This is a genomic window from Streptomyces aureus (assembly GCF_000725495.1).
Lineage (GTDB): Bacteria > Actinomycetota > Actinomycetes > Streptomycetales > Streptomycetaceae > Streptomyces > Streptomyces aureus_B.
Window position 1 is genome coordinate 112,837 of record NZ_JNZD01000008.1, and the last position, 57,671, is coordinate 170,507.

Below are 57,671 nucleotides of genomic sequence, written 5' to 3' on the forward strand. Positions count from 1 at the left end.
GGCCGACGCCCAGGCCATCGCCGCCGACGCGAGCGCCAAGAAGGACGCCGAGGAAGCCGCCCGCAAGCAGGCTGCCGACGACGCCGTCGCGAAGCAGAAGGCTGCCGCGAAGGCCGAGCAGGAAGCCAAGGAGCGCAAGGAGGCCGAGAAGGCCGCCAGCCGTTCCGCCACGCGCGACGCCTCCAGCTTCACGGTCCAGGCCTCCTACACCGTCGCCCAGATCCAGGCGATGGCGGCGCAGATGGTGCCGAGCGGTCAGTTCCAGTGCTTCAGCAACATCGTGAACCACGAGTCCAGCTGGAACTACCGGGCCGTCAACGCCTCCTCAGGTGCCTACGGTCTCTTCCAGGCCCTGCCCGGTTCCAAGATGTCGTCCGTCGGCTCCGACTGGCAGACGAACCCGGCCACACAGATCAAGTGGGGCCTCAACTACATGAACAGCCGGTACGGCAGCCCCTGTGACGCCTGGTCCTTCTGGCAGGCCAACAGCTGGTACTGAGTTCCACGCCCCACCCGGCGGCTCAACCTTGCGAAGCCCCTCCCCGTCCTAGGGGGAGGGGCTTCGGCCATGTACGGTCGGACCCGACGACTCCAGGGGGGAGTGGTGGGGAGCAGCGGGGGAAAAGGACGCATCATGTCGCGTGTACCAGGATGGATCGGCCGTATCGGCGCCGGACTCACCGAACTCGGCGAGAAGCTGGACGAACGCCGGGCCGAGGTCGAGCTGGAGTCCCAGGGCCCCCTCGACGGCGGGGACGGCCCCGACCGGCCGGCCCCCCATGACGCCCCCGGCGGCCGGACCGAGGCGCCGCCCTCCGCGTCCGCCGCGTCCTCCCCGGACGCGGCGGCGGACGCCGAGCCGTCGGCGCTCCCGGTCCAGCGGCCGCCCGAGGAACAGACGGCCGGGTACGTCCCGGCCCACCACCGTCCCGACCCCGCCCTCGCCGTGCCGTGGGGCGTACGGGTCGCCGCCGAGGCCGGCTGGCGGCTGCTCATCCTCGCGGGCACCGTCTGGGTGCTGATGCGGGTCATCAGCGCCGTCCAGCTCGTCGTCCTGGCCTTCGTGACCGCGCTGCTCATCACCGCGCTCCTCCAGCCCACGGTGGCCCGGCTGACCCGGCACCGGGTGCCGCGCGGGCTGGCCACCGCGCTCACCGCGATCCTCGGCTTCGTCATCATGGGCCTGGTCGGCTGGTTCGTGGTCTGGCAGGTCCAGGAGAACATCGACAACCTCTCCAACCAGATCCAGGACGGCATCGACGAGCTGCGCAAGTGGCTCCTCAAGGGGCCGTTCCACGTGACCGACAAGCAGATCAACAAGATCGCGAAGAATCTCCGCGAGGCGATCGGCGCGAACACGGACCAGATCACGTCGGCGGGCCTGCAGGGCGTGACGGTGGTCGTCGAGGCGCTCACCGGCATCCTGCTCACGATGTTCTCGACCCTCTTCCTGCTCTACGACGGCAAGCGGATCTGGGAGTGGTCGCTCAAGCTGGTCCCTGCCGCCGCCCGGCCCGGGGTCGCCGGCGCGGGCCCGCGGGCGTGGCGCACGCTCACCGCGTACGTCCGGGGCACGGTGATCGTCGCCCTGATCGACGCGATCTTCATCGGCCTCGGCATCTACTTCCTCAAGGTCCCGATGGCCGTCCCGCTCGCCGTCTTCATCTTCCTCGGCGCGTTCATCCCGCTCGTGGGCGCGGTGATCTCCGGGGCGCTGGCGGTGGTGGTCGCGCTGGTGACCCAGGGCGTCTTCGTCGCCGTCATGACCCTCCTCGTGGTCCTCGCGGTCCAGCAGATCGAGGGCCACATCCTGCAGCCGTTCATCCTGGGCCGCGCGGTCCGCGTCCATCCCCTCGCGGTGGTGCTGTCGGTGGCCGCGGGCGGCATGGTGGCCGGCATCGGCGGGGCGGTCGTCGCGGTGCCGCTGGTCGCGGTGACCAACACGGTGGTGGTGTACCTGCGTTCGTACGCGGCCGAGCCGGACCTGCGCCACGCCCCGGAACCCCGGGGAGCCACCGCCGTGGACGCGTCACCGGTCCACCGGGGCTGACACGGCGCGGCACCGCCGCGCCCCGGACGACGCACAGGGCCCCGCCCACCGTGAGGTGGGCGGGGCCCTTGCAGTGCGCGCGGCGCGGGGGCCGCAGGGGGAGCGAGGACTACTCGGCGAGGACCGCCTCGGCGTCCAGCGTGGCGCCGACGGCCTGGAGCACGGCGGCGATCTTGACCGCCTCCTGGATCGTCTCCCGGTCGACGCCCGCCTTGCGGAGCACCTGCTCGTGCGAGTCGAGGCACTGGCCGCAGCCGTTGATCGCGGAGACGGCGAGCGACCACAGCTCGAAGTCGACCTTCTCCACACCCGGGTTGCCGATGACGTTCATCCGCAGACCGGCGCGCATCGTCGCGTACTCCGGGTCCGACAGCAGGTGCCGGGTCCGGTAGAAGACGTTGTTCATCGCCATGATCGCGGCGGCCGACTTGGCGGCCGTGTACGCCTCGGGCGACAGCTGCTCCTTCGCCGCCGGCTCCAGCTCGCGCAGGACGCGCGGGGAGCGGGAGGCGATGGCGCAGGCCAGCACGGTGCCCCACAGCTGCTGCTGCGGCAGGTCACTGTTGCCGATCACCGAACCGAGGTTCAGGCGCAGGTCCTTGGCGTAGTCCGGTATCGCGGACTTCAGTTCGTCGAGGGCCATGGAAGGTCACTCACCGGCCAGCAGGGCGACCGGGTCGAGGGTGTTCTCGCCCTTGGTCCAGTTGCACGGGCAGAGCTCGTCCGTCTGGAGGGCGTCCAGGACCCGCAGGACCTCCTTGGGGTTACGGCCGACGGAGCCGGCGGTCACCATGGAGAACTGGATCTCGTTGTTCTGGTCGACGATGAAGACGGCGCGCTTGGCGAAGCCGTCCTCGCCCTCGATGCCGAGGTCGCGCATGAGCTCGTGCTTCGAGTCGGCCATCATCGGGAAGGGCAGGTCACGCAGGTCGTCGTGGTCCTTGCGCCAGGCGTGGTGCACGAACTCGGAGTCGCCGGAGAAGCCCAGCACCTGAGCGTCACGGTCGGCGAACTCGTCGTTCAGCTTGCCGAAGGCCGCGATCTCGGTCGGGCACACGAAGGTGAAGTCCTTGGGCCACGCGAAGACGATCTTCCACTTGCCCTCGTAGGTCTTGTGGTCGATCTGCTGGAACTCCTGACCCTTCTCCAGCGAGACGCAGGCGGTCAGGTCGAACGTGGGGAACTTGTCACCGACAGTGAGCACAAACTCTCCTAGCAGATAGGGTCAGCCCTTTTTGGGGGCGTTTTCCCTGGGGGGTGGACGACGACGATGGTGGCACAGGCAGCATTGATTCGGGAAATAGCTACACTTGGTCGTGTTGATCGGGTGCGGCTATCAGTGACGGCCGGTGAACCGGTCCGGAGCGAAAGGTACGGCCATGGCGAGCCCCACCGGCAGGGCGGGCGGCAAGGGAGCCGGGCGCCGCAGCCCCAGCCTCGCGCAGCTGCGCGCCTTCACCGCGGTGGCCGAGCATCTGCACTTCCGCGACGCGGCCGCCGCGATCGGCATGAGCCAGCCCGCGCTGTCCGGAGCCGTCTCCGCCCTGGAGGAGACCCTCGGCGTGACCCTCCTGGAGCGTACGACCCGCAAAGTGCTCCTGTCGCCCGCCGGTGAGCGTCTCGCCGTCCGCGCCCGGGCCGTGCTCGACGAGGTCGGCGCGCTGATGGAGGAGGCGGAGGCCGTGCGGGCGCCGTTCACCGGGGTGCTGCGCCTCGGCGTCATCCCCACCGTCGCCCCCTACGTCCTGCCGACCGTCCTGCGGCTCGTCCACGACCGCTATCCCGACCTCGACCTCCAGGTGCACGAGGAGCAGACGGCCAGCCTGCTGGAGGGACTCCAGGTCGGCCGGCTCGACCTGCTGCTGCTCGCGGTCCCCCTCGGAGTGCCGGGCGTCGTCGAACTCCCGCTGTTCGACGAGGACTTCGTCCTGGTGACCCCGCTCGACCACCGGCTCGGCGGCCGGGAGGGCATTCCGCGCGAGGCGCTGCGGGAACTGCGGCTGCTGCTGCTCGACGAGGGCCACTGCCTGCGCGACCAGGCCCTGGACATCTGCCGCGAGGCCGGGCGCGCGGACGCCCCCGTGACCACCACCGCCGCGGGCCTGTCGACGCTCGTCCAGCTGGTCGCCGGCGGGCTCGGGGTGACCCTGCTGCCGCGCACCGCCGTCAAGGTCGAGACGACCCGCAGCAACCAGCTCCTGACCGGGTACTTCGCCGATCCGGCGCCCACCCGGCGGATCGCGCTCGCGATGCGGTCCGGCGCCGCCCGGAGCACGGAGTACCGGGAACTGGCGAACGCCCTGCGCGAGGCGCTGCGGCCGCTGCCCGTCAGGGTGCTGGGCGCGGAAGCCTGAAACCGCCGAGCAGAGTCGGTCATCCGGTCGACCGATGAAGTCCCTTGTCCGAAGGGATATTTCAACTTCCGTCAGGTAACGCGACTCCCCCGGGGGATATCCACCCCGGCTGGTACACATGCCTCCTCAGGGTGACTCGTCAGGCGTCTGTGCGAAGTGCCGGAATTTCCAAGGGGAGTGATGTCGGGCGTGCGGGATTCCCTTGGCAGGGTCGGATACGACCTGCTGTCGCGCGCGCTCGGTGAATGCCAGAGCAGCCGGGCGACGGGAAGACTGCGGGTGTCCGGGCGGCCCGGAGGAGTTTTCCATCTCCGCGACGGCGGTGTCGTCGCCGTCGAGACCCCCGGCGCCCCGGGAGCGGAGGCACGGCTGCTGCGCTCCGGCCGGGTCAGCGGCGAGCAGTGGGCCGAACTGCTCCGGGAGGCCGGCGGCACCCGGTGGCCCGAGGCCGGGCTGATCGCCCACGGTTACGCGGGGGCCGCACAGCTCCGGGTCGTCTGCATGATGGCGATGCAGGACGCGGCCTTCGCCGTCGTGGCCGGCGAGGTGGAGGCGTGCGACCCGCTCGACGCCGCCTTCGAGCCGTACGCCCCGGTCGTCCTCGGGGAGTCTCCCGGGAGGCTGCTGGCGGACGCGGCGAGGAAGCTCGCGGCGGTCGCCGCCCTGCCGCGGCCCGTACGGCCGGACCGCGAACGCCCGGTGGCAGCCGCGGTGCCGGACGAGATACGCGAGCAGCTCCCGCCGCCGCAGAAGGAGTTGCTGGCCCACGCCGACGGCCGTCGGACCGCCCGTGACATCGCCTTCGCGACCGGCCTCGGCGCCTACACCGTCACGGTGGGGATGGCCCGCATGCTCGGCGAGGGGCTGCTCGAACTGCCGGCGGACTCCGGTTCCGCCACCCGCGTCACCGTACGGGACCTGCCGACCGGAGCACTCCGGCAGCGCCCCGCCGGCGCCCCGCCCGCACTGGACCCGGAGGTCTTCTCCGCCCTGTCCTCCGCGGTGGCCGCCACGGAAACCCCGGCGCCCCGGCCGGAGTCCGAACCGGAGCCGGGCCCGGGGTCGGGCCGGGACTCCGACACGGAATCCGGCCGGGAGTCCGACTCGGAGCACGACCCGCAGTCGGGCCCGGACGCCGATCCACAGCACCACCCGGACTCCGACCCGCAGTCGGGCCCGGACGTCGACCCGCAGCACGACCCGACCTCCGACCCGCAGCCGGGTCGGGAGTCCGGTCCGGGGCTCGGCCGGGAGCCGGAGTCCGGTCGGGAGCCCGATCCGGAGTCCGGGCCGTGGCCCGAGGCCGCCGCTCCCGCGCCGCCCCGCGGGGAGCCGGGGGTGAACGCCCCCTCGCTGCCGCGCCGCGAACCGGGAGCGAGCGGAATCACGGAAACCCTCGCCCCGGAAAGGGCCGGGGTGAGCTGGAAAGGATTCTTCCGGCTGAAGCACCGGATCTGGACCCCCGATTCCGGCACCTGAATCCGGTACCCGATTCCGGGGACCCGCCATCGATCACATGCGCACCATGACCAGGGAGTTCGACATATGAATCACGAGGCACTGGCTAGGGAAATGAGGGAACTCCGGGAAAGGGTGCCCGGAATCACCGACACGGCGGTGGCGGCCGCCGACGGAATGCTCATCGCGGCCGACACCGCCGACACCATCGACCCCGAGAGCCTCGCCGCGATCGCCGCCGCGGGCCTCGGCATCGCGCGCCGCGCGACCGCGGTGACGGCCAGGGGAGCGTTCCGCCAGACCGTCACCTACGGCAGCCAGGGTCTCGCGGCCTTCTACGCGGTCGGCGACACCGCCCTGATGATCGTCCTCGGCGACGAGGGCATCGACCTCGAACGGCTCCACGAGCTGACCCGGCCGGCCCTCGGCCGGATCGGCGCGATCCTCACCGGGACCGGCCCCGATCCGCTCGCCGAGGTCCCGGCCAAAGCCGCCGGAGCTCCGGCACCCGCACCCGACGCACTCGTCGGAGCCCTGAACGACACCGCGACCGAAGGGGTATGACGACATGGCCACCAAGCGAATGACGCCGGGGTTCTCCGACCAGATCATGGGTCTGGTCAAATCGCTGCGGACCGACGCCCCCGACTGCCTCGCCTCCGGAGCCGTCGACATGTCGACCGGCATGCTGCTGAGCTACGAGACGGTCGACAACCATCCGCCGGAGGTCCTCGACCTCCTCGCGGGCGCCACGCTCGACCTGTTCCAGGGGCGCACGGTCCAGATGATCGAGGACGTCTTCAAGGAGCGGCGCGGCATCGAGTCCGACTCGCACTTCTTCCAGGAGATCCTCGTCAACAGCGACAACCTCACCCATCTGTTCATCCGCATGAGCGACCAGCAGGACGTGGTCGCCGTGGTCGTCTGCCGCAAGTCGGTCAACGTGGGCATGCTCTTCGCCCAGGTCCGCCGCGTGGTCAAGGAGTACAGCGTCTGAACGCGGGCCGGTGGCCCTCCCCGGACGGGAGGGCCACCGGCCACGGGCCACGGAGGGGCGCACCGGCCGCGGAAGGCGTCCCGCTGCGCGCGCCCGCCCGCCCCGCCTCCTACTCCGTGCGCAGTCCCTCCGGCCGCATCAGCCGGATCAGCGGCGGCAGGCTGAGCAGGGTCACCAGCAGCACGACCCCCGCGCCGATCCCGGTCATCGACAGCACGCTCGCCCAGTCCACGTGCACCGAGGTCCCCGTCATCTTGAGCAGGACCGTGCCGAGGGTGAGCCCCACGATCGCGGCGAGGGCGAGCCCGAGCGCGATCGGGACCGCGGTCTGCCACAGCACCGACAGGCTCAGCGTGCGACGGCGGGTGCCGAAGGCGACCAGCGCCGACAGCAGCTTCCTGCGCTCGCGCAGCTGCTCCAGCTGGGAGACCAGCAGGCTCGCGCCGATCAGCACGAGGACACAGGTCGCACCGACGGACAGACCCGTGCGGATCGAGGTGAACTTCCGGGACTGGCTCGTCGCCGTCCAGGTGTTGACCGTGGTCAGCGGGTCGATCGTCGCGGCGGTGTTGCGGACCAGCTCGCGGACGTCCGGCACCGACTCGTCGAGCCCGAGGTACACCGTCTGGCGCATCACGGACGCGGCCCGCTCCGGCAGCGCGCCGGGCGTGAACAGGAAGCCGCCGTACTCGCTGCCCGACGGGTCCGTGCGCGACCCGGCCCGCTTGATGTCCCCGGGCACCTTCCAGGCGATCTCCCGGCCCTTGCTGGAACCGTAGGACGGGTTCAGATAGAGACCGGTGCCGGGCTTGTCGAGCTTGGCGGTGCCGGTGTCCCAGTCGGCGTTCTCCACCGCGAAGACGTCACCGTCCTTGCAGGAGGGCAGTACGGCCGTCTCCCGCAAGGCCGCGCAGTCGCCGACCGTGACGGACGACGAGGTCGAGGGCTCGTTGCGCCCGTCGCCCGCGTCGGTGCGTCCCAGGGCGGCCGTGTGCGTGACGCCCTTCGTCCCGGACAGCCGCCGGACCGCCCCGTCCAGCTGAACGCCGGCGGGCACGTCGACGGACATCTGGGCCCGGGTGAGGTCGTTCTTGTTGACCCGGGTGTAGTCGTCGTCGACCCCGGCGAACAGCATCTGCAGGGCTATCGCGCCGGCCACCGCCACCGCGATCCCGTTGACCAGCCTGGCGGCCGAACCACTGCTCAACTGCAGCCTGCGGATGGCCAGTTGCCAGGCCACCCCGCCGGAGTTCAGCCGGGCCACGACCGCCTCGACCACCCAGGGCAGCAGCGCGGTGATGCCGACCAGCAGCAGCAGGACACCGCCGATGACGAGGTACTGGTTGAAGTCCCCGTTGGACCGCCCCTGCCCGATCATCGGGTACAGCATCGCCAGGCCGCCCAGCGGCAGCAGCAGCCGCCACCACAGCCGGCGCCGCGAGGGCCGCGCGGTGCGCACCACGCCGAGCGGTTCGATGACGACACCGCGCAGGGCGAAGAGCGTCACCGCGACGGCGGCGGCCGGGACCGCGAGGGCCACCAGCGCCACCAGCGCGGGCGACGGATCGAGGTCGCCGGGGAAGACGCTGATCCTGAAGACCATCACCAGGCCCGCCAGCTGACGTCCGGCCAGGAAGAATCCCGCGCCGAGGACCAGTCCGACCAGCGCCCCGGCCAGTGCCTCGCCGGCCGCGATCCGCCGGGTCATGCGCCCGTCCGCGCCGACCAGCCGCAGCGCCGCGAGCCGCCGGTCGCGCCGCTCGCCGCCGAACCGTACGGCGGCGGCGATGAACACGCCGACCGGCATCAGCAGGACGACGAAGACGATGAGGACGAGCAGCACCAGGACCGGGTCCATCGCCTCGGACCGCACGGCCGTGCCGAACGTGCCGATGCGCTCGATCCGGCCGGTGCTCGTGCCGGTGGGGTCCAGACCGGCGGCGCCCGCGTAGAAGGCGAGTTCGTGCGGGTCGACGAGCCCGCTGTCGGCGATCGTGCCGGTGACCCGGCGGTCGAGCCGCTCGCGCAGGAGCCTGCCGTCGGCCGACTTCAGCAGCCGGCCGAGCGCGGGCGAGACGACCATCTCGCCGGGCGCGGGGAACGCGGACACACCCGGGGGCAGCGGCGCCCGGGGGCCGTCGGGCGCCAGCAGCCGGCCGCGTACGTCCGTGTCGCGGAAGGTGGTGTCCGCGTCCGCGACGACGAGCGTGCGGTCCGACTTCTTCGCGACCACCGAGCCGTACGTCATGTCGTTGCGGGCGCTCTCCCGGTCGTGCCGGGAGGCCAGCGCGCTCGGCAGCGCGGTGGTGAGCAGCAGCAGCGCCACCCCGAGCCCGACGCCGACGGCCGTGAGCAGGACGCGCACCCAGGCCTCGCGGCCCCCGGTCACCGCGAACCGGGCACCCATGGCGAGGTCGCGGGACCACTGGCGGGCACTCATACGATCCGCTCCATGTCCCGGGACCTGCCGTCCCGCACGACGACCTCGCGGTCCGAGTACGCGGCCACCCGCGCCTCGTGCGTGACGAGCACGACCGCGGCGTTCGTCGAGCGGGCCGCGTCGGTCAGCAGCTCCATCACGCGCTCGCCGTTGAGCGAGTCGAGCGCGCCGGTCGGCTCGTCGGCGAACAGCACCCGGGGGCTGGTGACCAGGGAACGGGCGACGGCCACCCGCTGGCCCTGACCGCCGGAGACCTCACCGGGCCGCTTGCCCTTGAGGTCGTCGACCTCGAGGCGCTCCATCCAGGACAGCGCGGTGCGCTCGGCCTCCTTGCGGCCGGTGCCGTTCAGCCGCAGCGGCAGCGCGACGTTCTCGACACAGCTCAGCTCCGGGACGAGCTGGCCGAACTGGAAGACGAACCCGAACTCCGAGCGGCGCAGCGCGCTGCGCTGGGCGTCGTTCATCGTCGCCATCTCGCGGCCGTCGTACGTGATCGAGCCGGAGTCGGGGGTGACGATGCCGGCGAGGCAGTGCAGCAGGGTGGACTTGCCGGAGCCGGAGGGGCCCATCACCGCGACGACCTCGCCGGGGTGGATGGAGAACGCGGCACCGTCCAGCGCGGTGGTCGGGCCGTACGTCTTGCGCAGATCGGCGGCGGTCAGCAGGGAGCCCGGGGGAGGGGTGGGAGCGGTCATCGGGCCGTCACCGCCTCGGCGAGCTTGTCGAGGCGCGCGGCCGTCAGCTCCAGCCAGCGCAGGTCCGCCTCCAGGTGGAACAGGGCGTGGTCGCAGATCAGCTGGTCGGCGAGGTCGCCCTTGCGCTTGCGTTCGGTGAGCATGCGCATCATCCGCAGATGCTCCGAACGCTGGGTGTCGAGGAGCTCGCTCGCGTCCCGGCGGGTCAGCAGGGCGAGGACGACCTTGGTGTAGAGGGTCGACTGGAGGTAGGGCTCGGGCTTCTCCGGCGTCGCGAGCCAGCGCTGCACGTCCGTGACCCCGGCCTCGGTGATCGCGTACCGCTTGCGTTCGGGCCCGTCGCCCGCCTCGATCCCGTCGATCTCGACGAGCCCGTTCTTCAGCAGTCGCGACATCGTCGAGTAGACCTGGCCGTAGTGCAGCGGCCGGTCGTGACCGAATTTCTCGTCGAAGGTCCGCTTCAGGTCGTAACCGTGACGCGGCCCGGACTCCAGGAGCCCCAGAAGGGTGTGACCGATGGACATGCCCCGCACTCTACACACGGCGTATACACGGCGTGTATACACGCCGTGCAGAGGTCGGCGAAAGGGTGGTCCCGGCGGGGTGAACCGGCTGGTCGCGGCCGATTGTCACGGTTCTGGAACCGTCCCGCCCGACGGCGCCGGACCGGCCCCCGCGCCTGCTTCTCAGGGCCCTCCGGGGGTGATTCGGGCCGAGGAGGGACCGTGGCGGACGGCGCGCGGGGCGGCGCCGGGGAGCAGCCCGGGAGGGCCGGGCGGCGGCGGAAGCCCCCGGCCGATGCCGTGCGCGGCGCGTTCCCGCGCACGGGGCCGCGGGCGGGCCGGGCACCCCGCCCGCGGCCCCGGCGCCGGACGCGCCCGGTACGGGAGAGGGGCCGTGGGGCGCGCGGTGAGGGAGTGGCGGCGGGACGGGTCCCCGCCGTGCGGGAACCGCCCCTGTCCTGTCCGAGTGCTCACACTTCATTCCTCGCGGCAACCTTCTGCCCCTCCTGCTCGTCGCATTCAGTGGGGGTGCACTGGGGGCGTGCTGATTGTCACGTCCGGAAAAGACCGGATCGACGCCCCTTTGTCATAGGGCGCGGTGTTAGCTTTCTGAGCTGACCTGACCGGCGAACTTGTGTGCCACACGAGAGAGAAGCGGAGCGGATCGACCCATGGGACGAGCTGACGAGAGACGAGCGCGGCAGGCGCAGGGCCGCCGCGTGGCGCCCCAGAGCTCGTCTGGGCATGAAGCGGCGGCCCCCGGGCCCGGCGCGAAGGCGGCCGGCAAGCCCCGCCGCACCGGCATACGCCGGTTCGTGAACTGGAAGACGATCCTCGGGACGTTCCTCGGCCTGTGCCTGCTCGGCATGGGCGGCTTCATCGTGCTGTACATGATCGTGCCGGTGCCCGAGGGCAACGAGGCCGCGCGCCGCCAGAGCAACATCTACGAATACCGCGACGGCGGCATGCTGGCCCGCACCGGCAAGGTCAACCGCGAGATAGTCGACCTCTCCAAGGTGCCCAAGGGCGTCCAGAAGACGTTCGTCGCCGCGGAGAACAAGACGTTCTACAACGACTCCGGCATCGACCTGAAGGGCACCGCCCGAGGTCTGATCAACACCCTCTCCGGCAAGGGCAAGCAGGGTGGTTCGACGATCACCCAGCAGTACGTGAAGAACTACTACCTCAGCCAGGACCAGACCGTCACGCGCAAGCTGAAGGAAATGGTCATCTCGCTGAAGGTGGACCGCAAGAAGTCCAAGGACGACATCCTCGCGGGCTACATCAACACCAGCTACTACGGCCGCAACGCGTACGGCATCCAGGCCGCGGCGCAGGCCTACTACCAGGTCGACGCCCAGGACCTGAACGTCGCGCAGGGCGCCTACCTCGCCTCGCTGCTCCAGGCCCCGAGCCAGTACGACTGGGCGGTCGCCTCGAAGACCGGCAAGAAGCTCGTCCAGGCCCGCTGGAACTACACCCTCGACAACATGGTCGAGATGCACTGGATCGACGCCGGCAAGCGCGCGGGCCTGAAGTTCCCGGTCCCCAAGGAGCCCAAGGGCGCCCCCGGCATGGAGGGCCAGCTCGGTTATCTGGTGGAGACGGCCAACAACGAGGTGGCCAGGCAGCTCGTCGCCCAGGGCGCCGCGGCCGACCTGGACGATGCCAAGGCACTGATCGACCGCGGTGGCTGGACCATCAAGCTGAACATCGACAAGAAGAAGCAGGCCCTGCTCGAGAAGACGGTCAAGCAGCAGCTCACCGGCAAGCTGGACGCGAAGAAGCGCAAGGTCGACGCCGACATCCAGGCCGGTGCTGTCTCGGTCGATCCCAAGACCGGCAAGGTCCTCGCCATGTACGGCGGCATCGACTACTTCAAGCACTTCTACAACAACGCCACGCGCGACGACTACCAGGCCGCGTCGACGTTCAAGCCGATGATCCTGGCGGCCGCGCTGGCGGAGAACGCCAAGACGCAGTCCGGCAGGCCGATCACCGCGAACACGGTCTACGACGGCACGAACCGCCGTCCCGTGGTGGGCAGCGACATCGGCTTCGCGCCGCCGAACGAGGACGAGGCCAGCTACGGCCCCGTCACCGTGCAGACCGCGATGAACAAGTCCATCAACTCCGTCTTCGCGCAGATGGGCGTCGACGTCGGCATGGACGAGGTGCTGAAGGTCGCGGGCAAGCTCGGCATGCACACCAAGGGCCTCCAGGCGGTCCCCGCCCAGACCCTCGGCTCCATGGGCGCCAGCCCGCTGGAGATGGCCGGCGCCTACGCCACGCTCGACAACCACGGCAAGCAGGTCACCCCGACGATCGTCGCCTCGGTCGAGCACAAGGACCGCACGGTCAAGATGCCCGACCCGATCGGCGAGCAGGTCATTCCCGAGGAGGCCGCCGACACGGTCACCTCGGTGCTGACCGGAGTGGTCGACGACGGTACGGCCAGGGAGTCCGTGGCGAACAACCCGGCCCGCGACGGCCAGCAGGTCGCCGGCAAGACGGGTACGTCGGACAAGAACAGGTCCGCCTGGTTCACCGGCTACACGCCGAAGCTGGTCACCTCGGTACTGCTGTTCGGCGAGGACCCGAAGACCCACGCCCATGTCCCGATGTACGGGGCGGGTGGCGTGGCGCGCGTCAACGGCGGTGGCTTCCCGGCGAAGATCTGGGCGGCCTACACCTTCGCGGCGATGGGCGAGGTCACCAAGTTCGACCTGAACACCACGTCGGGCGCGGCGGTCGCGCCGACCGACCTGCCGACCGTCTCCCAGACGCCGTCCAGCACGCCGTCCTCGACGCCGACGACCGAGGAGCCGACGACGCAGCCGCCCACCACGAGCAGCCCGCCGAGTCCGTCGAACGAGCCGACGACGACCGCTCCGACGACGACGGCCCCGTCCACCCCGACGACCTCGCCCACCGGCGACGTCCTGGACAACCCGTTCGGCCAGGCGAACCAGTAGCGCCGCAGGGCCGACGCGAGGAGGAGGGCACCCGGAACCCGGGTGCCCTCCTCCTTTTCGTGACCGCGTCCGCCGTGTCCACCGCGTTCGCCGAGCCCTGCCCGTCCGGACGGGTGCCCGGTCAGTTCCGGTTCAGCTCGAACCAGACGACCTTTCCCGTGCTCAGGCGGGTCGCCCCCCACCGCCGGGCCATCCGGTTCACCAGGAACAGTCCGCGGCCGCCCTCGTCCGTGGCGCGCGCCTGCCGCAGCCGTGGCAGCTGCGGCACGTCGTCGCCGACCTCGCAGCGCAGCACGTCCGTCCGCAGCAGCCGCAGGGTCACCGGCCGCGAGGCATAGCGCACCGCGTTCGTGACGACCTCGCTGACCAGCAGCTCCACCGAGTCGGTCAGATCCTCCATGCCCCAGCGGGCGAGGGCCCGCCGGGCCAGACGCCGGGCCCGCCCGGGCGCCGCGTCCTCCGGCTCCAGGAACCAGTACGCGACATCGCTCGGAGCGATCCCGTCGAACCGGGCGGCGAGCAGCGCGATGTCGTCGTCCCGGTCGCCCGGGCCGAGCATGTCGAGCACCTCGTCGCACAGGGCTTCCAGCGGCGGCGGATGATCCGGCCCGGTCAGCGCCGCGACGGCCGCGAGCTTCTCCCGCAGCTGTTCTATCCCGGTCCAGACGTCACGCAGCCGCGACTCCACCAGACCGTCCGTGTACAGCAGCAGCGTCGCCCCGGCCGGCGCGTCCAGCTCCACCGCCTCGAAATCGACCCCGCCGACACCGATGGGGGCGCCCGGAGGAACCCGCAGCACCTCGGCCCGCCCGCCCAGGTGCAGCAGCACCGGCGGCGGATGGCCCGCGTTGGCGATCGTGATCCGGTGCGACACCGGGTCGTAGACGGCGTACAGGCAGGTCGCCATGCGGTCGGTGCCGAGCCGCTGCGCCTGTTCGTCCAGGTGGTGCAGCACCTCCTGCGGCGGCAGGTCGAGCCCCGCGAGGGTCTGCGCCGTCGTCCGCAGCTGGCCCATGATCGCCGCCGACGTCATGGAGTGGCCCATCACGTCACCGACGACCAGCGCGACCCGGCTGCCCGGCAGCGGGATCGCGTCGTACCAGTCGCCGCCCACCCGGGCCGTCTCCGCGGCCGGCAGATAGCGGGACGCCAGCCGGACCCCGGTGGGCCGCGGCAGCGTCTCGGGCAGCATCGTGCGCTGGAGCTCGTCGGCGATGTACGCCTCACGGCCGTACAGCACCGCCTTGTCGATGCCGAGCGCGCTGTGCGTGGCGAGCTGCGCCGCGACCAGCAGGTCGTCCGCCTCGAAGGCGAGCCGCTCGGGCCGGCGCAGGAACAGCGCCGCGCCGATCACCCGGCGCCGGCCGCGCAGCGGCGCGAGGATCGCGCGCTGCCCGCTCGGCACGGGCAGATCGTCGCCCAGCAGCTCGGGCAGCGCGGCCCGCGCGGCGGGCGCGTCCGCGAACACCGGCCGCACCCCGCGCAGCACCTCGGCCAGCGCACCGCCCGGGCGCACCTCGCACAGCTCCGCAGACAGCGCCGACAGCTCGCTGGGCTCGGGCCGCAGCGCCGGCAGGAAGCCGCTCTCGGTGTCCCGCTCCTCGGGAATCCGGTCCGTGCGCCGCAGCCGCAGCACCAGCGGACCCGTCGGCCGTTCGTCACCGACCGGCAGCGGGTCCCGCAGATAGACGAGGATCGCGTCCGAGAACGTCGGCACGGTCGCCCGGCACAGCCCCATCACGATCTCGTCGAGGTCGATGCCCCGGGCGATCCGCCGGGTCGCGGCGCCCACGAACCGCAGCCGGTCCCCGTCCCGCCGCATCGGCATCGGACCGCCCTGCGGCACGCCCTGACCGCTGCGCCGCTCCTTGCCGCCGGGCCGCGGGGCCCGGCCCTGCTCGGCGTCCGGCTGGATCGGGATGCCCTCGGGAGCCGGCCGCGGCCGGTGCGTGTCGGGCTCGGCCGCCGACGGCTGCGAGTGCTCGGGCCCGGGACCCGAGGAGGCCGGCGAGGACGCGGACATGTCCGTGCCCGAGGACGCGGACACGCCGGCGTCGGCGGACACCTGTCCGCCCGACTTCCCGCGCTTGCCGCGTGGCTTGGACGCGCCCGAAGCGCGCGGCGCGTCGCCCGTGCGGGCCTGTACCGGTAACGCGCCGGGACCAGGGAGCTGGGACGGCGGTTCCGAGGTACGCAGGAGCGCCCCGCGAGGGTCCGCGGGGGCGGGCGGCCGGCCGGCGCCACTCTGCCGGCGCTCGTGCGAGGTGGGGTGCTCGGTCACGCGTGTCGAGTCCATCCGTCCGGGGCTGCGCGCCGTGCGCACAGTTCTTCCCGCAGCCCCGATACCCGGAATGTGTGCCCCAGGAACGGATTCTGCGTGTCGTCAGGTCCGGAACCGAGGGCGCGAACCTCCGCCGCCCGGTTCGGCAGGCCCTCCAGGCGGCCGAAAACGGCCCGTGCGGGCACCGGGGCGACGGCCGGAGCCCCGGGGCATGTCCGCGAAGTCCCGCCCGCCGGGCGACACCCGGCCCGTCCGGCCGTGGTGGCGAGCCCGCGCGATGCGACCGGTCCCTGGCCGGCCACGCCGCCGTACGCCTCGTACCCCTCGCTCACGTCCTGCCGCCCCTCGGTGACATATGGTCAAGCCCGGCTCATCCTGCGGGAGTTGTTGCTGCGGTGTGCCCTTGCGGAAGACGATCCTACGGTTGTACCACGGGGGCGCATCAAGGGTCTCATGAGGACACGTGCGCGGGCGTACGGTCCCAGTCATCCGGCAGAACGGGAACCGGCCAGCCCGGTTCCGGCCTCCAGTGCTGCCATCCGTCCGAGAACGGCGCGCCCCAGGAACGGATCACGTCCACCGCAGACCACCCAGCCTCCCGTACCCGAGCCGCCAGTCGAGCATCCATCAGACCGGCCCGCTGCGCCATGGCGAATTCGTCCTCGTCCAGCCAGCGCCAACTGCGGTCCGGGTGCACCGAGATGTCGAGGAAGTGGTCCTCGGAGTCCACCCCGCCCGCCCAACGGGTCAGCGGAGCCTCCAGGTTCACGTACCAGTTCTTGAAACGCCAGCCCTGTTCCCAGAACAGCCACACCGACCAGGGCTCGCCCGGCCGTGCCAGCTTCAGCACGCCCGTCCCGAACCAGCGGTCGCGCCGCACCGCTCGAGGCTTCGTGTAGCGGGACTCCAGCGGCTCTCCGTGCACCGGCGAGCCGTCCGCCAGCACCGGCTTCACGCATTCCGTGCCCGGCGCCATCCACGCGGCCAGCAGCTCGGAGTCGTCCCGTACGACCGTCACGGGGCGGCAGATGTGGACCTGGTCGCCGGCGTTCTCCCGGTACCGCCACAGGATCTGGCTCCCGGGCTCCCAGTACGCCGGCCCGCCCGTCTCCGCCCGTCTCATCGCTCCACCCTCTGCCATGACCAGATATTAGGTGTCCCCGGCATACGACGCTGCGGTTCGCGTCACGGTTCACGCCTTCGGGAACCCGCTGTTACGGGGGCGTCATCAGGCGTTTCTCGGCGGACACGGGCCGTTACGGGTGCGTCATCCGCAGGACATCCAGCGCCTCGTCGAGCTGCTCGACGGTCAGGTCACCGCGCTCCACGTACCCCGAGTCCAGCACCACCTCGCGGATCGTCCGGCGCTCCGCGAGCGCCGTCTTCGCGACCCGGGCGGCCTCCTCGTACCCGATGTACCTGTTCAGCGGCGTCACCACCGACGGCGAGGACTCCGCGTACTCACGGGCCCGCTCCCGGTGTGCGACGATCCCGTCGACCGTCCGGTCGGCCAGCAGCCGCGAGACGTTCGCGAGCAGCCGCACCGACTCCAGGACGTTCCTGGCGATCACCGGCAGCATCACGTTCAGCTCGAAGTTCCCGGCCGCGCCCGCGACGGCGACCGTCGCGTCGTTGCCCGTCACCTGCGCGGCGACCATCAGCACCGCCTCGGGAATCACCGGGTTCACCTTGCCCGGCATGATCGAGGAGCCGGGCTGGAGGTCCGGGAGGGCGATCTCGGCCAGTCCGGTGCGCGGCCCCGAAGCCATCCACCGCAGATCGTTCGCGATCTTCGTCAGCCCGACGGCGACGGTCCGCAGCTGCCCGCTCGTCTCCACGATCCCGTCGCGCGCCCCCTGCGCCTCGAAGTGGTCGCGGGCCTCGGTCAGCGGCAGCCCGGTCGACCGGGCCACCTCCGCGATCACCGCGGCGGAGAACCCGGGCGGCGTGTTGATCCCGGTCCCCACGGCGGTGCCGCCGAGCGGCAGTTCGGCCAGCCGCGGCAGCGAGGCCTCCAGCCGCTCGACCCCGTACCGCACCTGGGCCGCGTACCCCCCGAACTCCTGGCCCAGCGTCACCGGCGTCGCGTCCATGAGGTGGGTGCGCCCCGCCTTCACCACGTCCGCGAACTCCCGCGCCTTGCGCTCCAGCGCCGCGGCCAGATGCTCCAGCGCGGGCACGAGATCGCGGGTCACGGCGGCGGTCGCGGCGATGTGGATGGAGGACGGGAACACGTCGTTGCTCGACTGCGACGCGTTCACCTGGTCGTTGGGGTGCACGTCCCGGCCGAGACGCTCGCCGGCGAGCGTCGCGATCACTTCGTTCGCGTTCATGTTGGAGGAGGTGCCCGAGCCCGTCTGGAAGACGTCGACCGGGAAGTGCGCGTCCCAGCGCCCCTCCGCGACCTCCGCGGCGGCCTCCTGGATCGCGGCGGCCACATCCTCGTCGATGACGCCCAGCTCGGCGTTCACCTTCGCGGCGGCCCCCTTGATCCGGGCCAGGGCCTCGATGTGCGCGCGCTCCAGGCGCTGCCCCGAGACGGGGAAGTTCTCCACGGCGCGCTGGGTCTGCGCCCGCCACTTCGCGTCCGCGGGCACCCTCACCTCGCCCATGGAGTCGTGCTCGATCCGGTACGCGCCCTCGCCCAGGCCATCCGTCATGGGTGACACCTCCATGGGGGACAGCATCGCGGAGCCCGCCGGTGTTCCCGCCCGGCACGCGCGGGACCGTTCACCCGGACGGACCGGCGCGCGGAAACGACGAACGGCCGCCGGTCCGGCGGCCGTTCACCCCTGCTGCGTGCCCTCGCGCCGGGCACCCCGTCGGGGCACCCGCGCGATCGCCCGTACGGCCGCCCTCAGGACGCCGTACGAGCCGTACCGTCAGGCCAGACCCGGGCCCCGCACCGGGATCGTGGTGAAGGTCGGGGCGGGCGCCGGGTCCTGGAAGAAGTCGTTGCCCTTGTCGTCGACGACGACGAACGCCGGGAAGTCCTCGACCTCGATCTTCCAGACGGCCTCCATGCCGAGCTCCTCGTACTCGACGACCTCGACCTTCTTGATGCAGTCCTGGGCGAGCCGGGCCGCCGGTCCGCCGATGGAGCCGAGGTAGAAGCCTCCGTGGCTGCCGCAGGCGTCCGTGACCTGCTTGCTGCGGTTGCCCTTGGCGAGCATCACCTTGGAGCCGCCCGCCGCCTGGAACTGCTCGACGTAGGAGTCCATGCGGCCGGCCGTCGTCGGGCCGAAGGAGCCGGAGGCGTAGCCCTCGGGGGTCTTGGCCGGACCGGCGTAGTACACCGGGTGGTCCTTCAGGTACTGCGGCATGTCCTCGCCCGCGTCCAGCCGCTCCTTGATCTTGGCGTGCGCGATGTCGCGCGCCACGACGAGCGGGCCGGAGAGCGAGAGGCGGGTCTTGACCGGGTACTTCGTCAGCTCGGCGAGGATGTCGTCCATCGGCTGGTTGAGGTCGATCCGGACGACGTCGGAGGACTCGTCCAGGTGCTCGTCCGTGGTCTCCGGCAGGAAGCGCGCCGGGTCGGTCTCCAGCTGCTCCAGGAAGACGCCTTCGGCAGTGATCTTCGCGACGGCCTGGCGGTCGGCCGAGCAGGACACGGCGATCGCGACCGGGCAGGACGCGCCGTGCCGCGGCAGGCGGACCACGCGCACGTCGTGGCAGAAGTACTTGCCGCCGAACTGCGCGCCGATGCCGATCTTCTGGGTCAGCTCGAAGACCTTCTCCTCCAGCTCCTTGTCCCGGAAGCCGTGGCCGAGCTCGGAGCCCTCGGAGGGGATCTCGTCCAGGTAGTGCGCGGAGGCGTACTTCGCGGTCTTCAGCGCGTACTCGGCGCTGGTGCCGCCGACGACGATCGCCAGGTGGTACGGCGGGCAGGCGGCCGTCCCCAGCGAGCGGATCTTCTCCTCCAGGAACTTCATCATGGAGCCCTCGTTGAGGACCGCCTTCGTCTCCTGGTAGAGGAACGACTTGTTGGCGGAGCCGCCGCCCTTGGCCATGAACAGGAACTTGTAGGCGCCGCCGTCGGTGGCGTACAGCTCGATCTGCGCCGGCAGGTTCGAGCCGGTGTTCTTCTCGTCCCACATGGTCAGCGGGGCCATCTGCGAGTAGCGCAGGTTCAGGTTCTTGTACGCGTCGTAGATGCCGCGCGAGAGGGCGGCCTCGTCGCCGCCCTCGGTGAGCACGTTCTGGCCGCGCTTGCCCATGACGATCGCCGTGCCGGTGTCCTGGCACATGGGGAGCACGCCCGCGGCCGCGATGTTCGCGTTCTTCAGCAGGTCCAGGGCGACGAACTTGTCGTTGGCCGAGGCTTCGGGGTCGTCGATGATGCGGCGCAGCTGGGCGAGGTGCGCCGGGCGCAGGTAGTGCTGGATGTCGTGGATGGCCTCCGCGGCGAGCTTGCGCAGCGCCTCCGGCTCCACCTTGAGGAACGTGCGCCCGTCGGCCTCGAAGGTGGAGACACCCTCGGAGGTCACCAGCCGGTACGGGGTGGTGTCCTCTCCCTGGGGGAGCAGATCGGTGTACGCGAACTCAGGCATCTCGCCCATTCCTCACTCGACAGACAGCTTTAGGGGCCTCGCCTCGGGCGCGCCCCGTCGGCTCACTCGCCGGAGGCCGGCCGTCATTGGCAGCGTCCACCAGCGTAGAACCTGGCGCGGACGGCGAGGCTGTGAGGTAAGGCTCAGTTCGGACACCGGACCCGCGGACCCCGGCGCGGGGCGGGTTCCGGACGGGTGCCGGGAGAGGGGTAGTCGCGATCTATCGCGTTTGGGTACGCTGGTGCCGTGGACCTTCAAAAGAGCCCCGACGCGAGTGCCGCCACGGCGGCGAAGCCGGCCGAGCTGCGCGCCTCGGACGCCGACCGCGACCGGATCACCGACATCCTGCGCGAGGCCCTGGCCGAGGGGCGGCTGACCCCGGAGGAGCACGCCGAGCGGGTCGAGGGCGTGCTGGCCACCAAGACGGTGGGCGAGCTCGACGGCTTCGTGCGGGACCTGCCCGCCGCGCACACCGGCCGCGCCGCGTCCGCGTACGTCTCCGCGCCCAACCGCCCCGCCCAGGGCGCGATCCCGGCCGAGGCCGACGAGAACGTGGTGGCGGTCTTCAGCTCCGCCGTCCGCAAGGGCCGCTGGCGCGCGGGCCGGCGCATCCACGCGTACTCGGTCTTCGGCAACGTCGAGATCGACCTGAGTGAGGCGATCTTCGAGTACCAGCAGGTCGTCATCAAGGCGATCTCGGTCTTCGGCAACGTCGAGATCTTCGTCCCGGAGAACGTCTCGCTGCGCGGCAGCGGCGGCGGGGTGCTCGGCAACTTCGAGGTGGACACGCTGGACTCGGGCGACCCCGACGCTCCCGTGGTCTACATCGACGGCCTCGCCGTCCTCGGGAACGTGGAGGCGCGGCCCAAGCGCGGCAAGCTCATCGCCGACATCCTCGACCGGGTGACGAGCCGGGTGAACGACCGGGTGGCGGACCGGCTGGACCGGAGTTTGCGCAAGCACCTCGACCGTTGACGGTCGTGAATATGCGGGCGGCCGATGCGGCCGCCCGACGGCGGACGATCGATCATCCGGGAGAACGGCCGGGCTTCGGCACGCAGTGCATAGGCGCGCGCACAGCGGGTAGGGCTTGCTGCATCGTCTCTTGGAGGGCGCTGCGGGACTTCCCCGGCGCCCGGCACGCTCGCGAAGCCGTCGTCAGGAGTAGACCGTGCTGCAACCGCCGCATCAGTCCCTGCAGGTAGCTGCCGTTCCGGCCCAGCGGGCGCCCGTGCGGGACAGGGATCAGGAAGCGCCATGGCACACGGAGGCGGTGTGCCAGCGTGACGAGGCCGGCCTGTTCTTCGCCCCTTCCAAGGAGCCGACCGCCTCACGGCTCTCCCGGGAGGAGGCCGCCAAGCGTGTCTGTGCCCGCTGCCCGGTCATGGTCGAGTGCCGCGAGCACGCGTTGCTCCAGCCCGAGCCGTACGGAGTCTGGGGCGGTCTGACCGCCGCCGAGCGCCGTGTCGTCCTCGCCCGGCGCCGGCGCCGCGAAATGGAACTGAAGAAGGCGGCCCACGGCACGATAGCCGCGGCCGGCTGATCCGGCTCCGCCGTGTCACGGCGGGCGGCCGGGGGCGACGGCGTCACCGGCGCGATCGCCCCGGACGGCAGGGCCGGCCGACTCTCCGGCCCGCCCCGTTCGCCAGGGGAGCGGCACCCTCCGCGAGAGCCGTGCGAGACCCGCGGGCCCGCCCGTCCCGGTCCGAGGCCGCGCCGGTGGCCCGGTGCCGGTGTCCCGGTCCGTGGTCGTGCGGGCGGAAGCCCCGGCCACGCAGGCACGAAGAAGGGGCGCCCCTCCGCACAAAGGGCGCCCCTTCTCGCGCCGCGTGGGCGCCCGGCCCGCGGGCCGGTTTCCTACTTGGCGCGGTCGAAGTCGATCGCGCTGTACGCCCGCAGCTTGCTCAGCCGGTGCTCCGACCGGATCTGGCGGACCGTGCCCGACTTGGAGCGCATCACGATCGACTCGGTCGTCGCGGTCTCCGAGCGGTAGCGCACACCGCGCAGCAGCTCGCCGTCGGTGATGCCGGTCGCGACGAAGAAGACGTTCTCGCCGGAGACCAGGTCGTTCGTGGTCAGGACGCGGTCGAGGTCGTGCCCGGCGTCGATCGCCCGCTGCCGCTCCTCGTCGTCCTTGGGCCACAGCTTGCCCTGGATGGTGCCGCCCAGGCACTTCACGGCGCAGGCCGAGATGATGCCCTCGGGCGTGCCGCCGATGCCGAGCAGCAGGTCGATGCCGGTGCCCTCGCGCAGGGCGAGGATGGAGCCGGCGACGTCGCCGTCGGAGATCAGCTTGATGCGGGCGCCGGTCTCCCGGATCTCCTTGATGATCCCGTCGTGGCGCGGCCGGTCCAGGATGACGACCGTGACGTCCTCGGGGGTGACCCGCTTGGCCTTGGCGACCCGGCGGATGTTCACCTCCACGGACGCGTTGATGTCGACGAAGTCGGCGGCCTCGGGCCCGGTGACCAGCTTGTCCATGTAGAACACCGCGGACGGGTCGAACATGGTGCCGCGGTCGGCCGCGGCGAGCACGGCGATCGCGTTCGTCATGCCCTTGGCGGTGAGGGTGGTCCCGTCGATCGGGTCGACGGCGATGTCGCACTCGGGACCGGTCCCGTCGCCGACGCGCTCCCCGTTGAAGAGCATGGGGGCCTCGTCCTTCTCCCCCTCGCCGATGACGACGACGCCGTTCATCGAGACGGTGGAGACGAGGGTGCGCATGGCGCGGACGGCGGCGCCGTCGGCGCCGTTCTTGTCGCCGCGGCCGACCCAGCGGCCCGCGGCCATGGCCGCTGCCTCGGTGACCCGGACGAGCTCCAGGGCGAGGTTGCGGTCCGGAGCCTCGGACGGGACCTCGAGTTCGGAGGGCAGATGATGTTCGGTCATCGACACGCACCTTTCTGATACGACGACGGCCGGATGAGGGTGATGTCCCGACTCTATCGCCAGGCTTACAAAATGAGCAGGGGGCCCCACGGATGAGCAGGCCAGGGCACCTGCGACGATAGGTGCGTGGCAGGTATGAAAGGCAAGCAGTCGGTCCGGGACATGATTCTTTCCCTGGGCCTCATCGGGCTCATGGCGGGCGTCATCTACATCTTCATCCCGCATGACGACTCCGAGCCCGATCTCAAGCGTGTCGACTACCGGGTCGAGCTGCTGACGGCGCGCCGCGCGGCGAGCTATCCCGTGGCGGCCCCCGAGGGGCTGCCCTCGGCGTGGAAGGCGACCTCGGTCCGGTACGACGGCAGCGAGTTCGACGCCTGGCATCTGGGCTACCAGGCTCCCGACGGTCAGTACGTGGCGGTCGAGCAGTCCACTCAGCGGCCGGCCGTCTTCATCGACGCGGCGAGCCAGGGCGCGCGGCCGACGAAGGCCGTCGAGCGGATCGGCGACCGGACCTGGCAGCGCTACGAGGGCGGCCACTACGACGCCCTGGTCCTGCGGGAGAAGGGCTCCACGACGGTCGTGACCGGCACGGGTTCGTTCGCCTCGCTGGCGAAGATGGCGGAGTCCCTGAAGACCTCGTAGTCCCCTGGAGTACGCGGAAGGGCCCCCGGCGGGAGTGCCGGGGGCCCTTCTCGTGTCCCTGCGGGGCGGACCGTCGTGGCCGGTCCGCCGTAGCGGCGGGTCGGTGCGGTGGGTCAGACGGTGGTGATGACCTGGTCGGCCGTCAGGCGCGGGGAGCGCTGGAACCAGGCGTCCTCGCCCGGCTTGCCGATGTTGACGATCATCAGCGGGGTGTGGTCGTCGTCCAGGAACTCCTTCTGGACCCCGGCGAGGTCGGCACCGGTCATCGGGCCCGCGGCGAGGCCGGCGGCACGGACGCCGATGATGAAGTACGCGGCCTGGAGGGCGGCGTTCATCGCGGCGGAACCCTCGCGGACCGGGCGCTCGGAGAAGAAGAGGTCCTTGGCGGCGGGGAAGTGGGGGAGGAGCTCCGGCAGCTCCTCGTGGAACTCGTTGTCCGCGGAGAGGATCGCCACCAGCGGGGCGGCGGCGGTCTTCGCCCGGTTGCCCTCGGCCAGGTGCTGCACGAGGCGCTCACGGGCCTCGGGGGAGCGGACCAGGGTGATGCGCAGCGGCGACTGGTTGAAGGCGGTGGGGCCGAACTTGACCAGGTCGTAGATCGCCTGCACCTGCTCGTCGGTCACCGGCTCGTCGGTGAAGGTGTTCGCGGTGCGGGCCTCGCGGAACAGCAGGTCCTGAGCGGTGGGGTCAAGGACGAGAGACATGAGAAACCTTCTCGGTATGTGCGGTGGATCCATGGGGGGATCTGTTGGCGAGTACGACAGTACGTCCAAGAGGTTTAAAGTTCAACCAAAAGCGGGGCGTAGTGATCCGCTTCACAACGGCGCGGCCGGTGAAGGCGGCCCCGGCGCCCGGTCGGCGAGCCCCGCCCGTGCCTGTCGGCTGGCCCTGCACGCGCCTGTCGGCCCGCCTGTCACCGGCCCCTCGCCGCCCCACGACATGCCTGTGGCCGGCCCCGACGGGGCCGGCCACGGTGATGCCCGGCAGCGCTCCGCGCGCGTCCGTCAGCCGGAGTCCCGGCCGGAACCGGAGCCCGAGTCCTCGCCCGAGTCCTCCGCCTCCCCCGACTCCTCCGCCAGCGCCGCGTCCAGCCTGGCCCGCGCGCCCTCCAGCCAGCGCCGGCACACCTTGGCCAGCTCCTCGCCGCGCTCCCAGAGCGCCAGGGACTCCTCCAGGGTCGTCCCGCCCGTCTCGAGGCGGCGTACGACCTCGATCAGCTCGTCCCGCGCCTGCTCGTAGCCGAGCGCCTCGTCCACCTTGCTGGTCATCCGCCCACCCTATGCATCGACTCGAACCGTGAATTCACCTTCGGCGACCCGCGCCCGCAGCGGCTCGTCCGCCGCGACCTCGGCCGGGTCCCGGACCACATGGCCGTCGTCCCGCTGCAGCACCGCGTACCCCCGCCGGAGGGTCGCCGCGGGGGACAGGGCCACCACGCGCGCGTGGGTGTGCGTCAGCTCCGAGTCCGCGCGGTCCAGCAGATGCCCGAGGGTGCGCCGGCCCCGGTCGAGCAGGGCGGAGACCTGGTCCGCCCGCTCGTCGATCATCCGGTGCGGGTCCTCCATCGAGGGCCGGGCCAGCGCCTGCGCCAGGCCGCGCTCCTCACGGTCCACGAACGCCTGCACACAGCGCCGCGCGCGGTCCCGCAGGAACCGCACCCGTTCGTACTCCTCGCCGACGTCCGGTACGACCTTCTTGGCGGCGTCCGTCGGCGTGGAGGCCCTCAGGTCCGCCACCAGGTCGAGCAGCGGGCTGTCCGGCTCGTGCCCGATCGCCGACACGACCGGCGTACGGCAGTCCGCGACCGCCCGGACGAGCTGCTCGTCCGAGAACGGCAGCAGGTCCTCCACGCTGCCGCCGCCGCGCGCCACGACGATCACGTCGACCTCGTCCATCGCGTCCAGCTCCCGCACCGCCTGCACGACCTGCGGCACCGCGTGGACGCCCTGCACGGCGACGTTGCGCACCTCGAAGCGGACGGCGGGCCAGCGGTGCCGGGCGTTCTCCAGCACGTCACGCTCGGCCGCCGAGGCCCGCCCGCACACCAGCCCGACGAGCTGCGGCAGGAACGGCAGCGGCTTCTTGCGCCCGGCCGCGAACAGGCCCTCCGCCGCCAGCGACTTCTTCAGCTGTTCCAGCCGGGCCAGGAGCTCCCCCACCCCCACCGGCTTGATCTCGGCGGCCCGCAGGGACAGCTGGCCCCGGGGCGCGTACCACTCGGGCTTGGCGTGGACGACCACCCGGGCGCCCTCGCTCACCACGTCGGCGACGGCGTCGAAGACCTGGCGGTAGCAGGTCACGCTCACCGAGATGTCGTACGACGGGTCGCGCAGCGTCAGGAAGACGACGCCCGCGCCGGGGCGCCGCGACAACTGGGTGATCTGCCCCTCGACCCACACTGCGCCGAGCCGGTCGATCCATCCCCCGATGAGCCGTGACACCTCGCCGACGGGCAGCGGGGTCTCCGCGGACGTGTTGAGAGCCATGCGCCCGAGCGTAGTGGCCGCCACCGACAACACCCGCGAGCCCGTGCGCCCCGTCGAACGGCCAGGTCGGGGCGGAGGCGATCCCCGGCCCCCCGGGCGCGGCCTTACGATGGTGGGCATGACTGCTTCGCCCGGCCGCCGTGTCCTGCTCGCCGCCCCCCGTGGCTACTGCGCGGGCGTGGACCGCGCCGTGATCGCCGTCGAGAAGGCCCTCGAGCAGTACGGGGCTCCGATCTACGTCCGTCACGAGATCGTCCACAACAAGTACGTGGTGCAGACCCTGGAGAAGAAGGGCGCGATCTTCGTCGAACAGACGGCGGAGGTCCCCGAGGGGTCCATCGTCATGTTCTCGGCGCACGGCGTCGCCCCCGTCGTCCACGACGAGGCCGCGGCCGGCAGGCTCGCCACCATCGACGCCACCTGCCCGCTGGTCACCAAGGTCCACAAGGAAGCCGTCCGCTTCGCAGGCGAGGACTTCGACATCCTCCTCATCGGGCACGAGGGCCACGAGGAGGTCATCGGCACCTCCGGCGAGGCGCCCGACCACATCACCCTGGTCGACGGCCCCGAGGACGTCGACAAGGTCGAGGTCCGCGACCCCTCCAAGGTCGTCTGGCTCTCCCAGACCACCCTCTCGGTCGACGAGACCATGGAGACGGTCGACGCCCTCAAGGAGAAGTTCCCGCTGCTCATCTCCCCGCCGAGCGACGACATCTGCTACGCCACGCAGAACCGCCAGCTCGCCGTGAAGCAGATGGGCGCGGAGGCCGACCTCGTCATCGTGGTCGGATCGCGCAACTCCTCGAACTCGGTGCGCCTGGTCGAGGTCGCCAAGCTCGCCGGCGCCCGCGACGCCCACCTGGTCGACTTCGCCGAGGAGATCGACGAGACCTGGCTCGAGGGAGTCACCACGGTCGGTGTCACCTCCGGCGCCTCCGTCCCCGAGATCCTGGTCGAGCAGGTCCTGGAGTTCCTGTCCGGGCGCGGCTTCGAGGACGTGGAGATCGTCAAGGCGGCCGAGGAGTCCATCACCTTCTCGCTCCCCAAGGAGCTGCGCCGCGACCTGCGCGCCGAGGCGGCCGCTCTCGTGGAGGCACGCACCGGCGGTCCGTCCGGGAAGTGACGGTCAGCCGTACGACGTAACGTAGGGCCATGAAGATCTTCGGTGTGGACATTGGCGGATCCGGGATCAAGGGTGCCCCCGTGGACCTTGACCGCGGGGACCTCGCGGAGGAGCGCTGCAAGGTGCTCACCCCGCACCCGGCGACGCCCGACGCGGTGGCCGACGGCGTGAAGGACGTCATCGACCACTTCGGCTGGACCGGCCCGGTGGGCATCACGTTCCCGGGCGTGGTGACCGGCGGTTCCACCATCCGTACGGCCGCCAATGTCGACAAGTCCTGGATCGACGTGGACGCGGGCGCGTTGCTCGGCGAGCGGCTCGGCGGGCTGCCGGTGACCCTGCTGAACGACGCGGACGCGGCCGGTGTCGCCGAGATGGAGTTCGGCGCCGGCAAGGGCCGCCGGGGCACGGTCATCCTGCTCACGTTCGGCACCGGAATCGGCAGCGCCGTGTTCACCGAGGGCGAGCTGGTCCCGAACACCGAGCTGGGCCACCTCGAGCTGAACGGCCACGACGCCGAGAAGAAGGCGTCCACCAAGGCCAAGGACGACAACGACCTGACCTGGGAACACTGGTCGCGCCGGGTCACCAAGTACCTCGCCCACGTCGAGATGCTGTTCTCCCCGGAGCTGTTCATCATCGGCGGCGGCGTCAGCCGCAAGGCCGAGAAGTTCCTGCCGCTGATCCAGGGCATCAAGGCGGAGATCGTCCCCGCGCAGCTCCAGAACAACGCCGGGATCGTGGGCGCGGCGATGCGAGCCGCACAGACCCACCACTAGGGCCGGTGGCAGGCCCGCCGCGTCGGTCAGCGCGGCCGGCGGCCGGGCGGCACCTCGCGCGCCCGGTCCCGTTGCCTGGCCGCGCGGCGGCGGTTCATCAGCTGGATCCTGCGGACGGCCACGACGAGGACCGCGGCCAGAGTCCCCCCGTACAGCCAGCCCGCTTGGAGCGCGAGGGCGGTGACCAGGCCCATGAGGTGGCCGCCGACACCGCCTCCGCCGTCCTCGGCGATGGGCGGCAGGCCGAAGGCGAAGGCGATCGGCAGGACCACGGGAGCGGTCACCAGGTCACCGGGCCGCACCCACAGCCCGGTCAGCACGCACACCGGCAGGAACAGCACCCCGTACACCGTCGCCGAGCCGTCGAACAGCAGGGCGTCGAGGCAGGCCAGCGCGAACATCGACGCGCCGCAGAACAGGCCGGCGCCGAGCCCGGTCAGCCGGGGCCGGGACGTCCGTCCCGGCTGCCGGATCGCCGCGGGCGCGGGCCGCCGCGCCGCCGGGCCGTCCCGTCCGACACCGCCGCCCGCGGTCCGCCCGGCCTGGGCCGGAACGGGTGCCCCGCGTCGCGGTCTGTACTGAGGGGGACGCGTCCTGTGTTGCTCCACTGGACCAACTTAGGTCGTTTTATGTGTGGAATGGCCCCTGGGACACGCCGGAGACGGGCCGAAGCCGGGGCCGTGGAACGACCTTGGCCATGCGTTCGATACCTCGCGGGCGGGAGCCGGGGCACGCCGTAGACTGGTGGATCGGCCCGCTCTTCTGGAGGGCCCCTCGCCCATCCTCTCGTACGGGAAGTCGCAACGTGTCGCTCACGATCGGAATCGTCGGTCTGCCCAACGTCGGCAAGTCGACCCTGTTCAACGCCCTGACCAAGAACGACGTGCTCGCGGCCAACTACCCGTTCGCCACGATCGAGCCGAACGTCGGCGTGGTCGGTGTCCCCGACCCCCGTCTGACCAAGCTGGCCGAGATCTTCTCCTCGCAGCGCGTCCTGCCGGCGACCGTCGACTTCGTCGACATCGCGGGCATCGTGCGCGGCGCCAGCGAGGGCGAGGGCCTGGGCAACAAGTTCCTCGCGAACATCCGTGAGTCGGACGCGATCTGCCAGGTCATCCGTGCGTTCAAGGACGAGAACGTCGTGCACGTCGACGGCAAGGTCTCGCCCAAGGACGACATCGAGACGATCAACACCGAGCTGATCCTCGCCGACCTCCAGACGATCGAGAAGGTCCTGCCGCGGCTCCAGAAGGAGTCGCGCATCAAGAAGGACATCGCGCCCAAGGTCGCGGCGGTCGAGGCGGCCAAGGAGATCCTGGAGAAGGGCGACACCCTGTTCTCCGCGGGCATCGTCCAGGGCTCCGGCAACGAGGAGCTGCTGCACGACCTGCACCTGCTCACCACCAAGCCGTTCCTCTACGTCTTCAACGTGGACGAGGACGAGCTGGTCGACGAGGACTTCAAGGCCGAGCAGCGCGCCCTGGTCGCCCCCGCCGAGGCGATCTTCCTGAACGCCAAGCTGGAGCAGGACCTCGCCGAGCTCGACGAGGCGGACGCCCTGGAGCTCCTCGAGTCCGTCGGCGCCGAGGAGCCCGGCCTCGCCACGCTGGCCCGCGTCGGCTTCAACACCCTCGGCCTCCAGACCTACCTGACGGCCGGTCCCAAGGAGTCCCGCGCCTGGACGATCAAGAAGGGCGCGACGGCCCCCGAGGCCGCCGGTGTGATCCACACCGACTTCCAGAAGGGCTTCATCAAGGCCGAGGTGATCTCCTTCGCCGACCTGGTCGAGACGGGCTCGGTCGCCGAGGCCCGCGCCAAGGGCAAGGCCCGCATGGAGGGCAAGGAGTACGTGATGCAGGACGGCGACGTGGTGGAGTTCCGCTTCAACGTGTAACGGCTGCACCGGCGTCACGCCCCTGATCGGGCGTAGACGCGGGGCGGAAAGGGTCCGGCTCTTCGGGGCCGGGCCCTTCCGGCTTTCGTGACTTCTCACCGTGCCGGACGGGTGTCGGTCGACGTCGCCGGTACCGGGGTTCCCCGGTTGAAGCCCTGTGCCGTGATCTCCGCTCCACCGTGACGCCGGATCAGGTCTGCGCCCGTCCCGACTTCAGGCCCGCGCCGCACAGCGGTACCACCGCCTCCCGGGTGCCGAGGGCGCCCTCGCGGATCGCCGCCCAGCAGGCCGCCCCGGTGGACTCCACGTACAGCCCGCGGCCACCGAGATCCGCCTGGGCGTGGCGGATCTGATCCTCCGTCACGGTCAGGAAGGCACCCCCGGAGGCGCGCACCGCGCTCAGGACGGCACGGGCCCTCGGCGGGTGCGGGATCGCGATGCCCTCGGCGAACGTGGGCGCCGTCGGCGTGACCCCGACGAGGTCGTCGGCGCCCTCGGACCAGGCGCGGGCCAGCGGGGCGACCGCGGCGGCCTGGACGGCGTGGAGAGCAGGCCTCCGGTCGATCAGCCCGGCCGTGTGCAGTTCGGCCACGGCGAGGGCGGCGCCCAGCAGCAGCGTGCCGTTGCCGACCGGCAGGACGAGGACGTCCGGCAGACGCCCGCCGAGGTCCTCCCAGACCTCGTGGACGTACGTCTTCGTGCCGTGCAGGAAGTACGGGTTGAACACGTGCGAGGCGTAGAACACGCCGTCCTCGTCGGCCGCCTCGCGCGCCGTGCGGGCCGTCGCCTCGCGGTCGCCCTCGACCACCCGCGGCTTGGCCCCGTGCGCCTCGATCTGCTCCAGCTTCTTGGCGGAGGTGCCCTCGGGGACGTAGACGTCGCAGGGCAGCCCGGCCCGGGCGCAGTACGCGGCGACCGCCGTGCCCGCGTTGCCGCTGCTGTCCGCGATCACCCGCCGGGGCCCGAGCCGCAGGGCCAGTTCGGCCAGCATCACCGCCCCGCGGTCCTTGAACGACAGCGTCGGCATCAGGAAGTCGAGCTTGGCGAGGACGCCCTCGCGCAGGGGGAACAAGGGCGTACGGCCCTCGCCGAGGCTGACCGTGGGCGTGGACAGCGGCAGGCACTCCGCGTACCGCCACATCGAGTTCACCCGGCCGGTGAGGGAGGCGAGGGGAGCCGGCGTCGGCGCGAAGTCCAGGTCGAGCGGGCCGCGGCAGACCGGGCAGCACCAGGCGAGCGAGCCGGCGGGGACGCGCGTGCCGTCCGTCGGGCAGAAGCAGTCCGGCAGTGCAGTCATGGAGGCAGGTTAGACGCGCCCCGGGGGCGGAACGCGGCAAAGGCTCCGGGGACGGGACGCGGCGAAGGCTCCGGGGCGGGGCGGGGCAGGGCGCGGCGAAGACGCCGGGGGCGGAACCCGGCTGGGGGCGCGGGGGAACGCCGGGTTCCGGCCGTCGCGGGGCGCCCCCGTCACGACCCCGTCCGTGCCGCGCTTACGATGCGCGCAGCCATTCGGCAGTCGTACGCGCGTTCCATCGTGAAGGGGACGCGAACGGATGAGGAGCAACGGAGAACGTGGCCACACCCCCGCCGCCCGGCCCGCAGCAGCCCGAGGGGCCGTACCCGCCGCCGGGGACGCCGCCGTACCCGCACGCTCCGTACCCGCAGGGCCCCTCGCCGCAGGGCGCCTACCAGCAGGGCCCGTACGCGGGTCCGTACGGGCCCTGGGGGCAGCCGTGGTCCCCCTACGGGCAGCAGGCTCCCGTCAACGGGCTCGCCATCGCGGCGCTGGTCCTCGGCATCCTCTGCTTCCTGCCGGCCGTCGGGCTGGTGCTCGGGATCGTGGCGCTCGTCCAGATCAGGAAGCGCGGCCAGCGCGGCAAGGGGATGGCGGTGGCCGGCATGGTGATGTCGTCGGTCGGTGTCGTGCTGCTCGCGCTCATGGTCGCCACCGGGGGAGCGCGCGACTTCTGGGACGGCTTCACGGAGGGGGCGCGCGGCGACGGCAGCGCGTTCTCGCTGCACAAGGGCCAGTGCTTCGACACACCGGAGGGCACCCTGGAGGGCGTCGCCTACGACGTCGACACCGTGCCGTGCTCCGGGAAGCACGACGGCGAGGTGTTCGCCGAGGCGAAGGCGCACGACGGCTCCTACCCGGGCGACACGGCGGTCTCCGACGAGGCCGGGGACATGTGCTACTCCCTCGTGGACACGTACGCGATGGACGGCTGGGCCGTCCCGGACGACGTCGACGTCTACTACTTCACGCCGACCCGGCAGAGCTGGGGCATGGGCGACCGTGAGATCACGTGCATGTTCGGGAACACCGACGAGCACGGCACCCTGACCGGTTCGCTGCGCGAGGACTCCACCACGCTCGACGCGGACCAGGTCGCCTATCTGGAGGCGGCGCGGGTCCTCAACAGGGCGATGGCCTCGGCCCCCGAGGAGGAGTACGTCGAGGACGACCTGCCGGGCCACCGGCGGTGGGCGACCCGGGTCTCGGGCGCGCTCGCGGAGCAGGCCGACCTGCTGCGCGGCCATACGTTCGCTCCCGCCGCGGGGGAGCGGGTCGCGGCGCTGGTGAAGGACCTCGACCGGTCCCGCGCGGAGTGGGCGAAGGCCGCGAAGGCGTCGGACGCGGACACCTTCTACGCCCACTACGAGAAGGCTCTGAAGATCATCGACCCGAAGAGGACGGTCACGACCCGCAAGGCTCTGGGGCTCGCCACCACCCCGCCCGAGGAGGACACCGGCGGGGGTGCCGGTAGCGGCGGCGAAGACGGCAGCGGAATCGAGGTGTGACGGCCGCCACAGTGGGGAGAAAGTGCCTGCGTAATGGCCTCAGGGGGCATGCGTCATCACTTCGAGTGATTCTCTGGCCTTCGCTTGCATGGCACAACCCACGGTTGCCACGCTGTTGCTGTCTGTACAACCTGATGGGAGCGGCTAAGTGACATTCGGTGAGCAGCCGGCGTATCTGCGCGTCGCGGGTGATCTCCGCAAGAAGATCGTCGACGGTTCGCTGCCACCGCACACCCGGCTCCCCTCGCAGGCGAGGATCCGCGAGGAGTACGGGGTCTCGGACACCGTCGCCCTGGAGGCGCGCAAGGTGCTGATGGCCGAGGGCCTGGTCGAGGGCCGCTCCGGTTCCGGCACCTACGTCCGCGAGCGGCCCGTGCCGCGCCGTGTCGCCCGCTCCGGGTACCGCCCGGACAGCGGCGCCACCCCCTTCCGCCAGGAGCAGGCCGACTTCGCCGTGCGCGGCACCTGGGAGTCGCACAGCCGCCAGGTCGAGGCGAGCGGCGTGATCGCCGAGCGGCTGGCCATCCAGCCGGGCGACCGCGTGATGTGCACGAACTACGTCTACCGCGACGGCGGCGAGGCGATGATGCTCTCCACCTCCTGGGAGCCGCTCGCCGTGACCGGGCGTACGCCGGTGATGCTCCCCGAGGAGGGACCGCTCGGCGGCATGGGGGTCGTCGAGCGCATGGCGGCCATCGACGTGATCGTGGACAACGTCACCGAGGAGGTGGGGGCGCGCCCCGGCCTCGCCGAGGAACTCCTGGCGCTGGGCGGCGTGCCCGGGCATGTGGTCGTCGTCATCCAGCGCACCTTCTACGCCTCGGGCCGGCCGGTAGAGACGGCGGACGTGGTGGTCCCGGCGGACCGCTACCGGATCGCCTATCACCTGCCGGTGAAGTGACCACGCGTCACCTCCGTGCGGAGCAACCCGCCCTGGTGCACGGCCCGGTGCACGGCTGACGGTTCCGCGTGTCGCCGATGGTCCGCGCGCCGGCGGAACCGCTCGTGTGCCCGGTTCGGATCCGGCCTTTCTCGAGGAGCGGTTCCCGGGACGAATGCACCCTTTCCAGGGCGCGCGAGGGTCGTGAGCGGCGTGTTCGACGGCGTGCGCCCCCTGGGTCGACCTTCCCTACTGGCCGGTTGCGTACCTCTTTGTGTAAACCCGTGTTCGCTGCGTGAAGGTAAGGCGTAGGCTCGGGCATATGCGTATTGCGGTTTCGTTGGAATGCGGGGTTCGGCGGGGGCCCGGGGCGGGAAGTGGAGGGGCTCGATGAACGACGGCACGATCACGCTTCCCTGGCTCGTCATACGACAGGACGACAACGGCAATCGCTATCGCGTCGGCAGGTACGCGACCCGCGCCGAGGCCCAGAAGATCGCGGACAGCCTCGACGCCCGAGGGCACAAACAGCTCTACTGGGTCGAGCGGATCGGCCCGAACGGAACCCGCTGACCGGGCGGGCGTCCGACACCCTCCCCCTCCCGTAGGCTCCGGCGCATGACGGAACGGATCGTGGTGGTCGCGGGCGCCGTGGTGCGCGCCGGACGCCTGCTCGCCGCCCGCCGCAGCGCGCCCCCCGACCTCGCCGGGCGCTGGGAGCTCCCGGGCGGCAAGGTCGAGCCCGGCGAGAGCCCCGAGCGCGCCCTCGTGCGCGAACTGCGCGAGGAACTGGGCGTGGAGGCGCGGGCGACCGAGCGGGTCCCCGGCGAATGGCCGCTGAAACCCGGATACGTCCTGGTCGTGTGGGCCGCCCGGCTGCTGCCCGGCTCGGCCGAACCGGAGCCCCTCGAGGACCACGACGAACTGCGCTGGCTCACCCCCGGGGAGATCTGGGACGTGGACTGGCTCGACCAGGACGTGGCGGCGGTCAAGAGCGCACTGCCGTGGCTCGATCGGGACGCATGACGTTCCGGGTGCCCGCGCGTGCGCCGTTCGCGCCAGAGTGTGCCCCGGCGCGATAAACCGTCACCGATACGGGTATGTGCCCATTAACCCCCCGAAACCGGGCACGGGCGGCTTCTGGTCTGGGAAGTGATCGGCTTGATCGACACTGACGGCGACTGCGCCGAGTGGACCTTTCCCGCGGAGCCCGGTGCCGTCCGCACCGCCCGCGCCGTCGTCCGGGGGCAACTGCGCGACTGGGACCTCGAATCCCTCGGCGACATCGCGACCCTCCTGGTCAGCGAACTGGTGACGAACTCGCTCCGGCACGCCACGGGCCCGATCGGCGTCCGTCTCGTCCGCACCGGGGACGTGCCGGGCGCCCTGCGCGTCGAGGTCTCCGACCCGCTGCCGGACCCGCCCCGCGAACGGTCCGCCGACTCCTCCGACGAGAGCGGCCGCGGACTCCAGCTCGTGGCCGGCTCGTGCCGGCGCTGGGGCACCCGGCCCGCGGACGACGGCAAGACCGTCTGGTTCGAACTGGCCGTGCCGGGCTGATCCGCGTCGCGACGGCCGGGCCGGAGCGGTCGGTGAAGCGGAGGCGGGGACGCCCCGGCCGCGCGCGACCGGAACCCGCTTCCGACAGGTGTCGCGTTGTTTGGTTCGACGGGGCGCCACCTGGTTAGAAGACTGGGAGTATGTCGCGGCCGGTCCAAAAATCATCGGGACCGTGCTGTGATCGTGAACACCGTGCCGTGCGGCCCCGTAGTGCTGGATACTGCGGGCAGCCGCCCCTGGTGACCGGTGCCGGGCGCGGTGAGCTGGAGGGGACGGTTCGCGTGAGCGAGATACCAGCGAAGGCCACGGAGTCCGAGGACCCGTCGGGCGGCGCCAGGGCTGATGCGGCGGGCGATGACGCGCGCGCGGTTCCCGGCGCGACCGGCGACGCGAGCGCCGAGGGGGCGGCCCATGACGCAGGGGCGGCCCATGAAGCGGCGGCCCACGACACGCGAGCGGCCCGCGGCGCGGCGGCCCATGACGCGGTCGGTCCGGCCGGCGACGGCCCCGACGAGGCCCCCGGCGACCCCATGTGGCAGAGCAGTCCGCCCGGTTCGGTCTACGACTACATCAAGGCCGCCTCCTTCTCCATCGGCGCCGACGGCCTCGTCGACCAGTGGAGCCTGCGGGCCGAGCAGATATTCGGCATCCCGGCGGAGCGGGCCGTCGGCATGGATCCCGTCGAGGCGTTCGTCCCCGCCGACCGGCGCGAGTCCGGTCAGCGGAAGATGGCGGAGATCCTGGACGGCCGTGAGTGGACCGGGCTCGTGCCCTTCCGCACACCCGCCCCCGAGGGCGCGGACGAGGACGCCGGGGACCTCGCGACGCGCGAGGGTCTCGCCGAGGTCTACGTCATGCCGACGACCAACGAGCACGGCGAGCGGGCCGCCGTCTGCATCGTGGTGGACGTCCGGACCCTGCGGACGATGGAGACGGACCTCGCCGCCTCGCAGGCGATTTTCGGTCAATCTCCTTTCGGGTTCCTGCTGATCGACACCGACCTCCAGGTCCGGCGCGCCAACCAGCGGTTCGCCTCGATCTTCGGCGGCACCGTCGACGACCACCGCGGCAAGGGCGTCCACGACTATCTCCCGCGCGCCGAGGCCGAGCGGGTGACCGCGGTCCTGCGCCGGGTCCTGGAGACCGGCGACTCCATCACGGACATGCACGTCACCGGGCAGGTGCCCGGCTCCGACGAGCGCCGCCACTGGTCCATCAACCTCTACCGCGTGCACAGCGGAAGCGGCCGCCCCATCGGCATCGCCTGGCTCGGAACCGACATCACCTCCCGCCGCGCCGCCGCCCGCGAGGCCGCTGCCGCCCGGCGCAATCTCGCCCTGCTGAACGAGGCGGGCGCCCGCATAGGCAACTCCCTCGACCTGGAGACCACAGCCCGCGAACTCCTCGACGTCGTGGTCCCCGGCTTCTGCGACCTCGCGACCGTCGACCTCTACCAGGGGCTGCTCGTCGGTGACGAGACCCCGCCCGGTCTCGCGGACGGCAGCGCCGAACTCCGCCGGGTCGCCTTCGCCAGCGCCGTCTCCGACGCGCCGTTCGCCGGCGGCCCCGTGCCCGTCGCCGTCGGCGCGGTCCACCACTACCCGTTCAACTCGCCCTGCGCGGACGCCCTGCGCACCGCGCGCCCGCAGCACATACCCGCCGACGACGGCGGCGGCCTCATCCAGTCCACCCTGGCCGTCCCGATGGTCGCCCACGACACCGTCGTCGGACTCGCCCAGTTCTCCCGCACGAAGGGCAGCGAACCCTTCGGGGAGCGCGACCGCGCCCTGGCCGTGGAGCTGGCCGCCCGCGCGGCCGTCTGCATCGACAACGCCCGCCTGTACCGCCGCGAGCACGAACGCGCCCTCATCCTGCAGCGGTCCCTGCTGCCCCCGGGCGACCCCGAGGCCTCCGGCCTCGACATCGCCTGCCGCTATCTGCCGGGCAACGCCGCCACCGAGGTCGGCGGCGACTGGTTCGACGTCATCGAACTCCCCGGTCACCGCACGGCGTTGGTGGTGGGTGACGTCATGGGGCGCGGACTGCGCGCCGCCGTGGCGATGGGCGAACTGCGTACCGCCGTACGCACCTTGGCCCTGCTCGACCTCGAACCCGCCGAGGTCCTCTCGGCGCTGGACGAGATCGCGCGCGGCCTCGGCACCCCCGGAGGGGTCCAGCAGGCCACCCGCACGGCCCGCCAGCCCCGCGACGCCGACCTCTCCGAGGTGTATCTCGCGACCTGTGTGTACGCCGTCTACGACTCGGTGACCCGCCGGTGCACCTTCGCCAACGCGGGCCATCTGCCGCCCGTGCTCGTCGAGCCCGGTGAGACCGCGCTGATGCTCGACGTACCGCCCGGGATGCCGCTCGGGGTGGGCGGCGAGCCGTTCGAGGAGGTGGAGGTCGAACTGCCCGAAGGCGCACTGTTGGCGCTCTACACGGATGGACTGGTCGAATCGCGCGACCATCCCCTCGACGAGGGACTCCAGGCGTTCGTCGGTGCCCTCACCGACCCCGCGAGGCCGCTGGAGGACGTCTGCGACCACGTCCTGAACACCCTCGACACCCATCACGGCGAGGACGACATCGCCCTGCTGATGGCGCGCGTCCAGGGGCTGCCCGCCGAGTCCGTCGGCGACTGGACCCTGCCCCGTGAGCCGCGCAGCGTGGGCCGAGCCCGCGAGTACGCGCGCACCCAGCTCGTCGCCTGGGACCTCGAACCGCTCGTCGACACGGCCGAGTTGCTGGTCAGCGAGCTGGTGACGAACGCCCTGCGCTACGGCGAGGGCGAGATCAGACTGCGCCTGCTCCTGGACCGCACCCTCGTCTGCGAGGTCTGGGACGCCGGCCTCGTCCAGCCGCGCCGCCGCCGCGCCCGTGACACCGACGAGGGCGGCCGGGGCCTCCAGCTCGTCGGCCTCCTGTCGGCCGGCTGGGGCTCCCGCCGGACCCCGCGTGGAAAGACGGTGTGGTTCGAACTCCCCCTCCCGGACGGCGGAACCACCCTCACGGACCCGGCGGAAGCCCTGCTCAGCCTGTTCTGAGGACCGGGCCCCGGGAGCGGAACAGCGCCGGCCCCGGACGTTCCTGCCGGCGGTTCAGGTGAAGAAGGCTCCGCGGCGGCCCCGGGTACGGGGGCCGCCGTAGCTCATCGGGCCGCCCTCGCCGTCGTCCAGGAGGATCCCGCCGAGCACCGCGCCGCCCGCTCCGGCGCCCCCGCGCCCGCCCGAGGGATTGCCGTGGGCCCGTACGTCCCGTTCGGCGAGCCGCCGGGCCTCCCGGGCGAACTCGTCGGCCCGCAGCACCTCGGACGGGGGAACCGAACCCGGCGAGAGCAGCCGCCGGGCCTCGGCGAGCCGGGTCCGCGCCTCGCAGCCGACCGCCCCGCGGTGCGTGCCGACGAAACCCGCGGCCCCGGCAAGGGAACCGCGGGCCGGGATCAGCGCCTGCTCGCGCCCGTCCGGCAGGCCGTCGCCTCCCGCCCCGGCCAGGGCCGCCGTCGCCTCCGTCACCCGGCGCAGCGCGTCCAGCGGGTCGAAGGGGCCGGCGGCCGTCTCGTGACGCACCGCGGACAGCACCGCGTCCGTGTGCCCGAGCGGGCCGACCAGCGCGGCCCGGGCGTCGGCCGGCAGCCCGCGGGCCGCGTCCCGGGCGGTCTCAGCCGCCGCGATCGCCGCCGGCAGCGCGGCCGCCGCGGCGGCCAGTTCCCCCGCCAGCCGCTCCACACCGTCCACCAGATCCGCTGCCTGCGCCAACGCGCCCTCGGCCGCCCGCAGATGGGCCGCCGCCTTCGGCCCGTCGCCCCGGTCCGCGTACTGGCGTGCCTGGTTGAGATGGGACGTCGTGAACATCAGCCGGTCCTTGGCCTGTTCGGCGTCGCCGACGACCGGGAGCGAGGCGGCGGGGGCGTACCGCTCGTGGAGCGAGGCGATCGTGGCCCCGGCGGCGCGGACCCCTGCGGCGACCACCCGGAAACGGGCCTCGGCGGACTCCAGCGCGGCCGCCGCGTTGCGTTCCAGCGCCCGGATCTGGTCGAACCCGGGAGCGGCCGCGTCCAGCCGCTGCCCGGCGTCCTGGCACCGGGCGACGATCTCCTCCAGGACGTCCCTGCGGTCGTCCTCGCCGTCGTCCGGGTCCACGCCGGCCGCGTCCGCCTCGTCGAGGCGCTGCCGCAGCAGGAAGGCCGCGGCGAGCGCCGCTTCCGCGTGCCTGAGGTCGTACTCGTACGGTTCGAGCTCGTCGCCCGGCGAGCGGTCCGCGGCGACGGCGAGTTCCTCGGCGCACACGCGGACGCAGTCATCCGTCTCGACGAGCAACCGCCGCGCCTGGAGGTCGAGTTCGTGCAGGGGCATGAGACCGCGGTCGCCGCCGGGTGTCGTCCGGGCCGCCCGCCGTCGGCGCCTGCCGTACCCGTACGCCGCGACCGCGCCCGCGGCGCCGGCCGCGACCAGGGGCGGCACGAGATCGCCGGTCGCGGTGGCGGCCTGCGGAGCCGCGGCCGGCAGAGGCTCCGCCCCCGGGCTCCGGACCGGGGCCGCCGGGGCCTCGGCTCCCGCCCGGGCCAGCGGCAGCACCAGCCAGCCCATCGCGACCAGCCCCCCGAGCACGGCATGCGCCACCCGCACGGCTCTGTGCGACGGGGCCCGGCGCGACCGGCTTCGGCTCAGGGGCGACGTCACATTTGGGAGCGTATGGCCGTTCGACGGTGACCGCGACCGGTATACGAGGAGTTGGGAGCACTCGGGGTACGGGTGGGGCAGGGGTGGGCGGAAGGGGCTCGCGGGATCCCGCCGGCGGGCGGTCACGGTGTACGGAGCCCTACGGCGGGACGTACTTCGGACGAAGGCGCGCGGGGGGTGACCACCGGATGTCCCCATGTCATGATCAGGCGATGCGCCTCACCCGGCGCGTGGGGGATGGGGGCTCGATGCACGGGTATCTCGTGGGGTTCGCCGCACTGGCCGTCGCCGCGGCCGCGGCGACGGGGATCGCGGCCCTCACGGCCGTCTGGGTTCCGCCGTGGGCCCGCCGCCGGGTCGTCCGCCCGCAGCTGTTCGGCTGGGGTGCGCTGGCGACGGCCGCGGGCGCGGGCCTGTTCATGTTCCCGGGACCGTTCCACGGACGCGACGCCGATCTGACCCCCACCGCCCTGGTCGGCATTCCGCTGTTCTTCCTGGGCGCGGTGCTCCAGGCGATGTCGCAGCACCCCGGCCGGCGCGGCCCGGCCCCGACGGACACCGGGACCGGCTGACGGCTGGACCGGATCGGTGGACGCCGGGACGCGCGGGGGCGGGGAAAGGCGCGCCGCCCCCCGTCCCGCCCCCGGCGCCCCGTAGCCGTCCGCCTACGTCCGCCGTCTGCCGATCTTCGAGCCCAGCCACACCAGCGGGTCGTACTTGCGGTCGACCGCCCGTTCCTTCAGCGGGATCAGCGCGTTGTCCGTGATCTTGATGCCCTCGGGGCAGACCTCCGTGCAGCACTTGGTGATGTTGCAGTAGCCGAGGCCGTGCTCGTCCTGGGCCGTGGCCTTGCGATCCAGCCCCGATTCCGCGGCCGCGTCCAGCGGGTGCATGTCCAGTTCCGCCACCCGCATCAGGAAGCGCGGCCCGGCGAACGCGGGCTTGTTCTCCTCGTGGTCGCGCACCACATGACAGGTGTCCTGGCACAGGAAGCACTCGATGCACTTGCGGAACTCCTGCGGCCGGTCGACGTCCTCCTGCATCATCCGGTACTCGCCGGGTCCGACTCCGGCGGGCGGCACGAAGGCAGGGACCTGCCGCGCCTTGTCGTAGTTGAAGCCGACGTCGGTCACCAGGTCCCGTACGACCGGGAAGGCGCGCAGCGGGGTGACGGTGATCGTCTCCTCCCGGGAGAACACCGACATCCGCGTCATGCACATCAGCCGCGGCCGGCCGTTGATCTCCGCCGAGCACGAACCGCACTTGCCCGCCTTGCAGTTCCAGCGCACGGCGAGGTCCGGGGCCTGGGTCGCCTGGAGGCGGTGGATGATGTCGAGCACCACCTCGCCCTCGTTGACCTCGACCCCGAAGTCCTCCAGTCCGCCGCCCCCGACGTCCCCGCGCCACACCTTGAAGCGGGCCTCGTAGCTGCTCATTCGTACAGCTCCTCCTCGGCGAGGTACTTGACCAGCTCTTCCTTCTCGAAGAGGGCGAGCAGGTCGGGGCGGACGGGCGGGGTGGTCTCGTTCACCAGGTCGATCTGGCCGGCCACCGGATCGGTGGCGGCCAGCCCGCCGGTGGGGTCGGCGAGCCGGCACAGCAGATTGATCCGGCGCCAGGACCGCTCCATCGCCGGGTGGTCCTCGCGGGTGTGCCCGCCGCGCGACTCCTCCCGCTCCAGCGCCGCCCGGGCGACGCACTCGCTGACCAGGAGCATGTTCCTGAGGTCGAGGGCGAGGTGCCAGCCCGGGTTGAACTGGCGGTGGCCCTCCACCCCGGCCCGGCGGGCCCGTACCCGCAGCTCGGCGAGCTTCTCCAGGGCCGCCTCCATCTCCGCCTCGCGGCGGATGATGCCGACCAGGTCGTTCATGGCCTGCTGGAGCTCCTGGTGCAGGGTGTACGGGTTCTCGGGGGGCCGCGCGGCGGGGGCGGCGGTGTTCGCGGCGGGGACGGAGTCGGGACCCTCGGCCGAGAAGGGCCGCAGCGCCTCCGCGGCGGCCGCGTCGACCTGGGCGTCGTCCACCGGCGGGCGCGTGCTCTTCCCGGTGAGCCCGGCGGCGTACTCGGCCGCGTGCCAGCCGGCCCGGCGCCCGAACACCAGCAGGTCGGAGAGGGAGTTGCCGCCCAGCCGGTTGGAGCCGTGCATGCCGCCCGCGACCTCGCCGGCCGCGAAGAGACCGGGCACCCCGCGCGCCGCCGCCGTGTCCGAGTCGACCGCGATGCCGCCCATCACGTAGTGGCAGGTGGGCCCGACCTCCATGGCCTCCGCCGTGATGTCCACGTCGGCCAGCTCCTTGAACTGGTGGTACATGGAGGGGAGCCGGCGCCGGATCACCTCGGCGGGCATCCGGGTGGACACGTCGAGGAAGACCCCTCCGTGCGGCGATCCGCGACCGGCCTTGACCTCGGAGTTGATGGCCCGCGCCACCTCGTCGCGCGGCAGCAGCTCGGGCGGGCGCCGGTTGTGGTCCGGGTCCTCGTACCAGCGGTCGCCCTCCTCCTCCGACTGCGCGTACTTCTCCTTGAAGACGTCGGGGATGTAGTCGAACATGAACCGCTTGCCCTCGGAGTTGCGCAGGACCCCGCCGTCGCCGCGCACCGACTCGGTGACGAGGATGCCCTTGACCGACGGCGGCCAGACCATGCCGGTCGGATGGAACTGCACGAACTCCATGTTCAGCAGCGGCGCCCCGGCGAGCAGCGCCAGCGCGTGTCCGTCACCCGTGTACTCCCACGAGTTGGACGTCACCTTGAAGGACTTGCCGATGCCGCCGGTGGCGATCACCACCGAGGGCGCCTCCAGGGTGAAGAAGCGCCCGGACTCGCGTTCGTAGCAGAAGACGCCCGAGACGCGCTCGCCGTCCTTCAGCACCCGGGTGACGGTGCACTCCTGATAGACCTTCAGGCGTGATTCGTAGTCCCCGGTCTCCTTCATGTCCTCCTGCTGGAGGGACACGATCTTCTGTTGGAGGGTGCGGATCAGTTCGAGGCCGGTGCGGTCGCCCACGTGGGCGAGGCGCGGGTACTCGTGGCCGCCGAAGTTGCGCTGCGATATCCGCCCGTCCTTCGTCCGGTCGAACAGGGCGCCCCAGGTCTCCAGTTCCCAGACCCGGTCCGGCGCCTCACGGGCGTGCAGCTCGGCCATCCGCCACTGGTTGAGGAACTTGCCGCCGCGCATGGTGTCGCGGAAGTGGACCTCCCAGTTGTCGCCCGAGTTCACATTGCCCATCGCGGCCGCGATGCCGCCCTCGGCCATCACCGTGTGGGCCTTGCCGAACAGCGACTTGCAGATCACCGCCGTACGGGCGCCGCGTTCGCGTGCCTCGATCGCGGCGCGCAGCCCGGCGCCACCGGCACCGACCACGACGACGTCCCACTCCTGTCGGTCGACCACGGACATCAGGGGGCTCCACCCAATCTAGAAGAAGCGCGGATCGTCGAAGGCGCCGGACGCGACCAGGTACACATAGAAGTCGGCGAGCGCCACGCTCACCAACGACGCCCAGGCCAGCAGCATGTGACGGGCGTTCAGCTTCCCGACCCACTGCCACATCCGGTACCGCACGGGATGCTTGGAGAAGTGCTTGAGCTTCCCGCCGACGATGTGCCGGCAGGAGTGGCAGGAGAGGGTGTACGCCCAGATCAGCGTGATGTTGACCAGGAACACCAGGGTGCCGAGGCCCATGTGGCCCCACGCGTAGTGCTCGTCGCGGAAGGAGAGCACGGTGTCGTACGTGAGGATGCCCGCGACGACGAGGGCCGCGTAGAAGAAGTACCGGTGGATGTTCTGAAGGATCAGCGGGAAGCGCGTCTCGCCGGTGTACTTCTTGTGCGGTTCGGCCACCGCGCAGGCCGGCGGGCTCGCCCAGAAGCCCCGGTAGTAGGCCTTGCGGTAGTAGTAGCAGGTCAGCCGGAAGCCGAGCGGGAAGACCAGGATGATGATCGCGGGGGAGATGCCCCACCAGCTGCCGAACAGGTCCGCGTTCGGCCCGGCGCGCATCGTCCCGCACCGCTCGGCCAGACACGGCGAGTAGAACGGGGAGACGTAGGGCGCCGCGTAGTAGTGCGCGTCCGCGAAGGCCCGCCAGGTCGAGTACACGACGAAGGCCAGCAACCCGGCCGCGGTGGCGGCGGGCGCCAGCCACCAGCGGTCGGTCCGCAGATGCGGGGCGGCGATCGCGGCGCGTGTACCGGTGCGTACACCGCCGCTGTTCAGATGAGGTTCCGTACCAGTGGCCAACTTCGCACTCCGGTCGGGTTCGGTGGCGCGCCGGTGTCGCGGGCGCTAGTGGGAGGGACCGTGGTGCGCGCCGAGACCCTCGTCGTCGGAATCGGTCCACAAGGAGCTGTCGTACGGGGTGTCGGAGACGGTCACCAGGTCGGGCACCCTGTCGGAGGCGGACACCGCCGGCCCGGGCCCGGTGGGGCGCCGGGGCGAGGGTCCGGCGGCCTCGCGCAGCAGCGCGAGGCTCTCCCGCAGATGGTCGGCGTCGGCGCGCACCCGGCGCATCTCCAGACCGGTGCCCATCTGCTGTTCCAGGCGTCGCACCGACCGCTGCAGGTCGTCGAGGCAGCGCTGGACCGATGTCAGGTCGTCGTGCACGGACATGACTTGCCCTCACTTCCGTGGGCCCCGAGGCCTTCAGGCGGCAACGTTCATGCGCCTGCGAGTGTTGCGCGTCACCCGCGCCCGTGTGAAGGCGTGTGCACGGATTGAAGGCGATCGCGCTCCAGAACGAGCCGCGCGCGCCGGTTTCCTCCCCCGCGCGCCGCCCGCCCCGCCCGGGCGCCCGGGAGCGGGGCGGTGGGCGGCGCGGCAGGCCGGACCGGGCGCGGGACCGGCCGGCCCGGGCGCGTCCGGCGGGGGCCCCGCCCGGGACGCGGCCGGGAAAGCGGCAGCGGGCGCGGTTCCGGATTGCGCCGCACGAGTGGGGTTTCCCCCGCCCGTCGCCGTGTCGCCGGGGCCCCCTCGCCGCACTGCTTTTCAGTTGGCACGTAGATCAGATCAGCTCCCTAATACCGCCGAACGGGATCAGAAGCACCTGCCCCCGCGGCGGAGCGTCCTCCGGAGGTTGCAGTGATGTCCCACGAAGGCGTCGGACTGCGCGCGGTGATGCGCTCGGCCGCATTCCTCACCGCGGGCGTGCTCGCGGTGCCCGCCCTCGCCGCGTGCAGTGCGGACGACGAGGCCGGCAGACCCGTGGCCGTGCAGGACATCGCGCCCGCGTCCCGCGACGCGATCGCCGACGGCGGCACCCTGCGCTGGGCCGTGGACGCCGTGCCGGAGACGCTGAACGCGTTCCAGGCCGACGCCGACGCCACGACCTCCCGGGTCGCCGGCGCCGTCCTGCCGTCGATGTACCGGCTGGACGCGAACGGGCGGCCGCAGATCAACCCCGCCTACCTGGAGTCGGCGAAGGTCGTGGGCACCTCGCCCAAGCAGGTCGTGCTGTACAAGCTCAACCAGCAGGCCGTGTGGAGCGACGGACGCGAGATCGGCGCCGCCGACTTCGCCGCCCAGTGGCGCGCCCTGTCCGGCAAGGACTCCTCGTACTGGACGGCGCGCAACGCCGGCTACGACCGGATCGAGAAGATCGAGCGGGGCAAGAACGACCTGGAGGTCCGCGTCACCTTCAGCCGCCCCTACGCCGACTGGAAGGCGCTGTTCTCGCCGCTGTACCCGAAGGACGTCATGGGCACCGCGGACTCCTTCAACGACGGCGCGCGGCGCAAGCTCACGGTCAGCGCGGGGCCCTTCGCGGTGAAGACGGTCGACCGCAAGGCCGGCACGGTCCGTCTCACGCGCAACGCCCGCTGGTGGGGGCGTCCCGGCAAGCTCGACGAGATCGATCTGGTGGCCGTCGCCCGTGACAAGCGGGCCGAGGCGCTCGCCGACGGCGAGCTCGACCTGGCCGAGATCGACCCCGCCGAGGCCGAGCGCGTCACCCTCGCGGGCCGGCACAAGGACGGCGGCCCGTTGCAGGGGGCCTCCGCGACCGGCGAGAGCGAACCGTCCGCGGAGAAGAGCGGGAAGGGCACGTCCGGCACCTCGAAGAAGAAGAGCGAGGACGGCGACTCCGAGGAGGACGGGAAGAACCCGGCGGACGAGGAGAGCACCAGGCACGAGAAGAGCGACAAGAGCGACAAGGAGGAGGGCGCCAAGCACGACAAGACCGAGAAATCCGAGAAGAGCGAGAAGACCGAGAAGAGCGGCACGAAGAGCGGGCACGACGACAGCGACGAGGGCGACGGGGACGAGAAGACCGACAAGCCCGAGAAGAGCGCACACAAGAAGAGCGACAAGAGCGAGGACGGCGACCGGAGCGAGGACGGCGGGTCGGGCACCAAGGGGAGCGGCGCCGGCGCGAAGGCGGGCTCCTCGGCTTCGACGCTGAGCGAGTTCGTGATCCGCAAGTCCCTCGAACCCGCCTACACGCAGCTCGCCCTCAACGGCTCCGAGGGCCCGCTGGCCGACGAGCGCGTCCGCCGCGCGGTCGCCCGCGCCCTGGACCGCAAGGAACTCGCCCGGGTCGTCCTGCGGCCGCTCGGGCTGCCCGCCGAGCCGGTCGGCAGCCATCTCGCCCTCGCCGGCCAGGCCGCGTACGCGGACAACAGCGGTGCCCTCGGCGAGCAGGACGCCGCCGAGGCGCGGGCGCTGCTCGCGGACGCCGGCTGGGTGCCGGGCGGACCCGTCACCGAGCAGAAGAAGACGGAGAAGGCGGCGGGGTCCAAGGGCAAGAAGGAGGACTCCGGCGACGACGACAGGCCGGGCGGGACGTACGACCTCGGGGACGACGACAAGCCCGCCGGCGTGGGCCGTGAGCCCGCGCAGGACCCGAAGGACCACGCGCACAAGCAGGAGCAGCAGGGCGGCGCGCGGCCCGGCGTCCTCGCGGACGACCAGGCGGCCCGGCACCTGGACGGCCGGCAGTACGCCGGGCACGGCGGCCTGCCGGGGGCGTACGCGCCCAAGGGGACGGCCGCCCCGGCGGGTGCCGCCTCGAACCTCCTCGCCAAGGACGGCAAGGCCCTGACGCTCCGCTTCGTCGTGCCCTCCGGTGCGGGCTCGGAGTCCCTGCGGCTCGTGGCCGACCGGATCGCGCGGATGCTCCAGCGCATCGGCGTCCGCGCCGACATCACGAAGGTCCCCGACGAGAGCTACTTCAAGGACCACATCGCCTCGGGGCAGTACGACCTGGCGCTCTACTCGTGGCCCGCGTCCGCCTTCCCCGCCACCGACGCCCGCCCGATCTACGCCAAGCCCGTCCCGGCGGCGGACGGCTCGCTGAGCGTCGAGCAGAACTACACCCGCGTCGGCACCGACCAGGTCGACCAGCTGTTCGACCAGGCGCTCTCCACCCTGAACGAGGACGAGGAGCGCTCCCTGGTCCGCAAGGCGGACGCCCGCATCTGGGCCGCGGCCGGCTCCATCCCGCTCTACCAGCGCCCCCAGCTGACCGCCGCCCGTATCGGTCTGGCCAACACCGGGGCCTTCGGATTCCAGACCCCGGTGTACGAGGACATGGGCTTCCTGAAGAAGGGCGCGAAGCCTTCCGCGAGCCCGTCGAAGAGCGGGTGACCTGCGGGTGAACGGACCGGGCCCGCCCCGTGGCGGGCCCGGTCCGGCCGGGCTCCGGCAACCCTGCGGAGGCCGCTTCTGTCAAGGCCACGTACCATGGGGTAAGGCCGTGGCGTGTTCAGCCCGGCAGTGGCCCCGCGATGCGGAGGCCGTCCACTCACTCCGGGAGAAGCGCCTCACTATGGCCACGCGCCACGACATCCGCAACGTCGCCATCGTCGCCCACGTCGACCACGGCAAGACCACTCTGGTCGACGCCATGCTCAAGCAGGCCGGTGCCTTCGCCGCGCACGCCGCCGAGTCGCTCGACGACCGCATGATGGACTCGAACGACCTGGAACGTGAGAAGGGCATCACGATCCTGGCGAAGAACACGGCGGTCAAGTACCACCCGAAGGATGGCGGCGACGCCATCACGATCAACATCATCGACACCCCCGGCCACGCCGACTTCGGTGGTGAGGTCGAGCGCGGCCTGTCGATGGTGGACGCGGTCGTCCTGCTGGTCGACGCCTCCGAGGGCCCGCTGCCGCAGACCCGCTTCGTGCTGCGCAAGGCGCTCCAGCAGCGTCTGCCCGTCATCCTCTGCATCAACAAGACGGACCGCCCGGACTCGCGGATCGACGAGGTCGTCAACGAGACCTACGACCTCTTCCTCGACCTGGACGCCGACGAGGACCAGATCGAGTTCCCGATCGTCTACGCCTGCGCGCGTGACGGAGTGGCCTCGCTGACCAAGCCGCAGAACGGCACCGTCCCGGCCGACAGCGAGAACCTGGAGCCGTTCTTCTCCACGATCCTGGAGCACGTCCCGGCCCCGTCCTACGACGAGACCGCGCCGCTCCAGGCCCACGTCACCAACCTGGACGCCGACAACTTCCTCGGCCGTATCGCGCTGCTGCGCGTCGAGCAGGGCGAGCTGCGCAAGGGCCAGACCGTCACGTGGATCAAGCGCGACGGCTCGATGTCCAACGTGCGCATCACCGAGCTGCTGATGACCGAGGCGCTCACCCGCAAGCCCGCGGAGGTGGCCGGCCCCGGTGACATCTGCGCCGTCGCCGGTATCGCGGACATCATGATCGGTGAGACCCTCGCCGACACCGAGAACCCGATCGCGCTGCCGCTGATCACGGTCGACGAGCCGGCGATCTCCATGACCATCGGCACCAACACCTCGCCGCTCGTCGGCCGCGGTGGCACGGGCAAGGGCGCGGAAGCCAAGGCCGCGGTCAAGGACCGCAAGGTCACCGCCCGCCAGGTCAAGGACCGCCTCGACCGCGAGCTGATCGGTAACGTCTCCCTCCGCGTGCTCGACACCGAGCGCCCGGACGCCTGGGAGGTCCAGGGCCGTGGTGAGCTCGCGCTCGCCATCCTGGTCGAGCAGATGCGCCGCGAGGGCTTCGAGCTGACCATCGGCAAGCCCCAGGTCGTCACCCAGGAGATCGACGGCAAGACGTACGAGCCCGTCGAGCGCATGACGATCGACGTGCCCGAGGAGCACATGGGCGCGGTCACGCAGCTCATGGGTGTCCGCAAGGGCCGGATGGACAACATGTCGAACCACGGCTCGGGCTGGGTGCGCATGGAGTTCGTCGTGCCTTCCCGCGGTCTGATCGGCTTCCGGACCGAGTTCCTGACCCAGACCCGCGGCACCGGCATCGGTCACTCCATCCACGAGGGCCACGAGCCGTGGTTCGGCAACCTGGCGACCCGTAACAACGGCTCGCTCGTCGCCGACCGCTCCGGCGCCGTCACCGCGTTCGCGATGACGAACCTCCAGGAGCGCGGCGTGCTGTTCACCGACCCCGGCACCGAGGTGTACGAGGGCATGATCGTCGGCGAGAACTCGCGCTCCGACGACATGGACGTGAACATCACCAAGGAGAAGAAGCTCACGAACATGCGGTCGTCCTCGGCCGACTCGTTCGAGGCGATCGTCCCGCCGCGCAAGCTCTCCCTGGAGCAGTCCCTGGAGTTCTGCCGCGACGACGAGTGCGTCGAGGTGACCCCGGAGGCCGTTCGCATCCGCAAGGTCGTCCTCGACCAGCGTGACCGCGCCCGCACGGCGAGCCGCGCCAAGCACGGCTGATCCACCGGCTCCGCCGGGCCCGGTCCTCCGGGTCCGGCCGGCCAGATCTCAGGCGAACGAAGCCCGGGTGCCCCCGCATGGGGGCACCCGGGCTTTTTTGCCACCCGTTTTCCGCGCTCGCGTGTCCGGAATACGGTGCTCCCAGACCGATACGCATGTAACACGTCCGTTTCGGGGGCTTCTCCCGCAGATCATTTTGTCCAGATTTTGGAAGATGTACGCGGCAGCTGTGATGGAACCGAGACCTAAAGGCTGTGGTCGGTTATCTGGCTCATGTCACATAGTTAGCCGCGTAACGCTCGGGTCAATGGGTCATGCGCTGTGGGGACAGCGCCGACTCACGAGCACAGTGGGGTGCTTGATCCTCCGTCAGGGGTGTCGGAGGTCGGGCGTACCCCTCCTGTCCGTGCACGGTTGAGTCATGAGGAGGTACCCATGTGCGGTGTCATCGGCGCCCTGTGGGTCACATCGTCCCCTGCGGTCCGCGACGACGGCGCGGTGTTCCGAGCGCGGATCCGCGCCTCCGCGTACTGACGCGGAGCCGGCGCTTCGGCCCGGCCCGACGGACCGTGACGTGGTCTCAACTACGCGCGTCCCGCTGGGGTTTCCGGGCGACCGCCGGTCGATCGACGTCTCTTCTGAACCGAATGGTGGCCGGGCACGCCAGGTGACGGCCGCCGGCTCGGCACGGCCCGATCCGCTCCGGCGGACCGGCGCCGCCGGGTACGGCACACCCACACATGCGGAATGGGCGAATTGTGACGAGTCCTATCGAGACTGAGGACGGCGCGGAACCGGTCGTCGTGCACGGCGGGCAGGCGGCGACCACGAAACCCGAGGGCGACCCGCTCGTCGGCCGGTCTCCCGGCCAGTTGATGTGGACCCGCTTCAAGCGGGACCGTTCAGGGGTCATCTCCGCCTACGTCGTGGGGTTCTTCTTCCTGATCGGGGCGCTCGCGCCGCTGATCGCCAAGCTGTACGGCAAGAGTCCGTACACGGTGTTCGCGGACGAACGCCCCGAACTCTTCGACAGCGCGGGCGTGCCGCTGCAGCCCAACGGCGGGATCAGCAGCGAGTTCTGGTTCGGTCTGGAGCCGGGCAACGGCTACGACGTCTTCACCAAGCTGATCTACGGCATCCGCACCTCGCTGATGATCTCCGTGGCGGTGACGGTGACGGTCGTGCTCACCGGCATCCTGCTGGGCGTCACCGCCGGCTACGTAGGCAAGAAGGCCGACTTCGTCATCAGCCGGGTCATCGACTTCCTGCTGGCCTTCCCCTCGCAGCTGTTCTTCATCGCGAGCATGCCGGTCGTGGTCTCGCTCTTCGTGAGCCCGCGCGACGAGACACCGACCTATGTGCGCGTGGTCGCGCTGATCGTCGTCCAGTGGTTCCTCGGCTGGATGAGTCTCGCCCGCATCCTGCGCGGGACCTCGCTCTCCCTGCGCGAGCGGGAGTTCATCGAGGCGGCCAAGGTGAGCGGGGCGTCCCCCTGGCGGATCATCCGCAAGGAGGTGCTGCCCAACGTGGTGACACCGCTGCTGGTGCAGACGACCTATCTGCTCCCCAACTTCGTGACGATCGAGGCGGGTCTGTCGTTCCTCGGCGTCGGCATCGTCGAACCGACGCCCGACTGGGGACAGATGTTCTCCAAGGCCTCGACGGAACTCGTCCTGCAGAACGACATCACCTACATGTTCTTCCCGGGTGTCTCGATGATCATTTTCGTCGTCGCGTTCAACCTGCTCGGGGATTCGGTCAGGGACGCCTTCGATCCCAAGACGGCTCGCTGACAACACAGTTGTGGGCGCCTTCGCCCCGTTCACGAACGGCACTTCCACAGCACAGCAATGTCCGACACCGGTCCGAAGACCGCAGACCGCAACTCAACGGCACCACAGGTGCACTTGTTCGCACCGGTGACAACAGATGGGTAGGAATCTGAGTGATGAGTAGGGGCGGACGCCACGCATACGCCGCAATCTCAGTGCTCGCGGCGGGAGCTCTCGTGCTCACCGGTTGCAGCAAGGGCGGCAGCGACAAGGGGAACGACAACAACAAGGACAAGGAGAACGCGCAGCGGCAGCAGCAGTCGATCAAATTCGGCAACGCCGCCGACTCCACCGGTCCCGCGGCCGAGGTACCCGGCGCGAAGAGCGGCGGCACGATGGAGGTCCTCCAGCGTGACAGCTACGCGCACCTGGACCCGGGCCAGATCTACGTCTCCGACGAGGGCTCCCTCGCCACACTGCTCCACCGTGGTCTGACCGGGTACAAGGCCACGAGCGACGACGGCTCCAAGCACGAGATCGTCGGCGACCTCGCCACCGACTCCGGCACCACGACGGACGGCGGCAAGACCTGGAAGTACACGCTCAAGGACGGCATCAAGTTCGAGAACGGTACGGCGATCACGTCCAAGGACGTCCGCCACACCTTCGAGCGCATGTTCGCCCCGTTCATCAACCAGGGCCCGCCCTACATCCAGCAGTGGCTGGCCGACACCCCGGGCGCGGACTACCGCAAGCTGCTGAAGGACGGCCCCTACAAGGGCAAGCACCTGCCGGACACCATCCTGCAGACGCCGGACGACAAAACGATCGTCTTCAAGTTCAAGACGTCGCACCCCGACCTTCCGTACGCCCTCGCCATGGCGGGCTACGCGATCGTCTCCGAGAAGGGCGACACCAAGACGAAGTACGACCGGGCGCCCGTGACGACCGGTCCGTACAAGATCCAGTCGTTCAAGTCCGGCAAGTCGATGGTCCTCGTGAAGAACACCAACTGGGACCCGAAGACCGACCCGATCCGTCACCAGTACGTGGACAAGTTCAACATCACGTTCAACCAGCAGTACGAGACGTCCACCAAGACGCTGCTGGCGGACACCGGAGCCGACCAGGCCGGCATCAGCTTCAACAACCAGGTCGACGCGGGCAACCTCTCCAAGGTTCTCGCCGACCCGAAGATGAAGTCCCGTACGGTCTCGGGCTTCCAGCCCTACGTCGGCCAGATGAACATCAACATGAGCCACCCGGCGCTCAAGGACAAGAAGATCCGCGAGGCCATCGCCTACGCCCTGCCGATCACGCCGTTCGTGCGTGCCTACGGCGGCACCGACGCGATGCAGGTCGCCGGCGGACTCATCAGCCCGACCGTCAGCGGCTACGACGCCTCCTTCGACCCGCACGGCAAGATCAAGAAGCCGGCCGGTGACCCGGTCAAGGCCAAGGCCCTGCTGAAGGAAGCCGGCAAGGTGGGCATGAAGCTGACCTTCGGCTACATCAACACCCCCGAGGGCCAGCAGTACTCCACCGCCATGGCGGCGGGCCTGCAGAAGGCCGGCTTCAACGTCCAGCGCCAGGAGATCCCGGCCGAGACCTACTACGACCAGGTCAGCAAGCTGGACAACAACTACGACATCTTCCACACCGCGTGGGGTGCCGACTGGCCGTCCTCCTCGACCGTGATCCCGCCGCTGTACGACGGCCGCGCGATCGCCGACGGCGCCCAGAACTACTCGCAGGTCAACGACCCCAAGGTGAACGCGGACATCGACCGCATCAACAAGATCACCGACCCGGTCAAGGCCGCGGCCGAGTGGGAGAAGGTCGACCAGTACCTGGTCAAGGACGTCGTCAACGTCGTCCCGACCGGCTACTACAAGCAGACTCAGATCGCCGGCTCCAAGGTCGGCGGCCTGGTCTACGACGACGTGATCGGCGGCGTCGACCCGCGTCGCCTGTTCGTCAAGTAACCGTCGCTCTGACGGGGCCCGGCGTGCTCACCCTCGGCGAGGGCGACGCGCCGGGCCCCGCCGGGCCCGCTGACGTCTGAGAGCTGCCCCTGCCATGCTGCGCTTCCTCGTTCGCCGGACACTCGGCGCCGCCGTCATTCTCTTCCTGCTGAGTATCGTCGCGTTCCTGCTGTTCTTCGGGATGCCGAGGGACCCGGGACTGCTGATGTGCGGCAAGACATGCACGCCTGCCAACCTCGCGAACATCCATCATGTGCTCGGACTCGACAAGTCGATCCCCGAGCAGTACTGGATCTTCCTGCACAACCTCGTGCTGGGCAGCAACGGCTTCGACCAGGGTCCGTGCCCCGCACCCTGCTTCGGGTACTCGTACCACACCAACGAGCAGGTCTGGGGCACGCTGATGGACCGGCTCCCCACGACGGTCTCGCTGACGCTGGGGGCCGCGGTCTGCTTCCTGTTCGTGGGCCTCGGCACGGGCATGCTGTCCGCGTGGAAGCGCGGCACGCTCGTCGACAAGACCGTGACGGCCGGCGCGATGGTGCTCAGCTCGATGCAGATCTACTTCCTCGGCCCGCTGGCGCTCGCGGCACTCGTCTACCAGAGCCACCTCTTCGACAAGCCCGCCTACAACGACTTCACCGCGGACCCGGTGAGCTGGTTCACCGGGCTGATCATCCCCTGGGTGATCCTGTCCACGATCTTCGCCTCGCAGTACACCCGTATGGCGCGCTCGTCGATGATCGAGCAGCTCCAGGAGGAACACGTCCGCACGGCCCGGGCCAAGGGCATGTCCCGCAGGTACGTCTTCTTCCGCTACGCCTGGCGCGGATCCCTGATCCCCATCGTCACCATCTTCGGCATCGACCTCGGCGCGCTGCTGGGCGGCGCGATCATCACCGAATACACCTTCGGACTGCCCGGTCTCGGCAAGCTCGCCGTCGAATCCGTCAACTTCAGCGACCTTCCGCTGCTGCTGGGCGTGATGCTCTTCTCCGCGGCCATGATCCTTCTGTTCAACATCATCGTGGATGCCTGCTACGCCTTCATCGACCCGCGCGTGCGGCTGTCCTAGGAGCGATCCGTGACCACTTCGACCAAGGAATCGGGTGCCGTCGCCCCGGCCGCCCCGGGCGCCTTCCTCTCGGTGCGCGACCTGTACGTCCGGTTCAAGACCGAGGACGGCGTCGTCAAGGCCGTCGACGGACTCTCCTTCGACCTCGAACGGGGCAAGACCCTCGGCATCGTGGGCGAGTCGGGCTCCGGCAAGTCGGTGACCAACCTGACGATCCTCGGCCTGCACAACCCGATGTTCACGTCCGTCGAGGGCGAGATCGTCCTCGACGGGCAGGAGCTGATCACCGCCCGCGAGTCGGAACTGGAGAAGGTGCGCGGCAACAAAGCCGCGATGATCTTCCAGGACCCGCTGACGGCGCTCTCCCCCTACTACACCGTGGGCCGCCAGATCGCCGAGCCGTTCTGGAAGCACACCGGGGCGTCGAAGAAGGCCGCCTGGGAGCGGGCGGTGGAGATGCTCGGCAAGGTCGGCATCCCCAACCCCAGACAACGGGCGAAGGACTATCCGCACCAGTTCTCCGGCGGTATGCGCCAGCGCGCGATGATCGCGATGGCGCTGGTCTGCGACCCCGACCTCCTGATCGCGGACGAGCCGACCACCGCGCTCGACGTCACCGTGCAGGCCCAGATCCTCGACCTGCTGAAGAACCTCCAGCAGGAGTTCGGCTCGGCGATCGTCTTCATCACGCACGACCTGGGCGTGATCGCGGACATGGCCGACGACATCATGGTGATGTACGCGGGCGGGGCGGTGGAACGCGGAACGGTCGACCAGGTGCTGCGCTCGCCCCAGCACCCCTACACCTGGGGCCTGCTGAACTCGATGCCCCGGCTGGACTCGGACCTCGACACCCCGCTGGCCCCGATCCCCGGCGCGCCCCCCTCCCTGCTGAGGCCCCCGTCGGGCTGCCGGTTCCACCCCCGCTGCACCTTCCAGGCGGAGGTCGGCGGCGCGCGGTGCGTGGACGAACTCCCGCTGCTGCCGCCGGGCCGGGGAGGCGCCTGCCATCTGACGGCCGAGCAGAAGCAGACCATTTTCGTCGAGCAGATCAAGCCCCGGCTGCGGTAGGGAGAACGCGTCATGAGTGAAGACGTCGAGAAGGACGTCACGGCGGGCGCCACCACGCTGCCCGCCCCGCGCGCCGCAGCCGGCGAGGGCTCCGCCGAACCGCTGCTCGTGGTCGACAAGCTGGTCAAGCACTTCCCGGTCAAGGGCGGCTTCCCCGTCCGCCGCACCATCGGCGCGGTCCAGGCCGTGGACGGCATCGACCTGACCGTGCACGTGGGCGAGAGTTTCGGCCTGGTGGGGGAGTCCGGCTGCGGCAAGTCGACGACCGGACGCCTGATCACACGGCTGCTGGAGCCCACCGGGGGCCGCATCACCTACCGCGGCCGGGACATCACCCACGCCAGCCGCAAGGAGCTGGCACCGGTCCGCTCCGAGATCCAGATGATCTTCCAGGACCCCTATTCCTCGCTGAACCCGCGGCAGACGGTCGGCAAGATCATCTCGGCGCCCATGGAGATCAACGGGATCGACCCGACCGGCGGCCGCGAGAAGCGGGTGCGGGAGCTGCTGGAGATCGTGGGGCTGAACCCCGAGCACTACAACCGCTTCCCGCACGAGTTCTCCGGCGGCCAGCGCCAGCGCATCGGGGTGGCCCGGGCGCTCGCGTCCGAGCCCAAGCTGATCGTGGCGGACGAGCCGGTCTCCGCGCTCGACGTCTCCATCCAGGCGCAGGTCGTCAACCTGCTCCAGGAGGTGCAGCGGGAACTGGGCATCGCGTTCCTGTTCATCGCCCACGACCTCGCGGTGGTACGGCACTTCTCGCAGCGCGTCGCGGTCATGTACCTCGGAAAGGTGATCGAGGTCGGCGACCGGGGCTCCATCTACACCCGGCCCCGGCACCCCTACACCCACGCCCTGCTCTCGGCGGTCCCCGAGGTCGAGCTGGAAGCCTCCGGCAAGCCGCCCAGGGAGCGCATCCGCCTCGCCGGCGACGTGCCGTCCCCCATCTCCCCGCCCTCCGGCTGCCGCTTCCGCACCCGGTGCTGGAAGGCGCAGGACAAGTGCGCCCAGGAGGAGCCGCCGCTGGTCCGTCTGTCCGGCAACAAGGACGGACATCTGACGGCGTGCCACTTCCCCGAGGACCCGACCACCGAGGCCCGCGACGAGGACATCGTGCTGGACCCGGCCCTCGCGGCCCTGGAGGACGCGGCCGAAGGACAGTAGGCCCGAGCGCCGACATCCAGGGGCCCGCCGCCGCCCGGCGCGGGCCCCTTCGGCATGCGCGGGGCGCGACGCGCGGGGGAGCGGACTCGCAGCGGTCGGCGCACCCCGTACCCGCCGGCCGCGCGTCCCGTGCTCAGGCGCGGCCGGCGACCGTGATGATCTCGGGGGCGGTGGGGGAGAGCGGCTCGCGTCCCCAGTCCCCGTACTGTTCGTGCACGACCAGCCCGGCCTCGCCGAGGAACCCGCGCAGGGCGTCCGCCCCCAGGAACCGCAGGGTGCTGCGGCTCACCCTCGGCCCGACCCAGCGCGCGTGCTCGAAGGTCTCGCTGAACGTCACGCGGTCCCCGAGCACCGGCGTCTCGACCTCGTGCCGGACCCGTACGGCGTCCCCGTGCGCGTCGCTGACCTCGCGGGCCCGCTCGGGCCGCCATCGCTCCCACGCCCGGACGGCGGGGTTGCGGGTCTCGAAGACGAACCGCCCGCCGTCGTCGAGGGCCCCCCGCACGGCGGCCAGCGCGGAGCGCACCTCCTCGTCGCCGACGAGCACCTGGAAGGCGTGCCCGGTCATCACGACGAGGTCGAACTCCCGCTCCCAGCGCACCGATCCGAGGTCACCGAGCACCCACTCGACGTCCGCCTGCGCGCGTGCCTGCACCAGCATGGCCGCGGCGGGGTCGAGACCGCACAGACGCCCCTCGTGACCGGCCTCCCGGGCCCGCGCCAGCAGGCGCCCGGTCCCGCACCCGACGTCGAGCACGGACCGCGCGGACATCACCAGATCCAGGTAGAAGTCGTCGCTCGGACCCCACGGGTTGAGCGCGTCGTACAAGGCGGCGAGCGAGACGTCACTGAACGAGCGATCAGTCATCGCAGCAGTCTGTCAGCCCGCGAGGCCA

At 71.3% G+C, this 57,671-nt stretch carries 48 protein-coding genes (1 of these 48 running past the window's edge); 27 read left to right on the plus strand and 21 right to left on the minus strand.

Going from position 1 to position 57,671, the window contains the following annotated elements:
- Window positions 1-499, plus strand: partial view of an aggregation-promoting factor C-terminal-like domain-containing protein gene (locus tag IO36_RS16235; protein ID WP_078943236.1) — the 3' portion only. It extends 218 nt beyond the left edge of the window; 499 of the gene's 717 nt are visible here — the last part of the coding sequence; its start codon lies beyond the left edge, outside the window; the stop codon is at window positions 497-499.
- Between the two features lie 135 nt (window positions 500-634).
- The gene (locus IO36_RS16240; protein ID WP_037620638.1) at window positions 635-2,050 is read left to right on the plus strand and encodes an AI-2E family transporter; all 1,416 of its coding nucleotides are present in this window, start codon (window positions 635-637) and stop codon (window positions 2,048-2,050) included.
- Between the two features lie 109 nt (window positions 2,051-2,159).
- On the opposite strand, the gene IO36_RS16245 is transcribed toward IO36_RS16240, so the two are convergent.
- The gene (locus IO36_RS16245) at window positions 2,160-2,693 is read right to left on the minus strand and encodes an alkyl hydroperoxide reductase (RefSeq protein WP_037620639.1); all 534 of its coding nucleotides are present in this window, start codon (window positions 2,691-2,693) and stop codon (window positions 2,160-2,162) included.
- Between the two features lie 6 nt (window positions 2,694-2,699).
- Window positions 2,700-3,254 (minus strand): peroxiredoxin, encoded by a 555-nt coding sequence (locus IO36_RS16250; RefSeq protein WP_037620640.1) that lies wholly within the window; start codon window positions 3,252-3,254, stop codon window positions 2,700-2,702.
- 175 nt (window positions 3,255-3,429) lie between these two features.
- On the opposite strand from IO36_RS16250, the gene IO36_RS16255 reads away from it, so the two are divergent.
- The 4 genes from IO36_RS16255 to IO36_RS16270 all read left to right on the plus strand — a co-directional run bounded on the left by IO36_RS16255 (window position 3,430) and on the right by IO36_RS16270 (window position 6,859).
- Window positions 3,430-4,404, plus strand: a complete 975-nt coding sequence (locus IO36_RS16255) for a LysR substrate-binding domain-containing protein (protein WP_051900563.1) — start codon at window positions 3,430-3,432, stop codon at window positions 4,402-4,404.
- A 189-nt stretch (window positions 4,405-4,593) separates the two neighbouring features.
- A complete protein-coding gene (locus IO36_RS44535) occupies window positions 4,594-5,883 on the plus strand; it encodes a hypothetical protein (protein ID WP_209441212.1) in 1,290 nt (429 codons plus the stop codon).
- 66 nt (window positions 5,884-5,949) lie between these two features.
- The gene (locus IO36_RS16265) at window positions 5,950-6,426 is read left to right on the plus strand and encodes a roadblock/LC7 domain-containing protein (RefSeq protein ID WP_037620641.1); all 477 of its coding nucleotides are present in this window, start codon (window positions 5,950-5,952) and stop codon (window positions 6,424-6,426) included.
- 4 nt (window positions 6,427-6,430) lie between these two features.
- Window positions 6,431-6,859, plus strand: a complete 429-nt coding sequence (locus tag IO36_RS16270; protein ID WP_037620642.1) for a hypothetical protein — start codon at window positions 6,431-6,433, stop codon at window positions 6,857-6,859.
- A gap of 109 nt (window positions 6,860-6,968) precedes the next feature.
- On the opposite strand, the gene IO36_RS16275 is transcribed toward IO36_RS16270, so the two are convergent.
- The 3 genes from IO36_RS16275 to IO36_RS16285 are packed head-to-tail and all read right to left on the minus strand — an operon-like array spanning window position 6,969 to window position 10,518.
- On the minus strand, window positions 6,969-9,299 hold the full coding sequence (locus tag IO36_RS16275) for an ABC transporter permease (protein ID WP_037620643.1): 2,331 nt from the start codon (window positions 9,297-9,299) through the stop codon (window positions 6,969-6,971).
- Window positions 9,296-9,994, minus strand: coding sequence for an ABC transporter ATP-binding protein (locus IO36_RS16280; protein WP_037620644.1), 699 nt, complete (start codon window positions 9,992-9,994; stop codon window positions 9,296-9,298). Before IO36_RS16280 ends, IO36_RS16275 begins: the two co-directional genes overlap by 4 nt.
- The gene (locus tag IO36_RS16285) at window positions 9,991-10,518 is read right to left on the minus strand and encodes a PadR family transcriptional regulator (RefSeq protein ID WP_037620645.1); all 528 of its coding nucleotides are present in this window, start codon (window positions 10,516-10,518) and stop codon (window positions 9,991-9,993) included. Before IO36_RS16285 ends, IO36_RS16280 begins: the two co-directional genes overlap by 4 nt.
- Before the next feature lie 650 nt (window positions 10,519-11,168).
- Between IO36_RS16285 and IO36_RS16290 the strand changes: the two genes are divergently transcribed.
- Window positions 11,169-13,472, plus strand: coding sequence for a transglycosylase domain-containing protein (locus tag IO36_RS16290; RefSeq protein WP_037620646.1), 2,304 nt, complete (start codon window positions 11,169-11,171; stop codon window positions 13,470-13,472).
- A gap of 121 nt (window positions 13,473-13,593) precedes the next feature.
- Here the strand turns inward: IO36_RS16290 and IO36_RS16295 are convergent, their stop codons facing one another.
- The 4 genes from IO36_RS16295 to IO36_RS16310 form a co-directional block, all read right to left on the minus strand.
- On the minus strand, window positions 13,594-15,768 hold the full coding sequence (locus tag IO36_RS16295; protein ID WP_209441213.1) for an ATP-binding SpoIIE family protein phosphatase: 2,175 nt from the start codon (window positions 15,766-15,768) through the stop codon (window positions 13,594-13,596).
- A 436-nt stretch (window positions 15,769-16,204) separates the two neighbouring features.
- Window positions 16,205-16,894, minus strand: a complete 690-nt coding sequence (gene fomD / locus IO36_RS16300; RefSeq protein WP_078943238.1) for a cytidylyl-2-hydroxypropylphosphonate hydrolase — start codon at window positions 16,892-16,894, stop codon at window positions 16,205-16,207.
- A gap of 115 nt (window positions 16,895-17,009) precedes the next feature.
- Window positions 17,010-18,413: a class II fumarate hydratase gene (locus tag IO36_RS16305; protein ID WP_037620648.1), complete on the minus strand. Its 1,404-nt coding sequence runs from the start codon at window positions 18,411-18,413 to the stop codon at window positions 17,010-17,012.
- A 222-nt stretch (window positions 18,414-18,635) separates the two neighbouring features.
- Window positions 18,636-20,303 (minus strand): fumarate hydratase, encoded by a 1,668-nt coding sequence (locus IO36_RS16310; RefSeq protein WP_037620649.1) that lies wholly within the window; start codon window positions 20,301-20,303, stop codon window positions 18,636-18,638.
- A gap of 246 nt (window positions 20,304-20,549) precedes the next feature.
- Here IO36_RS16310 and IO36_RS16315 point away from each other — a divergent pair, with 246 nt between their 5' ends.
- Together IO36_RS16315 and IO36_RS16320 are read left to right on the plus strand one after the other, a co-directional pair.
- Window positions 20,550-21,278: a DUF1707 SHOCT-like domain-containing protein gene (locus tag IO36_RS16315; protein WP_037620650.1), complete on the plus strand. Its 729-nt coding sequence runs from the start codon at window positions 20,550-20,552 to the stop codon at window positions 21,276-21,278.
- 196 nt (window positions 21,279-21,474) lie between these two features.
- Window positions 21,475-21,846: a WhiB family transcriptional regulator gene (locus IO36_RS16320; RefSeq protein WP_078943239.1), complete on the plus strand. Its 372-nt coding sequence runs from the start codon at window positions 21,475-21,477 to the stop codon at window positions 21,844-21,846.
- 314 nt (window positions 21,847-22,160) lie between these two features.
- Here the strand turns inward: IO36_RS16320 and glpX are convergent, their stop codons facing one another.
- Window positions 22,161-23,192, minus strand: a complete 1,032-nt coding sequence (gene glpX / locus IO36_RS16325; protein ID WP_037620652.1) for a class II fructose-bisphosphatase — start codon at window positions 23,190-23,192, stop codon at window positions 22,161-22,163.
- A 126-nt stretch (window positions 23,193-23,318) separates the two neighbouring features.
- Between glpX and IO36_RS16330 the strand changes: the two genes are divergently transcribed.
- Complete coding sequence (locus tag IO36_RS16330) at window positions 23,319-23,837, plus strand: DUF4245 domain-containing protein (RefSeq protein WP_037620653.1); 519 nt, start codon at window positions 23,319-23,321, stop codon at window positions 23,835-23,837.
- A gap of 113 nt (window positions 23,838-23,950) precedes the next feature.
- On the opposite strand, the gene IO36_RS16335 is transcribed toward IO36_RS16330, so the two are convergent.
- From IO36_RS16335 to xseA, 3 genes are all read right to left on the minus strand, one after another.
- Window positions 23,951-24,541, minus strand: a complete 591-nt coding sequence (locus tag IO36_RS16335) for a malonic semialdehyde reductase (RefSeq protein WP_037620654.1) — start codon at window positions 24,539-24,541, stop codon at window positions 23,951-23,953.
- Between the two features lie 300 nt (window positions 24,542-24,841).
- Window positions 24,842-25,105, minus strand: coding sequence for an exodeoxyribonuclease VII small subunit (locus tag IO36_RS16340; RefSeq protein WP_037620655.1), 264 nt, complete (start codon window positions 25,103-25,105; stop codon window positions 24,842-24,844).
- A 9-nt stretch (window positions 25,106-25,114) separates the two neighbouring features.
- A complete protein-coding gene (xseA, locus tag IO36_RS16345) occupies window positions 25,115-26,323 on the minus strand; it encodes an exodeoxyribonuclease VII large subunit (protein WP_037620656.1) in 1,209 nt (402 codons plus the stop codon).
- A gap of 109 nt (window positions 26,324-26,432) precedes the next feature.
- Here xseA and IO36_RS16350 point away from each other — a divergent pair, with 109 nt between their 5' ends.
- Both IO36_RS16350 and ppgK read left to right on the plus strand, forming a co-directional pair.
- Window positions 26,433-27,446: a 4-hydroxy-3-methylbut-2-enyl diphosphate reductase gene (locus IO36_RS16350; protein ID WP_037620657.1), complete on the plus strand. Its 1,014-nt coding sequence runs from the start codon at window positions 26,433-26,435 to the stop codon at window positions 27,444-27,446.
- 29 nt (window positions 27,447-27,475) lie between these two features.
- On the plus strand, window positions 27,476-28,225 hold the full coding sequence (gene ppgK, locus IO36_RS16355) for a polyphosphate--glucose phosphotransferase (protein WP_037620658.1): 750 nt from the start codon (window positions 27,476-27,478) through the stop codon (window positions 28,223-28,225).
- Window positions 28,226-28,251: 26 nt separating this feature from the next.
- Here ppgK and IO36_RS16360 read toward each other — a convergent pair whose 3' ends face one another.
- Window positions 28,252-28,833, minus strand: a complete 582-nt coding sequence (locus IO36_RS16360) for a DUF6542 domain-containing protein (protein WP_037620659.1) — start codon at window positions 28,831-28,833, stop codon at window positions 28,252-28,254.
- Between the two features lie 197 nt (window positions 28,834-29,030).
- On the opposite strand from IO36_RS16360, the gene ychF reads away from it, so the two are divergent.
- On the plus strand, window positions 29,031-30,119 hold the full coding sequence (gene ychF / locus IO36_RS16365; protein ID WP_037620660.1) for a redox-regulated ATPase YchF: 1,089 nt from the start codon (window positions 29,031-29,033) through the stop codon (window positions 30,117-30,119).
- Window positions 30,120-30,309: 190 nt separating this feature from the next.
- On the opposite strand, the gene IO36_RS16370 is transcribed toward ychF, so the two are convergent.
- Window positions 30,310-31,416 (minus strand): threonine synthase, encoded by a 1,107-nt coding sequence (locus IO36_RS16370; RefSeq protein ID WP_037620661.1) that lies wholly within the window; start codon window positions 31,414-31,416, stop codon window positions 30,310-30,312.
- Window positions 31,417-31,691: 275 nt separating this feature from the next.
- Between IO36_RS16370 and IO36_RS16375 the strand changes: the two genes are divergently transcribed.
- The 6 genes from IO36_RS16375 (at window position 31,692) to IO36_RS16400 (ending at window position 38,405) form a co-directional block, all read left to right on the plus strand.
- A complete protein-coding gene (locus IO36_RS16375; protein WP_037620662.1) occupies window positions 31,692-32,921 on the plus strand; it encodes a DUF4190 domain-containing protein in 1,230 nt (409 codons plus the stop codon).
- A 148-nt stretch (window positions 32,922-33,069) separates the two neighbouring features.
- The gene (locus IO36_RS16380; protein WP_037620663.1) at window positions 33,070-33,822 is read left to right on the plus strand and encodes a GntR family transcriptional regulator; all 753 of its coding nucleotides are present in this window, start codon (window positions 33,070-33,072) and stop codon (window positions 33,820-33,822) included.
- A 369-nt stretch (window positions 33,823-34,191) separates the two neighbouring features.
- Window positions 34,192-34,374, plus strand: a complete 183-nt coding sequence (locus IO36_RS16385; protein ID WP_037620664.1) for an SPOR domain-containing protein — start codon at window positions 34,192-34,194, stop codon at window positions 34,372-34,374.
- 45 nt (window positions 34,375-34,419) lie between these two features.
- The gene (locus tag IO36_RS16390) at window positions 34,420-34,827 is read left to right on the plus strand and encodes a (deoxy)nucleoside triphosphate pyrophosphohydrolase (protein ID WP_037620665.1); all 408 of its coding nucleotides are present in this window, start codon (window positions 34,420-34,422) and stop codon (window positions 34,825-34,827) included.
- 126 nt (window positions 34,828-34,953) lie between these two features.
- Window positions 34,954-35,361 carry an ATP-binding protein gene (locus IO36_RS16395; RefSeq protein WP_037620666.1) on the plus strand — a complete coding sequence of 136 codons (408 nt, stop codon included), beginning with the start codon at window positions 34,954-34,956 and terminating at the stop codon, window positions 35,359-35,361.
- A 281-nt stretch (window positions 35,362-35,642) separates the two neighbouring features.
- Entirely contained in the window at window positions 35,643-38,405 is a 2,763-nt protein-coding gene (locus IO36_RS16400) for a SpoIIE family protein phosphatase (RefSeq protein ID WP_037620667.1), read from the plus strand.
- Between the two features lie 54 nt (window positions 38,406-38,459).
- Here IO36_RS16400 and IO36_RS16405 read toward each other — a convergent pair whose 3' ends face one another.
- Window positions 38,460-39,980, minus strand: coding sequence for a hypothetical protein (locus tag IO36_RS16405; RefSeq protein WP_051900568.1), 1,521 nt, complete (start codon window positions 39,978-39,980; stop codon window positions 38,460-38,462).
- 308 nt (window positions 39,981-40,288) lie between these two features.
- On the opposite strand from IO36_RS16405, the gene IO36_RS45970 reads away from it, so the two are divergent.
- Window positions 40,289-40,612 carry a hypothetical protein gene (locus IO36_RS45970; RefSeq protein WP_037620669.1) on the plus strand — a complete coding sequence of 108 codons (324 nt, stop codon included), beginning with the start codon at window positions 40,289-40,291 and terminating at the stop codon, window positions 40,610-40,612.
- A gap of 93 nt (window positions 40,613-40,705) precedes the next feature.
- Here the strand turns inward: IO36_RS45970 and IO36_RS16415 are convergent, their stop codons facing one another.
- Genes IO36_RS16415 through IO36_RS16430 form a run of 4 tightly spaced genes read right to left on the minus strand, consistent with a single transcriptional unit; the run spans window position 40,706 to window position 44,649 of the window.
- On the minus strand, window positions 40,706-41,476 hold the full coding sequence (locus tag IO36_RS16415; protein ID WP_037620670.1) for a succinate dehydrogenase/fumarate reductase iron-sulfur subunit: 771 nt from the start codon (window positions 41,474-41,476) through the stop codon (window positions 40,706-40,708).
- Entirely contained in the window at window positions 41,473-43,440 is a 1,968-nt protein-coding gene (locus IO36_RS16420) for a fumarate reductase/succinate dehydrogenase flavoprotein subunit (RefSeq protein ID WP_037620671.1), read from the minus strand. Before IO36_RS16420 ends, IO36_RS16415 begins: the two co-directional genes overlap by 4 nt.
- An 18-nt stretch (window positions 43,441-43,458) precedes the next feature.
- Window positions 43,459-44,280, minus strand: a complete 822-nt coding sequence (locus IO36_RS16425; protein ID WP_037620672.1) for a hypothetical protein — start codon at window positions 44,278-44,280, stop codon at window positions 43,459-43,461.
- Between the two features lie 45 nt (window positions 44,281-44,325).
- Window positions 44,326-44,649, minus strand: a complete 324-nt coding sequence (locus tag IO36_RS16430) for a hypothetical protein (RefSeq protein WP_037620673.1) — start codon at window positions 44,647-44,649, stop codon at window positions 44,326-44,328.
- A gap of 471 nt (window positions 44,650-45,120) precedes the next feature.
- Here IO36_RS16430 and IO36_RS16435 point away from each other — a divergent pair, with 471 nt between their 5' ends.
- The 7 genes from IO36_RS16435 (at window position 45,121) to IO36_RS16465 (ending at window position 56,775) form a co-directional block, all read left to right on the plus strand.
- The gene (locus tag IO36_RS16435) at window positions 45,121-47,619 is read left to right on the plus strand and encodes an ABC transporter family substrate-binding protein (RefSeq protein WP_037620674.1); all 2,499 of its coding nucleotides are present in this window, start codon (window positions 45,121-45,123) and stop codon (window positions 47,617-47,619) included.
- A 181-nt stretch (window positions 47,620-47,800) separates the two neighbouring features.
- A complete protein-coding gene (gene typA, locus IO36_RS16440) occupies window positions 47,801-49,708 on the plus strand; it encodes a translational GTPase TypA (RefSeq protein ID WP_037620675.1) in 1,908 nt (635 codons plus the stop codon).
- Between the two features lie 758 nt (window positions 49,709-50,466).
- Window positions 50,467-51,501, plus strand: a complete 1,035-nt coding sequence (locus tag IO36_RS16445; RefSeq protein ID WP_037620676.1) for an ABC transporter permease — start codon at window positions 50,467-50,469, stop codon at window positions 51,499-51,501.
- A 155-nt stretch (window positions 51,502-51,656) separates the two neighbouring features.
- Window positions 51,657-53,465 carry an ABC transporter substrate-binding protein gene (locus tag IO36_RS16450; protein WP_037620677.1) on the plus strand — a complete coding sequence of 603 codons (1,809 nt, stop codon included), beginning with the start codon at window positions 51,657-51,659 and terminating at the stop codon, window positions 53,463-53,465.
- 94 nt (window positions 53,466-53,559) lie between these two features.
- A complete protein-coding gene (locus IO36_RS16455) occupies window positions 53,560-54,540 on the plus strand; it encodes an ABC transporter permease (RefSeq protein ID WP_037620678.1) in 981 nt (326 codons plus the stop codon).
- 9 nt (window positions 54,541-54,549) lie between these two features.
- Window positions 54,550-55,611: an ABC transporter ATP-binding protein gene (locus tag IO36_RS16460; RefSeq protein ID WP_037620679.1), complete on the plus strand. Its 1,062-nt coding sequence runs from the start codon at window positions 54,550-54,552 to the stop codon at window positions 55,609-55,611.
- A 12-nt stretch (window positions 55,612-55,623) separates the two neighbouring features.
- On the plus strand, window positions 55,624-56,775 hold the full coding sequence (locus IO36_RS16465; protein ID WP_051900570.1) for an ABC transporter ATP-binding protein: 1,152 nt from the start codon (window positions 55,624-55,626) through the stop codon (window positions 56,773-56,775).
- A 133-nt stretch (window positions 56,776-56,908) separates the two neighbouring features.
- On the opposite strand, the gene IO36_RS16470 is transcribed toward IO36_RS16465, so the two are convergent.
- Window positions 56,909-57,643: a class I SAM-dependent methyltransferase gene (locus IO36_RS16470; protein ID WP_037620680.1), complete on the minus strand. Its 735-nt coding sequence runs from the start codon at window positions 57,641-57,643 to the stop codon at window positions 56,909-56,911.
- Window positions 57,644-57,671: the final 28 nt, after the last annotated feature.

Coding starts and splice junctions, on each gene's coding strand:
- IO36_RS16350 (WP_037620657.1), top strand. CDS start 26,433: ATGGTGGGCATGACTGCTTCGCCCGGCCGCCGTGTCCTGCTCGCCGCC.
- IO36_RS16390 (WP_037620665.1), top strand. CDS start 34,420: ATGACGGAACGGATCGTGGTGGTCGCGGGCGCCGTGGTGCGCGCCGGA.
- IO36_RS16255 (WP_051900563.1), top strand. CDS start 3,430: ATGGCGAGCCCCACCGGCAGGGCGGGCGGCAAGGGAGCCGGGCGCCGC.
- IO36_RS16275 (WP_037620643.1), bottom strand. CDS start 9,299: ATGAGTGCCCGCCAGTGGTCCCGCGACCTCGCCATGGGTGCCCGGTTC.
- IO36_RS16435 (WP_037620674.1), top strand. CDS start 45,121: ATGTCCCACGAAGGCGTCGGACTGCGCGCGGTGATGCGCTCGGCCGCA.
- IO36_RS16415 (WP_037620670.1), bottom strand. CDS start 41,476: ATGAGCAGCTACGAGGCCCGCTTCAAGGTGTGGCGCGGGGACGTCGGG.
- IO36_RS16420 (WP_037620671.1), bottom strand. CDS start 43,440: ATGTCCGTGGTCGACCGACAGGAGTGGGACGTCGTCGTGGTCGGTGCC.
- typA (WP_037620675.1), top strand. CDS start 47,801: ATGGCCACGCGCCACGACATCCGCAACGTCGCCATCGTCGCCCACGTC.
- IO36_RS16430 (WP_037620673.1), bottom strand. CDS start 44,649: ATGTCCGTGCACGACGACCTGACATCGGTCCAGCGCTGCCTCGACGAC.
- xseA (WP_037620656.1), bottom strand. CDS start 26,323: ATGGCTCTCAACACGTCCGCGGAGACCCCGCTGCCCGTCGGCGAGGTG.
- IO36_RS16310 (WP_037620649.1), bottom strand. CDS start 20,303: ATGCCTGAGTTCGCGTACACCGATCTGCTCCCCCAGGGAGAGGACACC.
- IO36_RS16450 (WP_037620677.1), top strand. CDS start 51,657: ATGAGTAGGGGCGGACGCCACGCATACGCCGCAATCTCAGTGCTCGCG.
- IO36_RS45970 (WP_037620669.1), top strand. CDS start 40,289: ATGCACGGGTATCTCGTGGGGTTCGCCGCACTGGCCGTCGCCGCGGCC.
- IO36_RS16465 (WP_051900570.1), top strand. CDS start 55,624: ATGAGTGAAGACGTCGAGAAGGACGTCACGGCGGGCGCCACCACGCTG.
- IO36_RS16285 (WP_037620645.1), bottom strand. CDS start 10,518: ATGTCCATCGGTCACACCCTTCTGGGGCTCCTGGAGTCCGGGCCGCGT.
- IO36_RS16295 (WP_209441213.1), bottom strand. CDS start 15,768: ATGGACTCGACACGCGTGACCGAGCACCCCACCTCGCACGAGCGCCGG.
- IO36_RS16455 (WP_037620678.1), top strand. CDS start 53,560: ATGCTGCGCTTCCTCGTTCGCCGGACACTCGGCGCCGCCGTCATTCTC.
- IO36_RS16240 (WP_037620638.1), top strand. CDS start 635: ATGTCGCGTGTACCAGGATGGATCGGCCGTATCGGCGCCGGACTCACC.
- IO36_RS16305 (WP_037620648.1), bottom strand. CDS start 18,413: ATGACGGATGGCCTGGGCGAGGGCGCGTACCGGATCGAGCACGACTCC.
- IO36_RS16265 (WP_037620641.1), top strand. CDS start 5,950: ATGAATCACGAGGCACTGGCTAGGGAAATGAGGGAACTCCGGGAAAGG.
- fomD (WP_078943238.1), bottom strand. CDS start 16,894: ATGGCAGAGGGTGGAGCGATGAGACGGGCGGAGACGGGCGGGCCGGCG.
- IO36_RS16270 (WP_037620642.1), top strand. CDS start 6,431: ATGGCCACCAAGCGAATGACGCCGGGGTTCTCCGACCAGATCATGGGT.
- IO36_RS16340 (WP_037620655.1), bottom strand. CDS start 25,105: ATGACCAGCAAGGTGGACGAGGCGCTCGGCTACGAGCAGGCGCGGGAC.
- IO36_RS16370 (WP_037620661.1), bottom strand. CDS start 31,416: ATGACTGCACTGCCGGACTGCTTCTGCCCGACGGACGGCACGCGCGTC.
- IO36_RS16385 (WP_037620664.1), top strand. CDS start 34,192: ATGAACGACGGCACGATCACGCTTCCCTGGCTCGTCATACGACAGGAC.
- IO36_RS16470 (WP_037620680.1), bottom strand. CDS start 57,643: ATGACTGATCGCTCGTTCAGTGACGTCTCGCTCGCCGCCTTGTACGAC.
- IO36_RS16245 (WP_037620639.1), bottom strand. CDS start 2,693: ATGGCCCTCGACGAACTGAAGTCCGCGATACCGGACTACGCCAAGGAC.
- IO36_RS16280 (WP_037620644.1), bottom strand. CDS start 9,994: ATGACCGCTCCCACCCCTCCCCCGGGCTCCCTGCTGACCGCCGCCGAT.
- ppgK (WP_037620658.1), top strand. CDS start 27,476: ATGAAGATCTTCGGTGTGGACATTGGCGGATCCGGGATCAAGGGTGCC.
- IO36_RS16335 (WP_037620654.1), bottom strand. CDS start 24,541: ATGTCTCTCGTCCTTGACCCCACCGCTCAGGACCTGCTGTTCCGCGAG.
- IO36_RS16290 (WP_037620646.1), top strand. CDS start 11,169: ATGGGACGAGCTGACGAGAGACGAGCGCGGCAGGCGCAGGGCCGCCGC.
- glpX (WP_037620652.1), bottom strand. CDS start 23,192: ATGACCGAACATCATCTGCCCTCCGAACTCGAGGTCCCGTCCGAGGCT.